This is a genomic window from Acidovorax sp. FG60 (assembly GCF_057808995.1).
On record NZ_JBMDJC010000025.1, the window covers coordinates 1 to 57,671 of the forward strand.

The 57,671-nt window shown below is 65.9% G+C and carries 47 protein-coding genes (1 of these 47 running past the window's edge); 26 read left to right on the plus strand and 21 right to left on the minus strand.

Annotated features, from left to right (window positions below; translation table 11 throughout):
* From ACODS0_RS24510 to maiA, 9 genes are all read left to right on the plus strand, one after another.
* The coding region (locus tag ACODS0_RS24510) for a hypothetical protein (protein WP_488837744.1) at positions 1-1,141 on the plus strand (1,141 nt) is incomplete at its 5' end.
* 557 nt (positions 1,142-1,698) lie between these two features.
* Positions 1,699-3,024: an aromatic ring-hydroxylating dioxygenase subunit alpha gene (locus ACODS0_RS24515; RefSeq protein ID WP_488837746.1), complete on the plus strand. Its 1,326-nt coding sequence runs from the start codon at positions 1,699-1,701 to the stop codon at positions 3,022-3,024.
* 5 nt (positions 3,025-3,029) lie between these two features.
* On the plus strand, positions 3,030-3,503 hold the full coding sequence (locus tag ACODS0_RS24520; RefSeq protein WP_108499844.1) for an aromatic-ring-hydroxylating dioxygenase subunit beta: 474 nt from the start codon (positions 3,030-3,032) through the stop codon (positions 3,501-3,503).
* A gap of 9 nt (positions 3,504-3,512) precedes the next feature.
* Positions 3,513-3,836: a non-heme iron oxygenase ferredoxin subunit gene (locus ACODS0_RS24525; RefSeq protein ID WP_488837748.1), complete on the plus strand. Its 324-nt coding sequence runs from the start codon at positions 3,513-3,515 to the stop codon at positions 3,834-3,836.
* 18 nt (positions 3,837-3,854) lie between these two features.
* Positions 3,855-5,150, plus strand: coding sequence for an NAD(P)/FAD-dependent oxidoreductase (locus tag ACODS0_RS24530; protein ID WP_488837749.1), 1,296 nt, complete (start codon positions 3,855-3,857; stop codon positions 5,148-5,150).
* A gap of 89 nt (positions 5,151-5,239) precedes the next feature.
* On the plus strand, positions 5,240-5,956 hold the full coding sequence (locus ACODS0_RS24535; protein WP_488837751.1) for a fumarylacetoacetate hydrolase family protein: 717 nt from the start codon (positions 5,240-5,242) through the stop codon (positions 5,954-5,956).
* A 31-nt stretch (positions 5,957-5,987) separates the two neighbouring features.
* Positions 5,988-7,112, plus strand: coding sequence for a cupin domain-containing protein (locus tag ACODS0_RS24540; RefSeq protein WP_488837753.1), 1,125 nt, complete (start codon positions 5,988-5,990; stop codon positions 7,110-7,112).
* Positions 7,113-7,166: 54 nt separating this feature from the next.
* Entirely contained in the window at positions 7,167-8,168 is a 1,002-nt protein-coding gene (locus ACODS0_RS24545) for a Bug family tripartite tricarboxylate transporter substrate binding protein (RefSeq protein ID WP_488837755.1), read from the plus strand.
* Between the two features lie 26 nt (positions 8,169-8,194).
* Complete coding sequence (maiA, locus tag ACODS0_RS24550; protein ID WP_488837757.1) at positions 8,195-8,833, plus strand: maleylacetoacetate isomerase; 639 nt, start codon at positions 8,195-8,197, stop codon at positions 8,831-8,833.
* A 178-nt stretch (positions 8,834-9,011) separates the two neighbouring features.
* On the opposite strand, the gene ACODS0_RS24555 is transcribed toward maiA, so the two are convergent.
* Entirely contained in the window at positions 9,012-9,998 is a 987-nt protein-coding gene (locus ACODS0_RS24555; protein WP_288853310.1) for a 2Fe-2S iron-sulfur cluster-binding protein, read from the minus strand.
* 109 nt (positions 9,999-10,107) lie between these two features.
* Here ACODS0_RS24555 and ACODS0_RS24560 point away from each other — a divergent pair, with 109 nt between their 5' ends.
* Complete coding sequence (locus tag ACODS0_RS24560; protein WP_488837760.1) at positions 10,108-11,037, plus strand: LysR family transcriptional regulator; 930 nt, start codon at positions 10,108-10,110, stop codon at positions 11,035-11,037.
* Positions 11,038-11,209: 172 nt separating this feature from the next.
* Here the strand turns inward: ACODS0_RS24560 and ppsR are convergent, their stop codons facing one another.
* A complete protein-coding gene (gene ppsR, locus ACODS0_RS24565) occupies positions 11,210-12,031 on the minus strand; it encodes a posphoenolpyruvate synthetase regulatory kinase/phosphorylase PpsR (RefSeq protein WP_055398690.1) in 822 nt (273 codons plus the stop codon).
* 264 nt (positions 12,032-12,295) lie between these two features.
* Here ppsR and ppsA point away from each other — a divergent pair, with 264 nt between their 5' ends.
* The 4 genes from ppsA (at position 12,296) to ACODS0_RS24585 (ending at position 17,865) form a co-directional block, all read left to right on the plus strand.
* On the plus strand, positions 12,296-14,686 hold the full coding sequence (gene ppsA, locus ACODS0_RS24570) for a phosphoenolpyruvate synthase (protein ID WP_055398689.1): 2,391 nt from the start codon (positions 12,296-12,298) through the stop codon (positions 14,684-14,686).
* A gap of 67 nt (positions 14,687-14,753) precedes the next feature.
* Complete coding sequence (locus ACODS0_RS24575) at positions 14,754-15,098, plus strand: DUF4212 domain-containing protein (RefSeq protein ID WP_055398688.1); 345 nt, start codon at positions 14,754-14,756, stop codon at positions 15,096-15,098.
* A gap of 2 nt (positions 15,099-15,100) precedes the next feature.
* On the plus strand, positions 15,101-17,191 hold the full coding sequence (locus ACODS0_RS24580) for a VC_2705 family sodium/solute symporter (RefSeq protein WP_121505902.1): 2,091 nt from the start codon (positions 15,101-15,103) through the stop codon (positions 17,189-17,191).
* 167 nt (positions 17,192-17,358) lie between these two features.
* Positions 17,359-17,865, plus strand: coding sequence for a hypothetical protein (locus tag ACODS0_RS24585; protein WP_488837763.1), 507 nt, complete (start codon positions 17,359-17,361; stop codon positions 17,863-17,865).
* 111 nt (positions 17,866-17,976) lie between these two features.
* On the opposite strand, the gene ACODS0_RS24590 is transcribed toward ACODS0_RS24585, so the two are convergent.
* The 3 genes from ACODS0_RS24590 to ACODS0_RS24600 all read right to left on the minus strand — a co-directional run bounded on the left by ACODS0_RS24590 (position 17,977) and on the right by ACODS0_RS24600 (position 19,979).
* Positions 17,977-18,336, minus strand: a complete 360-nt coding sequence (locus tag ACODS0_RS24590; protein WP_121420623.1) for an FKBP-type peptidyl-prolyl cis-trans isomerase — start codon at positions 18,334-18,336, stop codon at positions 17,977-17,979.
* Between the two features lie 151 nt (positions 18,337-18,487).
* Positions 18,488-18,796 (minus strand): winged helix-turn-helix transcriptional regulator, encoded by a 309-nt coding sequence (locus ACODS0_RS24595; protein WP_010464095.1) that lies wholly within the window; start codon positions 18,794-18,796, stop codon positions 18,488-18,490.
* 277 nt (positions 18,797-19,073) lie between these two features.
* A complete protein-coding gene (locus ACODS0_RS24600) occupies positions 19,074-19,979 on the minus strand; it encodes a LysR family transcriptional regulator (protein ID WP_121420622.1) in 906 nt (301 codons plus the stop codon).
* Positions 19,980-20,103: 124 nt separating this feature from the next.
* Between ACODS0_RS24600 and ACODS0_RS24605 the strand changes: the two genes are divergently transcribed.
* The 3 genes from ACODS0_RS24605 (at position 20,104) to ACODS0_RS24615 (ending at position 23,430) form a co-directional block, all read left to right on the plus strand.
* On the plus strand, positions 20,104-21,069 hold the full coding sequence (locus tag ACODS0_RS24605) for a hydroxymethylglutaryl-CoA lyase (RefSeq protein WP_488837811.1): 966 nt from the start codon (positions 20,104-20,106) through the stop codon (positions 21,067-21,069).
* Between the two features lie 24 nt (positions 21,070-21,093).
* On the plus strand, positions 21,094-22,311 hold the full coding sequence (locus tag ACODS0_RS24610; RefSeq protein WP_487256124.1) for a CaiB/BaiF CoA transferase family protein: 1,218 nt from the start codon (positions 21,094-21,096) through the stop codon (positions 22,309-22,311).
* Between the two features lie 81 nt (positions 22,312-22,392).
* Positions 22,393-23,430, plus strand: coding sequence for a tripartite tricarboxylate transporter substrate binding protein (locus tag ACODS0_RS24615; protein WP_487256123.1), 1,038 nt, complete (start codon positions 22,393-22,395; stop codon positions 23,428-23,430).
* A 170-nt stretch (positions 23,431-23,600) separates the two neighbouring features.
* On the opposite strand, the gene ACODS0_RS24620 is transcribed toward ACODS0_RS24615, so the two are convergent.
* The 4 genes from ACODS0_RS24620 to dnaG form a co-directional block, all read right to left on the minus strand.
* The gene (locus tag ACODS0_RS24620; RefSeq protein ID WP_233559230.1) at positions 23,601-25,214 is read right to left on the minus strand and encodes a methyl-accepting chemotaxis protein; all 1,614 of its coding nucleotides are present in this window, start codon (positions 25,212-25,214) and stop codon (positions 23,601-23,603) included.
* Between the two features lie 115 nt (positions 25,215-25,329).
* Positions 25,330-26,349, minus strand: coding sequence for a Bug family tripartite tricarboxylate transporter substrate binding protein (locus ACODS0_RS24625; RefSeq protein ID WP_436129671.1), 1,020 nt, complete (start codon positions 26,347-26,349; stop codon positions 25,330-25,332).
* A 312-nt stretch (positions 26,350-26,661) separates the two neighbouring features.
* Positions 26,662-29,031 (minus strand): RNA polymerase sigma factor RpoD, encoded by a 2,370-nt coding sequence (gene rpoD / locus ACODS0_RS24630; protein WP_488837767.1) that lies wholly within the window; start codon positions 29,029-29,031, stop codon positions 26,662-26,664.
* 257 nt (positions 29,032-29,288) lie between these two features.
* Positions 29,289-31,334 (minus strand): DNA primase, encoded by a 2,046-nt coding sequence (gene dnaG, locus ACODS0_RS24635; RefSeq protein WP_487256122.1) that lies wholly within the window; start codon positions 31,332-31,334, stop codon positions 29,289-29,291.
* A 60-nt stretch (positions 31,335-31,394) separates the two neighbouring features.
* On the opposite strand from dnaG, the gene ACODS0_RS24640 reads away from it, so the two are divergent.
* From ACODS0_RS24640 to ACODS0_RS24650, 3 genes are read left to right on the plus strand one after another with little or no spacing between them, the layout of a single operon-like run.
* Entirely contained in the window at positions 31,395-32,498 is a 1,104-nt protein-coding gene (locus ACODS0_RS24640; protein ID WP_488837769.1) for an ABC transporter substrate-binding protein, read from the plus strand.
* Between the two features lie 3 nt (positions 32,499-32,501).
* Complete coding sequence (locus tag ACODS0_RS24645) at positions 32,502-34,172, plus strand: diguanylate cyclase domain-containing protein (RefSeq protein ID WP_488837771.1); 1,671 nt, start codon at positions 32,502-32,504, stop codon at positions 34,170-34,172.
* A 50-nt stretch (positions 34,173-34,222) separates the two neighbouring features.
* Positions 34,223-35,869, plus strand: coding sequence for an acyl-CoA synthetase (locus ACODS0_RS24650; RefSeq protein WP_488837773.1), 1,647 nt, complete (start codon positions 34,223-34,225; stop codon positions 35,867-35,869).
* Between the two features lie 9 nt (positions 35,870-35,878).
* Here the strand turns inward: ACODS0_RS24650 and ACODS0_RS24655 are convergent, their stop codons facing one another.
* The 3 genes from ACODS0_RS24655 to ACODS0_RS24665 form a co-directional block, all read right to left on the minus strand.
* Entirely contained in the window at positions 35,879-36,142 is a 264-nt protein-coding gene (locus ACODS0_RS24655; protein ID WP_055398673.1) for a hypothetical protein, read from the minus strand.
* Positions 36,139-36,636, minus strand: a complete 498-nt coding sequence (locus ACODS0_RS24660) for a hypothetical protein (protein ID WP_488837775.1) — start codon at positions 36,634-36,636, stop codon at positions 36,139-36,141. The genes ACODS0_RS24655 and ACODS0_RS24660 overlap by 4 nt, the downstream gene beginning before the upstream one ends.
* A gap of 191 nt (positions 36,637-36,827) precedes the next feature.
* The gene (locus ACODS0_RS24665; RefSeq protein WP_121420616.1) at positions 36,828-37,727 is read right to left on the minus strand and encodes a helix-turn-helix transcriptional regulator; all 900 of its coding nucleotides are present in this window, start codon (positions 37,725-37,727) and stop codon (positions 36,828-36,830) included.
* A 171-nt stretch (positions 37,728-37,898) separates the two neighbouring features.
* On the opposite strand from ACODS0_RS24665, the gene ACODS0_RS24670 reads away from it, so the two are divergent.
* The 4 genes from ACODS0_RS24670 (at position 37,899) to ACODS0_RS24685 (ending at position 42,286) form a co-directional block, all read left to right on the plus strand.
* Positions 37,899-38,465 carry a carboxymuconolactone decarboxylase family protein gene (locus ACODS0_RS24670; RefSeq protein ID WP_121508637.1) on the plus strand — a complete coding sequence of 189 codons (567 nt, stop codon included), beginning with the start codon at positions 37,899-37,901 and terminating at the stop codon, positions 38,463-38,465.
* A gap of 188 nt (positions 38,466-38,653) precedes the next feature.
* Complete coding sequence (locus ACODS0_RS24675; protein ID WP_121422789.1) at positions 38,654-39,283, plus strand: pyridoxamine 5'-phosphate oxidase family protein; 630 nt, start codon at positions 38,654-38,656, stop codon at positions 39,281-39,283.
* 218 nt (positions 39,284-39,501) lie between these two features.
* Complete coding sequence (locus tag ACODS0_RS24680; protein ID WP_056743307.1) at positions 39,502-40,257, plus strand: sulfite exporter TauE/SafE family protein; 756 nt, start codon at positions 39,502-39,504, stop codon at positions 40,255-40,257.
* Positions 40,258-40,336: 79 nt separating this feature from the next.
* Positions 40,337-42,286 (plus strand): bifunctional diguanylate cyclase/phosphodiesterase, encoded by a 1,950-nt coding sequence (locus tag ACODS0_RS24685; protein ID WP_488837778.1) that lies wholly within the window; start codon positions 40,337-40,339, stop codon positions 42,284-42,286.
* A 99-nt stretch (positions 42,287-42,385) separates the two neighbouring features.
* Here the strand turns inward: ACODS0_RS24685 and ACODS0_RS24690 are convergent, their stop codons facing one another.
* The 9 genes from ACODS0_RS24690 to ACODS0_RS24730 form a co-directional block, all read right to left on the minus strand.
* The gene (locus ACODS0_RS24690; RefSeq protein WP_488837780.1) at positions 42,386-44,245 is read right to left on the minus strand and encodes an alkyl/aryl-sulfatase; all 1,860 of its coding nucleotides are present in this window, start codon (positions 44,243-44,245) and stop codon (positions 42,386-42,388) included.
* 131 nt (positions 44,246-44,376) lie between these two features.
* Complete coding sequence (locus tag ACODS0_RS24695; protein ID WP_488837782.1) at positions 44,377-45,369, minus strand: Bug family tripartite tricarboxylate transporter substrate binding protein; 993 nt, start codon at positions 45,367-45,369, stop codon at positions 44,377-44,379.
* A gap of 62 nt (positions 45,370-45,431) precedes the next feature.
* Entirely contained in the window at positions 45,432-46,658 is a 1,227-nt protein-coding gene (locus ACODS0_RS24700) for an acyl-CoA dehydrogenase family protein (protein ID WP_488837784.1), read from the minus strand.
* A gap of 172 nt (positions 46,659-46,830) precedes the next feature.
* Positions 46,831-48,399: an AMP-binding protein gene (locus ACODS0_RS24705; protein ID WP_488837786.1), complete on the minus strand. Its 1,569-nt coding sequence runs from the start codon at positions 48,397-48,399 to the stop codon at positions 46,831-46,833.
* 162 nt (positions 48,400-48,561) lie between these two features.
* Positions 48,562-49,578, minus strand: a complete 1,017-nt coding sequence (locus ACODS0_RS24710; RefSeq protein ID WP_488837788.1) for a LysR family transcriptional regulator — start codon at positions 49,576-49,578, stop codon at positions 48,562-48,564.
* Between the two features lie 132 nt (positions 49,579-49,710).
* A complete protein-coding gene (locus ACODS0_RS24715) occupies positions 49,711-51,546 on the minus strand; it encodes a gamma-glutamyltransferase family protein (RefSeq protein ID WP_488837790.1) in 1,836 nt (611 codons plus the stop codon).
* Positions 51,547-51,727: 181 nt separating this feature from the next.
* The gene (locus ACODS0_RS24720; RefSeq protein WP_487256112.1) at positions 51,728-53,302 is read right to left on the minus strand and encodes an alkaline phosphatase D family protein; all 1,575 of its coding nucleotides are present in this window, start codon (positions 53,300-53,302) and stop codon (positions 51,728-51,730) included.
* Positions 53,303-53,475: 173 nt separating this feature from the next.
* Entirely contained in the window at positions 53,476-55,020 is a 1,545-nt protein-coding gene (locus tag ACODS0_RS24725; RefSeq protein ID WP_487260620.1) for a GGDEF domain-containing protein, read from the minus strand.
* A gap of 106 nt (positions 55,021-55,126) precedes the next feature.
* Positions 55,127-56,101: an NADPH:quinone oxidoreductase family protein gene (locus tag ACODS0_RS24730; protein ID WP_008905961.1), complete on the minus strand. Its 975-nt coding sequence runs from the start codon at positions 56,099-56,101 to the stop codon at positions 55,127-55,129.
* Positions 56,102-56,240: 139 nt separating this feature from the next.
* On the opposite strand from ACODS0_RS24730, the gene surE reads away from it, so the two are divergent.
* The gene (surE, locus tag ACODS0_RS24735; protein WP_055398666.1) at positions 56,241-57,029 is read left to right on the plus strand and encodes a 5'/3'-nucleotidase SurE; all 789 of its coding nucleotides are present in this window, start codon (positions 56,241-56,243) and stop codon (positions 57,027-57,029) included.
* A protein-coding gene (locus tag ACODS0_RS24740; protein ID WP_121505917.1) for a protein-L-isoaspartate(D-aspartate) O-methyltransferase crosses the window boundary here: on the plus strand, positions 57,029-57,671 show its 5' portion. 128 nt of this gene lie beyond the right edge of the window; 643 of the gene's 771 nt are visible here — the first part of the coding sequence; its start codon is at positions 57,029-57,031; the stop codon falls past the right edge of the window. The genes surE and ACODS0_RS24740 overlap by 1 nt, the downstream gene beginning before the upstream one ends.

The window sequence follows — 57,671 nt, forward strand, 5'->3', positions numbered from 1 at the left end:
ATGGTGGTGGTCTGACTTAAACCAACCGGCCTCCACGAAACCCGGGGCGGTTCACAACTCAATCGTCGAGTTGGTTCTCGCAGCGGTTGTTCTTGGGTTAGGCGTCAATCTCCTTGCCACCGCAGTCGGTGTCTACTTTCAAGATTCTGTCTGGCCCCTTACCCTTCTTGGCGCTTCCCTGGTAGTGCTTGGCATCTCAGTCACCGCACGCCGACTTTTTGGCGCCAGCAAAATCGAACGCAAGTTTGAAGGTTTTGTCTGTTTTCGTCGCGGTACATCGGAGCTGATTCCGGTTCCTCGGTACGAGTATGTCGAAGAACTCATAGACCATGTCACCGCACTCTTCTCCGAGAACGAGGCACCCAAGAAGCTCTGGGAAAGTGATCCGGTTCATAAGTCCATTGAGGTAGACGTACAGACGCTGAGTGCGAAGAAGCGGGTCACAGCAGCGGGCCAACTTCTGGTCGAGGCAACCGAGTACTTCGTCTTAGAAACACTCTCGACTCATTTGACTGACTACTTCAATCAGTCCGGACTCGATGCGGCGAGGCTCAGAGAATTCGGGCGGGAAGACGTTCCGACGCTACTGTTCAAGAATCGCTTCTTGGATACCTTCTCACGCCCGATGCGTGAACGCGCAGCATTCATTGACCAAACGCTTTCGGAGCAACCTTGGCAGGATCAAACAGTTTCATCCTATGGCCCAGGCGGCATCGCGTATCACAAGTTCGACCTTGTGCTACCCAAAGAAGCTACCGTCTCTCGTGTTGACTCGAAGTCGATCCTAATAAACGCGCCAAAGTTTGTAATGACCCTGTCGGTAGTCTTCGACGGGTTCGCCTCAGTCCTTCCTCGTGGCTTTGAAGAGCTCTACTTGGGAGAGGTCGAATTTCCCGACGTGTCTGTCTACCAAGTAGGAATCTCCGTCAACGTTGAGTTCAAACCGTTTGCGCTGTTGACTCGGACTGGCTGGGACTATCACGCATGGATCGACTCCTTCCTGCTAAAGGTCGATCACCGGTTTTCCGGCGATTCATTCCTTAAGCATATCCAATGGAGTGGGGCCGTAACCTTGGCTCGAGTCGTTGAGAGAGTCATCGCTAGACAATCCGCTGCTGTTAAGCCGCGCACGGAAGCGTAGTGATGCGGAGCCCTTCGCTCAACCGGCCCCGCCTACGGCAGATCGGTTGGCTTGGCCGTTTACTCGATGTTTTCTCTTGTGGTCATCGGCTGCTACTGGCCGGTGGTACGTGTTCAACGGCCAAGTCGGGATGATGGCAATCTCTGCAAAGCAGCCCCTGCTGATCTGAGCTGATCTGAAATGCCTTCGCATGGCCCAGCCACCCAGCGGCTGAGCATTGTCCCCAACGGCTTCCCTGCCACGCAGGCTGTCCGCCCGGCCCAGACCCATCGGTAGATGGTTCTCGGCCGACCGCCCCCAGTACCCGCTCCCGTTTGTCCCGCCCACGCAACCTGCGTGCGGCGCGGCCTCGCGCGTCTTGCGCCGCCGCATGGCGCATCAATCTCCTGCACCACCGTCCAAGTCATATTCACCTGAGTGATGTGAAACATCACCAGGGTTCCATTGACTGATATTGCTGCAGCGCGAATGATCGGTCCCCAGGCGCTGGATGCATCCGCACCGGCCCCACAGACTGATTGATCGACTCGCAATGACAAAAAACAAAGGAGACGCCCATGCATGAATGCCCCGTGACCGTGTTCCCGCAGCAGATCCGCTGGGAGACGGAAGGCACCAGCCGCATTCCCTTTCAGGCCTATACCGATGAGGCGCTGTACCGCAAGGAGCTGGACCGTTTGTTCTACAACGGGCACTGGTGCTACGTTGGCCTGGAGGCGGAGATTCCCAACGCGGGGGATTTCAAGCGCACGGTGATTGGCGAGCGCTCGGTGCTGCTGGTGCGTGACAAGGATGCTTCGATCCATGTGGTGGAAAACGTCTGCGCCCACCGGGGCATGGCGTTTTGCCGCGAGCGGCATGGCAACCGTGAGAGCCTGACCTGCCCGTACCACCAGTGGAACTACACCCTGTCGGGCGACTTGCAAGGTGTGCCGTTTCGGCGCGGCGTGAAGCAGGATGGCAAGGTCAATGGCGGCATGCCTGCGGATTTCAACCCGGCAGAGCATGGGCTGACCAAGCTCAAGGTGGCCACCCGTGGCGGCGTGGTGTTTGCGTCGTTTGACCACAGCGTGGAGCCGCTGGAGGAATTCTTGGGCCCCACCATCCTGGGCTACTTTGACCGGCTGTTCAATGGCCGCAAGCTCACCATCCTGGGCTACAACCGCCAGCGCATTCCGGGCAACTGGAAGCTGATGCAAGAGAACATCAAGGACCCGTACCACCCCGGCCTGCTGCACACCTGGTTCGTTACCTTTGGGCTCTGGCGTGCCGACAACAAGTCGCAACTGCTGATGGATGCGCAGCACCGCCATGCGGCCATGGTGTCCACACGTGGCGCGGCGGGCAAGGCGGCGGATGTGACGCAGGTGTCCAGCTTCAAGGCGGGCATGGAGCTGAACGACCCGCGCTTTTTGGACATTGCGCAGGAGGACTGGTGGGCGGGGCCACCCCTGGCTGCCAGCGGGGAGGGTGCAGCGGTGCCCAATGCGCCGGCATCTGTGCCGACGGCCGTGATGATGACCGTGTTCCCTAGCGTGATCTTTCAGCAGCAGGTCAACAGCGTGTCCACGCGCCACATCCAGCCCGATGGCAAGGGGGCTTTTGATTTTGTGTGGACGCATTTCGGCTTTGAAGACGACAGCGAAGCAATGACGCAGCGCCGCCTGCGCCAGGCCAATCTGTTCGGCCCGGCGGGCTTTGTGTCGGCCGACGATGGCGAGGTGATCGAGTGGTCGCAAGAAGGCTTTGAGACCAAGCCCGCGCACCGCACGCTGGCCGAGCTGGGCGGGCGCGAGGTGGGCGACACAGACCACATGGTCACCGAGACGCTGATCCGGGGCATGTACGAATACTGGCGCAAGGTGATGGAGGCGGAGGCATGACCATGATGGACTTCCAGACCTACTTCGAACTGAACCAGCTCTACGCCCGCTACGCCCGCGCGCTCGACGCGGCGGACTGGGAGGCGTGGCCTGAGTTTTTTATCGACCACTGCGTGTACAAGCTGCAGCCGCGCGAGAACCACGAGCGCGGGTTTCCGCTGGCTACGCTGGCGTTTGACAGCAAGGGCATGCTGAAAGACCGCGTCTACGGCATCCGCGAGACGCTGTTCCACGACCCCTACTACCAGCGCCATGTGGTGGGTGCACCGCTGGTGCACAAGGTGGATGCCGATGGCCGCATCCACTGCGAGGCCAACTATGCGGTGCTGCGCACGCGCCTGTCGAAGGAATCGACGGTGTTCAACGTGGGGCGCACGCTGGATGAAGTGGTGCCCACGCCCGAGGGCCTGAAGTTCGCGTCGCGCCTCGTCGTCTACGACAGCGAGATGATCCCCAACTCGCTGATCTACCCCATCTGAGGAACTGCCATGACGACGATGACGACGAACTGGATTGACGCCGCCGCGCAGGATGATGTGCCGCAGGATGACGTGATCGGCCTGGCCGTGGCCGGGCGCGACATTGCGCTGTATGGCGTGGGCGGCGAGGTGTTTGCCACCGACAACATCTGCACCCACGGCCATGCACGCCTGTGCGATGGGTTTCTGGAAGGGCACGAAATTGAATGCCCGCTGCACCAGGGTAAGTTTGACGTGCGCAGCGGCAAACCTGCCTGCGCGCCGGTGACGGAGCCGCTGCGCAGCTACCCCGTGAAGATCGAGGGCGGCCGCGTGTGGCTGGCCCTGGACTGAACCTCTCAAGGAGCCCCCATGACTGCCGAACGACCTGAGGTCGAGGCCGCCGCATTGCCGCATGAAGGCGCTAACGCCCACTCGACCCACACCATCGTGATCGTGGGTGCGGGCCAGGCGGGCGGCTGGGCGGCGCAAGCACTGCGCAGCGAAGGCTTTGCGGGCCGTGTGGTGCTGATCGGTGACGAAGCCCACCCGCCGCACGAGCGGCCACCGCTGTCGAAGGCGGTGCTATCGGGCGCTGCCGCGCCAGAGACCACGCGCCTCATGAAGCCCGAGGCCTTTGACGCCCTGGCGGTGCAATGGCACCCCGGCATGCAGGTGCGCCGTATTGACCGTGCTGCCAAGCAGGTGCTGCTGTCCGATGGCGCAGCGCAGCCCTACGACAAGCTCATCCTGTGCACCGGCGGGCGCGCCCGGCGGCTTGCCTTGCCGGGCGCTGACCAGGTGCCGCTGCACACGCTGCGCACCATTGAAGATGCGCAGGCGCTGGCCCCGGCCCTTCGGCCTGGCCGCAGCGTGGTGGTGGTGGGCGGTGGCTGGATTGGCCTGGAGGTGGCGGCCACCGCACGCCAGCAGGGCGCGGACGTGGTGGTGGTAGAGACGCAAAGCCGCTTGTGTGAACGCAGCGTGCCTGCCGAGGTGTCGGCCTATTTGCTGGCGCTGCACCGCGCCCAGGGCGTGCGCGTGCTGCTGGGCGCGGGGGTGCGGGGCTTTGCCCGCGTTGCAGATGGCGCAGACGGCTCAGATATTCGCTCGGAGGTCTTGCTGGCCGATGGCAGCGCGCTGGTGTGCGACACCATTGTGCTGGGCGTTGGCCTGGTGCCCAACGACGAGCTGGCGCGCGAGGCGGGCCTGGCTTGCGAAGGTGGCGTGCTGGTCGATGCCCAATGCCGCACGTCCGACCCCCACATCCTGGCTGCAGGCGATGTGGCCGTGGCGCCCAACCCCTGGGCGGGCCGCAGCCTGCGGCTGGAGTCGTGGCAAAACGCGCAGGAGCAGGGTATGGCTGCTGCGCGATCCGCCCTGGGCCAGGCAGTGGACTACCAGCCGCTGCCATGGTTCTGGTCCGACCAGTACGGCATGAACCTGCAGATCTACGGCATGCCCGCGCCTGCGCACCGTGTGGTGCGGCGTGGTGATGCGGCCAGCGGCAGCTTTGTGCTGTTCTACCTGGCAGGAGATGTGGTGCAGGCCGCCGTAGGCGCCAACGCAGCGCGTGACCTGCGCTTTGCCCGCAGGCTGATCGAGCAGCGCAAGCCGGTGGATGCCGAGCGGCTGGCCGACCTGAACACGCCGATGGCAAAGCTGTGAACCCAACTGGATGCCGAGCAGCACCGGGGCCCGCACCCGCACCCAAGCCCACCAGAACCGAACACGACAACCCGCTAAGGAAACCACCGATGACCGCAACAACGTCAACCACTTACCTCTGGACCCCGCCCCCCGTCTATTCGCTGCCTGTGCGTGGCCGCAGCGAGCGCTTGCCCGTCCACCGCCTGTTCTTTGTGGGCCGCAACTACCACGCGCATGCGGTGGAGATGGGCCGCCCGGTGGACAAGTCGGCGGAAGTACCGTTCTATTTCACCAAGGCGCCGTCCACGCTGGTCGAGTCTGGCGCGACCGTGGCCTACCCACCCGGCACCCAGAACTACCACCACGAAATGGAACTGGTGCTGGCCATTGGTGCGCCCGGCTTTCGTGTGAGCGAGGCAGATGCGCCCCGCCTTATCTATGGCTATGCCTGCGGCCTGGACATGACGCGCCGCGACCTGCAACTGGTGGCGCGCGACAAGGGCCGGCCTTGGGACCTGGGCAAGGATGTGGAGCAGTCTTCCGTGGTCTCCGAGATCGTGCCCATGCCGCAGGTGGTGCTGGGCCAGGGCAACCTGGAGCTGTCGGTCAACGGCACCATGCGCCAGAAGTCCGACCTGTCCAAGCTGATCTGGAATATCCCCGAGCTGATTGCCGACCTGTCCAAGTTCTACCACCTGCAGCCGGGTGACCTGATCTTTACCGGCACGCCCGAGGGCGTAGGCCCCGTGCTGGCAGGCGACCGCATTGAAGGCCGCATTGAAGGCGTGGGCAGCATCGTGCTCCACGTTGGCCCGGCGGAATAAGAAAAAACCACATCCAGGAGACAACCCCACCATGACCACCGACCTCACGCCTTCCCCCGTGCGGCTGCACGCCGTTGCGGGCAATGGCCAGCCCGATCCGACGCCCGAGCTGGAGCAGCTGTACCGGGGCTTTGAGCAAGAGCTGCTGGTACCGCTCTGGACGCAGATTGGCGACCTGATGCCCCGACAGCCCCAATCCAAGGCCGTGCCCCATCTGTGGCGCTGGGACCGCTTGAAGGCCCTGGCCGCACAGGCGGGCGCCATCGTGCCCGTGGGCCGTGGCGGGGAGCGCCGTGCGATTGCGCTGGCCAACCCGGCGCTGGGTGGGCGCCCCTTTGCCACGCCCACGCTGTGGGCTGCCATTCAGTACCTGATGCCCGGCGAAGACGCGCCCGAGCACCGGCACACGCAGCACGCGTTTCGTTTTGTGGTGGAAGGCGAGGGTGTGTGGACCGTGGTCAATGGCGATGCCGTGCGCATGTCGCGGGGCGACTTTCTGCCCCAGGCCGGCTGGAACTGGCATGCCCACCACAACGCTGCCACCGAGCCCATGGCCTGGATCGACGGCCTGGACATTCCGTTCTCGTACTACACCGAGAGCCAGTTTTTTGAAGTGGGGCGCGAGAAGCTCCCGCCCGCTGAGCGCACCACCGCCGAGCGTTCTTATTCCGAAAGGCTGTGGGGCCACCCGGGCCTGCGCCCGGTATCGATGGTGCAGGCGCAGCCCGCCACGCCCCTGCTGGCCTACCGCTGGGTGGATACCGACCACGCGCTGGCCGACCAGCTGGCGCTGGAGGACGAAGGCCAGCCGGGCACGCTGAGCCCCGGGCACGCGGCGGTGCGCTTTACCAACCCCACCACCGGCGCCGATGTGCTGCCCACGATGCGGACCGAAATGCACCGCGTGCGCGCGGGCGGTGCAACGCGGGTGCACCGCGAGGTGGGTTCGTCCGTGTTCCAGGTGTTTGACGGCAGCGGCACCGTCACGGTGGGTGAACGCACCTGGCAGGTGGCGCGGGGCGACTTGTTTGTGGTGCCGTCGTGGCAGCCGTTCTCGGCCCAGGCATCTGCTGCTAGCGCACTCGACCTGTTCCGCTTCAGCGATGCGCCGATTTTTGAGGCGCTGCACAGCCACCGTGCGCAAGTCACTGTTTGATCCATCACTCACCAAGCCGGATTTTGCTTTCATAAAACCAAGGAGACACCCCCCATGCTGACCGCCGTTCGTTCACAGATTTTTAGACCCGCTCTGGCGTTTTGCGCGCTGGCCCTTGTGGCCGCTGCTAGCTTGCCCCATGCCGTGGCGCAGACCTTCCCCGCCAAACCCGTTCGCTCCGTCGCGCCGTATTCGCCCGGCAGCGGCCCCGATGCGGTGATGCGCATCCTCAGCGAGCGCCTGTCGCGCAACTGGGGGCAGCAATTGGTCATCGACAACAAACCAGGGGCCAACGGTTTCATCGCCATCGGCGATGCCAAGCGCGCAACGCCAGACGGCTACACGCTGCTGCAGGTGGACAACACCCACATGGCTTTGCAGCCGCATGTGTTCAAGCAGCTGCCCTACGACCCAGTCAAAGACTTTGAGCCCGTCGCTCCGGTGTATTTCACGAACTTCTTTGTGGTGGTGGCGGCCAACTCGCCCTGGAAGGATGTGGGCGATCTGATCAAGGCGGCCAAGGCGGCGCCGGGCGACATCACCTACGGCTCCTGGGGCATCGGCAGCGTGGCCCATGTGGGCGCGGCGAGTCTGGAGGCAGCAACGGGCACGAAGATGATGCATGTGCCGTACAAGGACATGGGCAGCGTCTACACCTCTGTGGCCACGGGCGACATCAAGTGGGCGTTTGGCACGGCAGCGACGGCCGGGCCAATGTTCCAGGCCAAAAAGGTGAAGTTTCTGGCCCTGGCTGCGCCCCAGCGCCTGGCGGGCTTCACCGACATTCCGACCATGGGCGAAGCGGGCGGCCCGGCCGGGTTTGAAGTGAAGACCTGGGTGGGCCTGTTCGCGCCTGCTGGCACGTCGAAGGCAGCCATCGAGAAGATCAATGCCGACGTAGGGAAGGTGCTGGCCACTTCAGAGGTCAAGGAGCGTCTGGCGACCTTCGGGTTTGAGCCCTACATCGGCCCGCCCGCCGAACTCACCAAGGCCATCGAACGCGATTCGCGCACGTTTGGTGAAGTCGTCAAGCGCGCCAAGATTGCCCTGGACTGACACAGGGACTGACACAGAGACTGACCATGAAGCTCTATTCCTTCTTCCGCAGCGGAACCTCCCACCGCTTGCGCATTGCGCTCAACCTCAAGGGGCTGGCCTACGAACAGGTTGCGGTTGACTTGCGGCGCGAGGAGCATCTGGGAGATGCCTTCAAGGCCATCAACCCGCAGCAGTTGGTGCCCGTGCTGGAGGCCGACGAGCGTCTGATGATCCAGTCGCCCGCCATCATCGAGTTGCTCGAAGAGCGCTATCCCACCCCACCGCTGCTGCCCGGCGATGCAGGCGATCGCGCCCAGGTGCGCGCCCTGGCAGCCATCGTGGGCTGCGACATCCATCCCATCAACAACCGCCGCATTCTGGAGGCGCTGCGCCATCGCTTTGGTGCCGACGAGGCGGCGGTGAACGACTGGTGCGGCACCTGGATCAGCGCGGGCTTTGACGCCATCGAGGCGCTGCTGTCGAAGGACCCGCAGCGCGGTGATTTCTGCTTTGGCAGCACCCCCACGCTGGCCGATGTGTACCTGGTTCCGCAGGTGGAGAGCGCGCGCCGCTTCAAGGTGGACTTGTCACGCTGGCCGCTAATCCAGGCAGTGGACGCTGCCTGCGGGCAACTGGAAGCGTTCCGCAAGGCGGCGCCCAGTGCGCAGCCGGATGCGGGCTGAGCTTGTCGAAGCCCCTCACGGCGCTTCGACCGCGCTGAGTGAGCGGTTCAAGTGGATTCAGAAGACTCCACGAACCTCATTCCGTTTCCAAATCATTTGTGTCTAGGCGCGAAGCTGCAGACAGTGCTGTAGCACGGCAAGGCGAAGCAACAACGACACGGATGATTTGGAGACGGAATCAGTCGCCCTGCATGTAAAAAGCCTCGGCATGGAGGTGAGCCGCCTCCAGGCCTTTGCCCAGCGCCAGCAGCGTGGTGGTCTCCACCATCGGCGGCGAGCCGCACAGATACGCCTGCCAGCCTTGCAGGCTCGCGTGGTCCTGCTCGATGGCCTGGGTCACCAGCCCGCGCCGCTGCGTGGCAGGGTCGGCACCTGAGGCCACCACCACATGCACCTGCAGGGCCGGGTGCACGCTGCGCAAATGGTCCAGCCACGCCAGGCCATACAGCTCGCGCGGCGAGCGCAGGCCGAAGTACAGGTGAATGGGGTTGCGCATGCCCGCAGCCACCGCGCCGCGCACCACCGACAGCACCGACGCCAGCCCGGTGCCCCCAGCCACGCACAGCATGGGCCCCGTGTGCTGTTGGCGCAGATACGCCGCACCCAGCGGCCCGCTGACCTTGACCTTGTCCCCCACCTTCAGCTGCCCGGCGATGTAGCCGCTGACCCGGCCCTGGGGCATGAGCTGTATGTGGAACTCCAGCAGCTGTTCTCCCGGCAGGTTTGCCATGGAGTAGGGGCGCACATGCGTTGGCGTGAACCCCAGCTGCATGTACTGCCCCGGTGAAAACGCAATGGGTTTTGCCACCTTGAGCAGCAGGCGCCGGATGTCTGCCGCCAGTGGCTCGATGGCCACCACGGTGGCCTTGGCCACGCGCGCACGGTGCACCACGGCCTCTTCGGGGGCGGGTACTTCGATGGTACAGGGCTCGGTCACATAGGTCTGGCAAGCCAGCACGGCGCCGTCCACGCCGTCCAGCGGGCGCTGCTGCTCGCGCCCGCCATCGAGCACCTCACCAGACAGCACCCGGCAGCGGCAGATGCCGCAGCGGCCCGACAGGCATGAATACGACATCGGAACCTGCGCCGCGCGCAGGGCGTCGAGCAGGTTCACGCCGGGCTCGGCGCGGATCACGCGGTTAAGCGGCTGAACGAGGATGTCCATGGCGGGCGGCGTTCAAGGTCATGCGGGCGATTGTGCCGATGAATGGTTGGCTGCATTCCCAGCTGCAATACCATTTGCACTTCATATCACCCGAGCTGATGGAGTAGCGATGGAGCTATCGGATATCGACCTGAACCTGCTGGTGCTGTTTCAGCAACTCATGGTCGAACGGCGCGTGTCGAAGGTGGCCGACAACCTGGGGCTGACTCAGCCTGCGGTCAGCAACGCGCTGGCCAAGCTTCGGCGCATTTTTGGAGACGAGTTGTTCTTGCGCACCTCGGGCGGCATGGTGCCCACGCCTTTTGCCGAGCAACTGGGCGAATCCGTGGGCTATGCGCTGGGCATGATCCACAGCGGGCTGAACCAGCGCACACAGTTCACGCCCGCAACGCTCAAGCGCACCATCACCATCGGCATGACAGACATTGGCGAGATCGTCTTTCTGCCCGCGCTGCTGGAGCGCCTGGGGCGGGAGGCGCCGGGCGTCACGCTGAACACCGTGCGCAACAACGCGGCCCATCTGCGCGAAGACATGGAGGCTGGCAAGGTGGACTTGGCCATCGGCCTGCTGCCGCAGCTGAAAGCGGGATTTTTCCAGCGGCGCTTGTTCCGCCAGCGCTATGTGTGCCTGTTCCGCAAGGGCCACGCGCTGGACCGGCCCAGGCTGCTGTTGTCGGACTACAAGGCGGCAGAGCACCTGGTGATCGTGTCGGCGGGCACGGGGCACGGCAAGGTGGATGAATTGATCCAGAAGGCTGGCATCGACCGCCTGGTGCGGCTGAGCGTGCCGCACTTTGTGAGCGTGGGCCACATCCTCCAAAGCACGGCGCTGGTGGCGACGGTGCCCGAGCGGCTGGCGCTCAAGCTGGTCGAGCCCTTTGGCCTGGTGGTGCGCACGCACCCCGTCAAACTGCCTGACGCGCCCATCAGCGTGTTTTGGCACGCCAAGGTGCACCGCGAGCCGGTGAACCAATGGCTGCGCAGCATGGTGTTTGAATTGTTTGGGGGCGATGGCCCCGCAGGAGGTGGTCTGCCGTGATCTGCGGGCGGGGCTTGCGGCGCAAGCCAGACTGCACCGCCGGTCCTGTGAGAACAATGCTATGTTATTTATAGCTTGTAGCGCTTGTCAGTAGGGCGGCAGAGCCTGTTTTTGCATAAATTCTGCCATGGCCTCCGAGGGAGGTAGGGTCGTACTTGCCATGCAACGCTGCTCAATAGACGAGCCTCTCCGGCCGAATCTCCTGCAGGATGGTCGTCGCAATCTCTTCAATCGACTTGGTGGTGGTGGACAACCACCGGATGCCTGCGCGGCGCATCATGGCCTCGGCTTCGGAGACCTCCATGCGGCAGTTCTCCAGGCTGGCGTAGCGCGAATTGGGGCGACGCTCGGCGCGGATCTCGGCCAGGCGGTCGGGGCTGATGGTCAGGCCAAAGATCTTGCTGCGAAATGGCACCAGGGCAGGGGGCAGTTGGCGGCGTTCGAAGTCCTCGGGGATCAGGGGGTAGTTGGCGGCTTTCAGGCCACATTGCATGGCCAGGTACAGGCTGGTAGGCGTTTTGCCGCTGCGGCTCACCCCCACCAGGATCACGTCGGCACCGGCCAGGTCGCGGTTGCTCTGGCCGTCGTCATGGGCCAGGCTGAAGTTGATGGCTTCGATGCGGTCTGTGTATTCCTTGCTGCGGCTCACGTCGCTGAAGCGGCCCACACGGTGGTGCGATTTGATGCCCAGCTCCTGCTCCAGCGGGTGGACGAAGGTGCCGAACATATCGAGCAGCATGCCCTTGCAGCCGTCCTGGATGACCTTGAGCACTTCCATGTTGACCAGCGTGGTGAAGACGATGGGCTTTTTGCCCTCGACTTCTCCGGTGTGGTTGATCTGCCGCACGGCTTGGTGGGCCTTGTCCACCGTGTCGATGAAGGGCAGGCGCACATGGCGCGGCTTCATCTCGAATTGGGCCAGGATGGCGTTGCCGAAGGTTTCGGCGGTGATACCGGTGCCGTCAGAGACAAAAAATACGGTGCGCGAGTGCATGGAGCCCCTTTTTTTGGATGCGGCTTGCGCCAGCCGGGTTGCCACCACAAAGAAGTGGTGATTGCCCGATTTGCGTAAGTCGCGTGAAAGCGTCAGCCCGCTGCCAGATGCTCGGGCCTACAATTGTCACAATTATCCAATTCTCACCATGCACCGCGTCGGCCCACAACCACAACGACAAAGCCTCAGGCCGTGCATGGCCGCCTGCCAGGAGCCATCCAGGGCCCGGCACGCAGACCCGGTTTCAACTTCTGGAGCTTTCCCATGTCTGCACTTTTCAGCCCGACCGCCCTGGTCGTACCGTTTGAAAACCTGAGAATGACCGATGTCGAGGTCGTTGGCGGTAAAAACGCCAGCCTCGGCGAGATGATCTCCCAGCTGCCGCAGGGCGTGCGTGTGCCCACGGGCTTTGCCACCACCGCCCACGCGTTCCGCGAGTTCCTGGCCTATGACGGCCTGGCCGACCGCATCAGCGCCAAGCTCAAGAGTCTGGACACCGAAGACGTGCGCGCGCTTGCACAAGTCGGTGCAGAAATCCGCGCCATGGTCGAGGCCCAGCCCTTCCCGGCCGACCTGCAAAAGGCCATTGCTGATGAATTTGCCAAGCTGAGCGCTGGCAACCCCGCCGCCTCGTTTGCCGTGCGCTCGTCGGCCACGGCAGAGGACCTGCCCGACGCTTCGTTTGCCGGCCAGCAGGAAACCTTCCTGAACGTGGTGGGCATCGACGAAGTCATGCACAAGATGAAGGAAGTGTTCGCGTCGCTGTACAACGACCGCGCCATTTCCTACCGCGTGCACAAGGGCTTCGAGCACGATGTGGTGGCCCTGTCGGCCGGTGTGCAGCGCATGGTGCGCTCCGACCTGGGCGCCGCCGGCGTGATGTTCACGATCGATACCGAGTCCGGCTTTGAGGACGTGGTCTTCATCACCAGCAGCTACGGCCTGGGCGAGACGGTGGTGCAGGGCGCCGTGAATCCCGACGAGTTCTACGTGCACAAGCCCATGCTCCAGGCAGGCAAGAAGGCGCTGATCCGCCGCAACCTGGGCAGCAAGCTGATCCAGATGGTGTTCTCCACGCCTGAGGAAAAGGCCGCCAGCGGCAAGCTCGTCAAGACCATTGATGTGCCCACCGAGCAGCGCAACCGCTACTCGCTGACCGACGCCGACGTGGAGCAACTGGCGCGCTACGCGCTGGTGATCGAGCAGCACTACGGGCGCCCCATGGACATCGAGTGGGGCAAGGACGGCACCGACGGCCAGCTTTACATCCTGCAGGCCCGCCCTGAAACCGTGAAGAGCCAGGCCAAGGGCCAGGCCGAGCTGCGCTACAAGCTCAAGGGCCATGGCACCGTGCTGGCCGAGGGCCGCGCCATTGGCCAGAAGATTGGCACCGGCCCGGTGCGCCTGGTGCACAACATCTCCGAGATGGACAAGGTCCAGCCCGGCGATGTGCTCGTGACCGACATGACCGACCCCAACTGGGAACCCGTGATGAAGCGCGCCAGCGCCATCGTCACGAACCGGGGCGGCCGCACCTGCCACGCCGCCATCATTGCGCGCGAGCTGGGCATCCCGGCCGTGGTCGGCTGCGGCGACGCGACCGAGCGGCTGAAGGACGGCACGCTGGTCACGGTGAGCTGCTCCGAGGGCGACACGGGCAAGATCTATGACGGCCTGCTTGAAACCGAAGTGACCGAAGTGCAGCGCGGCGCGATGCCCCCCATCAAGACCAAGATCATGATGAACGTGGGAAACCCCCAGCTGGCCTTTGACTTCTGCCAGCTGCCCAACGAAGGCGTGGGCCTGGCCCGGCTGGAGTTCATCATCAACAACAACATTGGCGTGCACCCCAAGGCCATCCTGGACTACCCCCAGATCGATGCCGACCTGAAGAAGGCCGTGGAGTCCGTGGCCCGTGGCCATGCCAGCCCCAGGGCGTTCTATGTGGATAAGGTCGCCGAAGGCGTGGCCACTATTGCCGCCGCCTTCTGGCCCAAGCCCGTCATCGTGCGCCTGTCGGACTTCAAGTCCAACGAATACCGCAAGCTGATCGGCGGCAGCCGCTACGAGCCCGAGGAAGAAAACCCGATGCTCGGCTTCCGTGGCGCAGCCCGCTACATCAGCGAAGACTTCGGTGAAGCCTTTGCCATGGAGTGCGAGGCGCTCAAGCGCGTGCGCAACGACATGGGCCTGACCAACGTGCAGGTGATGGTGCCGTTTGTGCGCACGCTGGGCCAGGCCGAGCGCGTGACCAAGCTGCTGGCCACCCATGGCCTTCAGCGCGGCAAGGACGACCTCAAGGTCATCATGATGTGCGAAGTGCCGAGCAACGCCATCCTGGCCGAGCGCTTCCTGGAGTTCTTCGACGGCTTCTCCATCGGCTCCAACGACCTGACCCAGCTCACGCTGGGCCTGGACCGTGATTCGGGCCTGGAGCTGCTGGCGCAGGACTTTGATGAGCGCGACCCCGCTGTCGAAGCACTGATTCATCAGGCCATCAAGGCCTGCCTGGCCCAGGGCAAGTACATCGGCATCTGCGGCCAGGGCCCCAGCGACCACCCTGACTTTGCGCAGTGGCTGGCCAAGGAAGGCATCTCGTCGATCTCGCTCAACCCCGACAGCGTGATCGCCACCTGGCAGCAACTGGCAGGCTGACGCTCCGACCGGGCTGCCATGTGCCGACTGCACCACCCGCCACTGCGTCCCTGATGCTGTGCCTGTGATGCAGCCCCCGCAGCAGCACCGGCGTTCTGCAGATGCCGAAATGGCGGGCCCGTTCCCGCCCGATCTGCACGATGTGCGGCACCTCAAGCTCAAGGCCGGCTTGCTGCTGCTGTGGGCGCTGGTGTCGTTCGGTGCCACCTACTTCGCCCGGGACCTGCAAGTGCTGGTCTTTGGCGGTTGGCCCCTGGGTTACTGGATTGCGGCGCAGGGGGCAGTGCTGGTGTTCATTGGCATTGTGGTGGTCTATGGCTGGGCCATGAACCGCTTCGAACGGCAGGATGCGGAGCGCCTCGCAGCGGATGCCGCAGCCCTTTCGGACGACGCGGACCGCCCCCACGGCTGACCATGGCTGAAAACAATTCTTCCGACACCGACCGGGCCTATCTGTGGCGGTTGCACCGCATCCTGGCGCTGTATGTGACCGGGGTGCTGGCCTTTCTGGCGCTGATGACCTGGGCAGAGCACCAGGGGCTTTCGCGGCACTGGATCGGGCCGATTTTTCTTTTCCTCACGGTGATGGTCTACGCGGGCATCGGTGTCTATGGCCGTACCACCGACCCCGAGGAATACTACGTGGCCGGTCGGCGCATTCCGCCCATGTACAACGGCATGGCGGCAGCGGCAGACTGGATGAGTGCCGCATCGTTCATCAGTCTGTCGGGGGCGCTTTACCTGCAGGGTTTTTCCGGCACACCGGGGCAGGCCGGGGGGCTGGCCTATCTGCTGGGGTGGACGGGAGGCTTTTGCTTGGTGGCGATGCTGATCGCACCGCACCTGCGCGCCATGGGCCTGTACACCGTGCCCGATTTTTTCCATGTGCGTTTTGGCGGCCGGTGGCCGCGTGTGATTGCGGCGCTGGCGGCGGTGCTCTGTTCGTTCACGTACGTGGTGGCGCAGATTTACGGTGTGGGGCTGATCGCTTCGCGCCTGACCGGTGTGCAGTTCGAGATCGGCATCATGCTGGGCCTGGGCGGGGTGCTTCTGTGCTCCTTCCTCGGTGGCATGCGCGCCATCACCTGGACGCAGGTGGCGCAGTATGTGGTGGTGCTGCTGGCGTTCCTGATCCCGGTGTCCTGGCTGGCGTACAAACAATTGGGCAACCCGTTGGCGCCCGCAGTCTATGGCGCGCAGATCAGCAAGATCGCCGACCTGGAAGCGCAGCTGCTCGATTCCCCCGCAGAGCATCAGGTGGTGCAGACCTACCTGCGGCGCGCCCAGGATTTTGAGGCGCGGCTGCGTGATGTGGAAGGCGCCCTGGAGCGTGAGCGCGAGAAAGGGCGGGAGCGCATTCGCGCGCTGCGCACCCAGAACGCTGATGTAGGTTTGATCGTCACGGCCAGCCGCGAGCTGGCGGCCCTGCCGCGCGATGCCGCAGCGGCGCGCGAACGCTGGACCCGCGAAATGCGCGAGAACTACGAACGTGCGCGCCCCCTGGGCGGCTTGCCCCTGCACAGCCAGGCGTATGTGGGTGACCCGCAGGGCACGCCCGACGAGCAACGCGACTACGAGCTGACGCGCCGCAACTTCCTGGCACTCATGTTCTGCCTGATGGTGGGCACGGCAGGCTTGCCGCATCTGCTCACGCGCTACTACACCTCGCCCACGGTGTCGGCGGCGCGGGCATCGGTGGCGTGGTCGCTGTTTTTCATCGCCTTGCTGTACCTGAGTGCGCCCGCGTTGGCGGTTCTGGTGAAATTCGAGGTCATGCAAAACCTGGTGGGCAGCAGTTTCGAGGCTTTACCCACCTGGATGGCCCAATGGGCGCGGGTGGACAGCTCGCTGTTGTCGGTGGAAGACGTGAACGCTGACGGAATCGTGCAGTTTGGAGAGATCCGGCTGGGGGCCGACCTCATCATGTTGGCCACGCCGGAGCTGGGGGGCTTGCCCTATGTGGTGTCGGGCCTGGTGGCGGCTGGCGGGCTGGCGGCGGCGCTGTCTACCGCTGATGGGCTGCTGCTCACCATCAGCAACGCCCTGGTGCGCGACCTGTATTTTCAGGACGCAAAGCGCCAGGCGTCGCCGGAGCAGCGTGTGATTCTGAGCAAGTTTGCCTTGCTGTCCGTGGCCCTGTCGGCGGCATTTGTAGCGGCGCTCAAACCCTCTGAGATTCTGCCGATGGTGTCGGCGTCGTTCTCGTTGGCGGCTTCGGCCTTTGTGCCGGTGATGGTGCTGGGTATCTTCTGGCGCGGCACCACGCGGCAGGGGGCAGTGGCGGGCATGCTGGCAGGGCTTGGCGTGGCGGTGTACTACCTGCTGTCGCATGTGCCCGCCATGCGCGCGCTGCCCAGCTGGATGCTGGCAGACGGGCTGTGGTTTGGTATTCAGCCCGTCTCGGCCGGGGTGTTTGGCGTGCCCACCGGCTTGGTGGTGACGGTGGTGGTGAGCTGGCTGACCCGGCCTGCCCCGGCGCTGCCGCGCATCCGGTCCGAGATGTAGGGGGGGCTTGCGTTGGCAGGCTGGAGTACCCTGCCCGTGCGCCTGCTAATGGGTTATGCGTAAACCCCGATTACCAAGCCTGCGCAAACGTGAGAATCTGGGGCGTAAAAGCTTACCTGTCGGGGTGAGCTTCGGTAACACCACAATGGTTCAGCTCAAGGAGATTCATGGTTCTCGTCAAAACGCAGGCAGGGCAGGAAGCGCTCAAGGATCGGCGCGGTAGCCTCAGCTCACGCCAGCGCTCGGCTTTTATTCTTTTTGACGGAAAGCGCTCCACGGGTGAAATACTGGCGGCCACGGCAACCATGGGGATCACGCAGGAGGATGTCCAGGCCATGATTGCGCAGGGACTGCTGGCTCCGCTGCCGGGGCAGTCTCTGCCTGCAGCTTTTGCCGCCCCGCATGATGCGACGGCAGAGCCTGCACCGGCCACCGATCTGGGGACGGTGGCGTCGCCGCTGGAGGGCTCCGGGCGCTCACCCAAGGAGCGTTACCAGGCGGCCTACCCCATCGCCACCGAGCTGACAGCGGGGCTGGGGTTGCGCGGGTTCCGGTTGAATCTGGCGGTGGAAGGGGCGGGCAGCTTTGAGGATCTGGCGGCGCTGGCACCCAAGATCCGCGAGGCGGTGGGTGACGCCAAATTCAAGCGGCTGGACGAAGCGCTTTTTGATTGAGGCGCCCGGATCCTTTCCCCCGAGAGGCGCACCAGGTTCATGCGTGAAGTGCTGGCACAAAAAAGCGGCCCCCAGGCCGCTTTGTGTTTGGTGCGTCACAGGGCGCAGTGCTCAGCGGCCGACCTTGAGCAGTTCCACATCGAACTTGAGCGTGGCGTTCGGTGGAATCACGCCGCCCGCGCCGCGTGCGCCGTAGCCGAGGGCGGCAGGAATGATCAAGGTGCGCTGGCCACCGATCTTCATGCCTTGCACGCCTTCGTCCCAGCCCTTGATGACCATGCCCGCGCCCAGCGAGAACTCGAAGGGGTCGTTGCGGTCGCGGCTGGAGTCGAACTTAGCACCTTGCTCGCCGTTGTTGTAGAGCCAGCCGGTGTAGTGCACCGACACGTTCTGGCCCTTGGTGGCTTCGGTGCCTTCGCCCACGGTGGTGTCTTCGTATTGCAGGCCGGATGCGGTGGTGGTCAGTGCCATGGGTGAAATTCCTTGTTTGCTATTAAAAAAAGAGCTATTGGCGCTTGATGGTTAAGCGCTAGCAGCATTTTTGACCCCTATTTTAACGAAAGCCCCGCGCGGAGGTCCGGCGGGGCTTTTCCCTGAGTGGGGCGGGGGGGGCTGTTTGGCGTCAGGCTTTTTTGGCGCGGCCAGCGACCCAGCGGGTGGCGAAGGCCTGAACGTCCGACAGGCGCTTGAGCAGGTCGGCGCCCGAGGGGGTGACGGTGTAGCCGTCGCTGCCGTGGTCTACAAAACCGGCTTCGCGCAGTTCCTTGATGCGGGTGTTGAGCGTGTTGGGGGTGATGCCCCCCACGCTGTCCTGCAGCAGGCGGAAGGTCTGGGGGTGACCGTCCTTCAGGGCCCACAGCACGCGCAGTGCGTAACGGCATTCGAGCCGCTCGAACAACTGGTTGATGGCGGCATTTTCTTTGGAGCTCATGGACGCTTCTCCTCGCGCAAGTGTTGGATCAAATATTCATTCGGGTGGGCGAATGCCGGGCCCGGTGATGCGCTGAGACTATAGCGCGGAACCCATTTTGCTACAAGTTTGGTAGCTCAGAACGCACACCACACATGCGCTACACCCCGAAAAACCTGTGTTACAAGTCAAACTGTTGCGGTAGGGCCACGGTTCTGGGAGCCTGTAGGACTTGGAGCGTCGAAAGCGAAAAATGGACCGCTGCGGTCCATTCGCCATGCCTGACAGGCTCCTACGGTCATTCCTGACGGCCCAGCCCTGCCAGGTGGCTGACCAGCAACTGTGCGGCCGGGGCCAGCATCTGGGCGCTGCGGTAACAGATGGCGAAGCGCCGTCGGGCCCAAGGGTCGCTCAGTGGAACCACCCGGATGGGCGCAGTCTGGGCAAAAGGCAGGGCCACTTCGCGCGGCACGACACTGATGGCCAGGTTGGCCCGCACCACCCGAAGTGCCGCATCGAAGTTGGACACCAGCACCCGGTGCGCCAGCATCTTTCCCTCCACGGCCGCAGCGCGCGCCAGCAACACCTGCACGGCGCTCAGTGCGGGCATGCTGACGAATTCATGGTCCAGCACGTCGGCAAAACGCACGCTCTGGTGCTGGGCCACCGGGTGCAGCGCATGTGCCACCACGGCCAGGTGGTCGGTACGGTAGCCGCAGGTTTCCAGGCCTGTAAGGTCGGCCGCGTCCCAGCAGATGCCGATGGAGGCACTGCCGTCACGGATGCCCTGTACGACGTCCGGGCTCACGCGCTCCTCCAGGCTTACCTGGATGTCGCGGTGCGCCGGGTCTTGCAGAAAAGCGGCCACGTCGTCTGCCAGTGATTCGGCCATCACCGAGGCCGTGACCAGCATGCGCACATGGCCCCGCGTGCCGGTGGCATAGGCCGCCATGTCGCGTTCAATCTGGCCCACGCTGGCCAGCATGGTGCGCGCGTGCTCCAGCAGGGTTTCGCCCGCCGGGGTGGGCACCACGCCACGGCGTTTGCGCAGTAGCAGCGCCGTGCCCACCGTGTCTTCCAGCTGCGCCAGCCGCTTGCTGATGGCCGAGCCCACGATGGACTCCTGCTCGGCCACGCGCGCGATGCTGCGCTGCTCGCACACGGCGGCAAACAGGCGCAGGGTCTGCAGGTCCAGATCGCGCATGGGCTTGTCTCCAGGTGTTTGATATTCCTGTTTGGAATCATATGGCTTCCAAAATGTATTTTCTGATTCTGTTGGGAATTTCTAGAATCGACGGCAGAACACCACCCGCCGGAGACAACCAGTGCTGACCCCCTCTACCGCTTCCACCACCCCGGCGCGTGCCACCGTCCGCGAAGTGGGTCTGCGCGACGGCCTGCAAAGCATTGCCACCGTGGTCTCCACCGCGCACAAGATCGAATGGCTCAACGCCGCCTACGCCGCCGGCCAGCGCGAGATCGAGGTCGGCTCCTTTGTGCCCGCCCGCCTGCTGCCCCAGCTGGCCGATACGGCCGAGGTGCTGGCCCACGCCAAAACCCTGCCGGGCCTGGTGGCCTCGGTGCTCGTGCCCAACTACAAAGGCGCCGAACGCGCGCTGGAGTGTGGTGCCGACCTAGTGGTGGTGCCCCTGTCCGCCAGCCACGCACACAGCCTGGCCAACCTGCGCAAGACACCCGACGAGGTGGTGGCCGAGGTAGCCCGCATCCGCGCACTGCGCGACGCCAGCGGCAGCCGCACCTTGATCGAAGGTGGCGTGGGCACGGCCTTTGGTTGCACCTTGCAGGGCGAGGTGGCCGAGAGCGAGGTGCTGCGCCTGATGCAAGCGCTGCTGGATGCGGGCGCCGACCGCGTGAGCCTGGCCGACACCGTGGGCTATGCCGACCCGGCCTCGGTCGCCCGCCTGTTTGGCAAAGCGCGTGCGCTGGTGGGCGACCGCCTGGCCTGCGCGCACTTCCACGACACGCGCGGCATGGGCTTGGCCAACGTCTATGCCGCCTGGCAGGCAGGCATCACCCGCTTCGACGCCTGTCTGGCGGGCATTGGCGGCTGCCCGCACGCGCCGGGCGCCAGCGGCAACGTCACCACCGAAGACCTCGTGTTCATGCTGGAGCGCATGGGCATCGCCACCGGCATCGATGTGACTGCGCTGCTCGCGCTGCGCCAGCGCGTGGCCGGATGGCTGGCGGGCGAGACCCTGCATGGCACGCTGTGGCAGGCAGGGCTGCCGCAGAATGCCGCACCTGCCGCGCTGCACGAAGCAGCAACCGCCTGAACCCCTTTTCGGAACGCCCTGAACATGAACGACGACACACCCGCCACCCCACCATCCCCCCGCCTGCCGCTCGAAGGCCTGCGCGTGGTGGAGTTCACCCACATGGTCATGGGCCCCACCTGCGGCATGGTGCTGGCCGACTTGGGTGCCGAGGTCATCAAGGTCGAGCCCGTGGACGGCGACCGCACGCGCCACCTGCTGGGTGCGGGCGCGGGCTTTTTCCCCATGTTCAACCGCAACAAGAAGAGCATCGCGCTCGACCTGCGCAGCCCCGAGGGCCTGGCGGCGGCGCGCAAGCTCGCGGCATCGGCCGATGTGGTGGCGCAGAACTTCAAGCCCGGCGTGATGACCAAATACGGCCTGGACTACGCCGCGCTGAGCCAGCTCAACCCGCGCCTCATTTATGTCAACCACACCGGCTTTTTGCCCGGCCCGTATGAGCACCGCACGGCGCTGGACGAGGTGGTGCAGATGATGGGCGGCCTGGCCTACATGACCGGCCGCCCCGGCGACCCACTGCGCGCAGGCAGCAGCGTGAACGACATCATGGGTGGCATGTTCGGTGCCATCGGTGCCATGGCGGCGCTGATGCAGCGCGGCATCACCGGGCGGGGGCAGGAGGTGGACTCGGCCCTGTTCGAGAACAACGTGTTCCTGGTCGGCCAGCACATGATGCAGTACGCCGTCACCGGTAAACCCGCGGCCCCCATGCCCGACCGCATCTCGTCCTGGGCCGTGTACGACGTGTTCAGCGTGAAGGACGGCGGGCAGATCTTTTTGGCCGCCGTGAGCGACGCGCAGTGGCAGACCTTCTGCGATGCCATGGGCTATGCCGACCTGAAGGCCGACACCGGCCTGGCCACCAACAACGACCGCGTACGCGCCCGCCCCACGCTGATGCCCGTGCTGCGCGAGCGGCTGGCGCAGCACACGGCCGACGAACTGGCCGCGATCTTCGAACGCCACGGCCTGCCGTTTGCACCCATCCGCCGGCCCGAAGAACTGTTTGACGACCCGCACCTGCAAGCCACGGGCGGACTGGCAGACATCACGCTGCCCGATGGCGAACGTGCCGGGCAGACCGCGCAGATCACGCTGATGCCGCTGCGTATGGACGGCCAGCGGCTCGATGTGCGCTGCGACCCGCCCCGCCTGGGCCAGCACACGGCCGAGCTGCTGCAGGGCCTGGGCTACACGGCCGATGAGGTGGCGGCGTTGCACGCCGCCGGGGCCATCGCCTGATTTTTTGAAACCATCCCCGGGCATAGCAATGTGGCGCAGACCACCGCCCAGGGTTCCCTGACCACGACCGGAGACAAACCCATGCCACGCACCACCACTGCCCCCGCTTCACCCCACGACACGCCTGCCGCCCGCAGCGTGCTCACGCGCCGCCAGGCCCTCGCCACCGGCGCCGCCGCGCTGGGGGCTGTGGCCTGGGGCCTGCCCCGCCTGGCCCGTGCCCAGGGTGATGGCAAGCCGCTGCGCGTGATCCTGCCGCTGTCGGCGGGCTCGGGGGCCGACGGCGCCATCCGTGCCATCAGCACCAGCCTGGCCAAGGCGCTGGGCCAGCCCGTGGTCATCGAGAACCTGCCGGGCGCGGGCGGCATCACCGGCACCACGCAGATCGTGCGGGCGCCCAAGGACGGCTCGGTGATCGGCGTGGTGTCCAACAACCACGTGGTCAACCCCAGCGTGTACAAGAACATTCCGTTCGACTCGCTCGCCGACATCACGCCTATCACCATCATTGGCGCCACGCCCTTCGTGCTGGTGGCCCACCCCTCGGTGCCCGTCAAGACCGTGCAGGAGCTGATCGCGCTGGCCAGGGCCAAACCCGGCGTCCTCAACTACGGCTCGTCGGGCAACGGCACCATCCTGCACCTGGCCGCAGCCATGTTCGTGGACCAGGCCAAGGTGTCGATCCAGCACATTCCCTACAAGGGCATGGGCCCGCTCATGAACGATGTGCTGGGCGGCCAGGTGCAGCTGGCCGTGGTGGCGGTAGCGCCTGCGGCAGCGCACATCAAGTCGGGAGCGTTGCGCGCCCTGGGCGTGACCACGGCCAGCCGCGTGCCGTCGTTGCCCGGTGTGCCCACCATTGCGGAGCAGGGCTTGCCGGGCTACGAGCTCGACGGCTGGATCGCCCCGGTGGGGCCTGCCGGCCTGCCCAAGGCCGAGCTGCAACGCCTGTATGCCGCCTTCAAAGCCGCGATGGAAATGCCCGAGGCGCGCGATGCGCTCATCGCCCAGGGCTACGAAATCAAGCTCACCCCTCCGGAGCCAGCAGCCGCGTTCTTTCGATCCGAGGTGGCGCGCATGGCGCAGGTCGTGAAAAACGCCAACGTGACGATGGATTGACGCGGGGCTGCCGTGTGGGGTGCGGTTGCCCGAAGGGCGTAACGCGCCGTCGCCCCGCATGAGGTCGTCTGCCGGGTCAGGCGGCGCTCGGCCGAGCCGCAATTTGAATATTTTTGGACGCTAGCGCTTATGTGACAAGCGCTGGTAGCTATGTTTTTTATAGCTATTCATCAGCCCTGCGGTGCCGTCAGGGCGCGCTGCCCTGCCGGGTGGTGGTGAAGGTTCTGAAGCTGCGGCTGCTGGTGGCGCAGGCGGAACACCTCCACGGCCTCCACCAGCTGGCGGGCCTGGCCGCTCAGACTGCCGGCGGCGGCGGCGCTTTCTTCCACCAGGGCAGCGTTTTGCTGGGTGGTTTCATCCATTCGCACGATGGCCTGGGTGACGCGCAGCATGTCGGAGGTCTGGGCCGCGCTCGCCTGGCTGATTTCGTCCATGAGCGCGCTCACGCCCTGGATGGACGAGACGACTTCACCCATGGTGCTGCCCGCGTTCCGGGCGAGGTCAGAGCCGGCCTGCACGCGCTCCACGCTGGTCTGGATCAGCGCCTTGATCTCGCGCGCGGCGCTGGCACTGCGGGTGGCCAGGTTGCGCACCTCGCTGGCCACCACGGCAAAGCCGCGTCCTTGCTCGCCGGCGCGTGCTGCTTCCACGGCAGCATTGAGCGCCAGGATGTTGGTCTGAAACGCGATGCTGTCGATGACGCCGATGATGTCGGAAATGCGGCGTGAGCTGTCTTGAATGCCCTGAACCACCGTCACCATCTGCGTTACCACGTCGCCACCGCGCTGGGCCACCGATGCGCCGCTCTTGGCCAGCTCGCTGGCACGTTGGGCGTTGGAGGCGTTTTGCTGCACGGTGGCCTGCAGCTGCTGCATCGAAGAGGTGGTTTCGTCCAGCGACGAGGCCTGCTCTTCGGTACGCATGCTCAGGTCCACATTGCCTTGGGCAATCTCGGCGCTGGCACTGGCCACGCCCTCGGCGTTGCTGCGCACGCCCGACACCACGTTTTCCAGGTTCTCCTGCATGGTGCGCAGGGCTTCCAGCAGCCGCGCGGGTTCGTCCTTGCCATCGACCTCGATGGTGGTGGTCAGATCGCCGGCCGCCACCTTGTTGGCCACCGAGACCGCCACCCGCAGCGGGCGCACTACCGAGCGTGTGAGCAGCCAGCCCGCACAGCCGCCCAGGGCCGTGACCAGTGCCAGCGCTACCAGGCTGCTGATGAGCGCACGCCGCGCGCTCAGGGCCGCCTGCTCTGCAATGGTCGCGCTGCTGGCGGCCACCTGCTCGCTCAGTGCGGTGAGCAGCTTGGCCGGGCCCTGGTCGATGTCGGCCACGTCCGCGTCACCCGCAGAGGGCACAAAACCGAGCGACTGGAACACCTCAAAACCCTTGCGGTAGCCCTGTGCCATCTGCGCGTGGGCTTGGGTGAATTTCTGCAGCGCTGCCTTTTCCTGCGCATCGGTCAGTTGCGGCTCCAGCGCCTTGGCGGCGTCGGCCACCCGCTTTTCACTGGCCTGGAACGCTGCCCAGTGCAGTTCGCGCTTGCGCGAATCCTCACCCCGCAGCAGGGTGTTCTTCCACTCCTGCACCTGGGTCTTGAACTCGTTTTCCATGCGGCTCACCGCACGTTCCTGGGCCACGCGTTCCTGCACCGTGGTCTCGTAGGTGCCCAGGCTGCTGTACAGGGCCGCAATGCCGAACAGGGCAGCGCCCAGCAGGAGCGCGAGCACCAGGCCCAGTGCGGTGGCCATGCGTGCGCCGATGGAGTGGTTGGACATTTTCATCGGTCAGCTCCCAAGGTTGATCTCGGTTTTCCATCTTGCTGCACGTCGCCTGCAACCTGAAACCGGTATGGCCCGAGGGTGGCGCCCCGCAGCCGCACAGAGGCCTTGTTGCACTTCATGCCTTCAGCTTGAGCAGGTACACCATCACCCGTGCCGTGGTGAGGTCCAGTTCCATGAACTCTGCCAAATCCTTGCCTGTCAGCCAAGAGGGTTCCCAGCGATTGCTTTTGAGCGTGCGCAGCCAGGATTCGTGGGCGGTGGCGGCCTCCACGGCGGCCAGCATCTCGGCCATGCGGGCGCTGGGCACCCCTTTGCCGGTGAACACGCCCCGCCAGTTGGCCATGGTGGCATCCAGCCCCTGCTCGCGGAAGGCGGGCAGGCCGAAGGCGCTGCGGCGGGACGACACGCCGATGGCGCGCAGTTTGCCTGCGGCTATCGCATCACTGAATTCGCTGTAACCCGACAGCCCCACCGCCGCGTTGCCCGACACCAGGGCGTCCACCACCTCAGAGCCACCGGGGAAGGGTTTGTAGACCAGGTCTTCCGGCTTGGCCTTGGAGGCACGGGCCAGCACCCCGGCGAAGATGTGGTCCACCCCACCGGCCGAGCCCCCCGCCACCGGCAGGGCGCGCAGGTCGGCGCGCATGGCATCGGCCAGGTCCTTAGTGTTCTTGATGGGGGATTTGGCGGCTACCGCTGCCACCAGGTAATCGCTGGTGAGCCGGGCAATGGGCTGGATGTGGCTCATGTCCACGGCGGGCTTTTGCAGCGCCACGGCACCCACCATCACCATGCCGCCCATCAGCAGGGTGTTGGGGTCGTTGCCGTATTTTTCGGCGTATTTGGCCAGGCCGATGGTGCCGCCCTTGCCGCCAATGTTCTCGTACTCGATCTGGTCCGCCGCGCCCACCGCAGCCAGGGCCGCTCCCAGCGCGCGGCCCGTCTGGTCCCAGCCGCCCCCGGGGTTGGCCGGGATCACGATGCGCAGTGTGCCCGCCAGTTTGGGGGCCTTGGGGGCGGTGGGGCGGGCTGCCGTGGCGCTGGCTTGCGCCCATGCGGCCGGGGTCAAAGCGGTCCACGCCGTAGCGGCGAGTGCAGCATGTGCGAGTGCCTTGCGGCGGCTGAGGGGGGTCATGGGGTACCTCGTGAAAACGCGGGGGTGAAAAGCATGTCCTTCACGCAACCGGACAGCAGGGTCGGCTTCTCTGCGCAGCCTCACCGCAAGAGGGCGGCTTGCAACGCTGCAGGGAAGTCTCCCAATTTTTGATTGGACGTGGTGGCAATGGTCACCATCCAAGCTGTCAGTCTGCTGTCGGGAGTATCAGGGTAAACGCGCTGGGCCTTGCGCAACGGATTGGCCATGAAAAACGCCCTGCGCCGCAATTGCGGGGCAGGGCGTTGTACTGAACGAATGCTGGGGTTCAGTGTGCCGCTGGCTGGGCAGGGATTACAGCGAGTCGATGAAGCTGCGCAGCTTGTCCGAGCGGCTGGGGTGCTTGAGCTTGCGCAGCGCCTTGGCTTCTATCTGGCGGATGCGTTCGCGCGTCACGTCAAACTGCTTGCCCACTTCTTCCAGCGTGTGGTCGCTGGTCATCTCGATACCAAAGCGCATGCGCAGCACCTTGGCTTCGCGCGGGGTCAGGCCATCCAGGATGTCCTTGACCACGTCGCGCAGGCCGGCCTGCATGGCGGCTTCGATGGGCGCGGTGTTGGCGCCGTCTTCGATGAAGTCGCCCAGGTGGCTGTCGTCGTCGTCCCCGATCGGCGTTTCCATGGAGATCGGCTCTTTGGCGATCTTCATAATCTTGCGGATCTTGTCTTCGGGGATTTCCATCTTGGCCGCCAGGATGGACGCATCGGGCTCAAAACCAAACTCTTGCAAGTGCTGGCGGCTGATGCGGTTCATCTTGTTGATCGTCTCGATCATGTGCACCGGGATACGGATGGTGCGCGCCTGATCGGCAATCGAGCGGGTGATGGCCTGGCGAATCCACCAGGTGGCATACGTCGAGAACTTGTAGCCCCGGCGGTATTCGAACTTGTCCACCGCCTTCATCAGGCCGATGTTGCCTTCCTGGATCAGATCGAGGAACTGCAGGCCGCGGTTCGTGTACTTCTTGGCAATCGAGATCACGAGGCGCAGGTTGGCCTCGATCATTTCCTTCTTGGCATCGCGCGAGGTGGCTTCACCTTCGTTCATGCGCTTGTTGATGCCCTTGAGCTCGGCCAGTGGCACCACCACGCGCGACTGCAGGTCCATCAGCTTTTGCTGCAGGTCCTGGATGGGCGGGATGTTGCGCGCAATCACGGCCGACCAGGGCTTGCCAGCAGTGGCCTGCTTTTCGACCCACTGCAGGTTCAGCAGGTTGGGCGGGAAGTCCTTGATGAACGTCTCTTGGGGCATGCCGCACTTGTCCACGATGATGCGGCGCAGCTCGCGTTCCTTCTTGCGCACATCGTCCACCTGGCCACGCACCATGTCGCACAGCTTCTCGATGGTCTTGGCGGTGAAGCGGATGGTCATCAGCTCGGCCGACAGGGCCTGCTGGGCCTTCACGTACGCAGGGGTGCCATAGCCTTCCTTGTCGTACACCTTGTGGACCTTCTCGAACAGCTCGCGCAGCTTGTCGAAGCGCTCCAGCGCCTGCTTCTTGAGCTCTTCCAACTTCTTGGTCAGCGCCTTGGAGCCACCCTTGCCATCGTCGTCATCGGCTTCGTCGAATTCGTCGAAGTCTTCTTCGGCCACATAGTCGTCGGCCTCGTTGGGGTTGGAGAAGCCGTCCACGATGGTCGAGATCACGACCTTGCCTTCGCGGATGTCTTCGCCCATGTTCAGGATCTCGGCGATGGTGGCGGGCGATGCGCTGATCGCCTCCATCATGGCCATCAAGCCGCCTTCGATGCGCTTGGCGATTTCGATTTCGCCTTCGCGGGTCAGCAGCTCCACGGTGCCCATTTCGCGCATGTACATGCGAACCGGGTCTGTGGTGCGGCCGAACTCCGAGTCCACGGTGGACAGCGCGGCTTCAGCGGCTTCTTCCGCCTCTTCTTCGGTGGCGCCTGCGGGGGCGTTGTCCGTGATGATCAGCGCCTCAGCGTCGGGCGTCTGCTCGTACACCGCCACACCCAGGTCGTTCAGCGTGGTGATGACAGCTTCGAGGGTTTCGGCATCGACCAGCTTGTCGGGCAAGTGGTCGTTGATTTCAACGTGGGTGAGGTAGCCGCGCGTCTTGCCCAGCTTGATCAGGGCCTTCAGGCGCGCACGGCGCTTGGCCATGTCCTCTTCGGACAGGACGGTTTCGTCCAGGCCGAATTCCTTCATCAAGGCGCGTTCCTTCGCCTTGCTGATCTTCATGCGCAGCGGCTTGACCTTCTCAACCGTGGCTGCGGTTTCGGTGGTTTCTTCGACTTCACCTTCCAGGTCGGCCTCGATGTCGGACAGGTCGGTGTCGTCACCGCCTTCGTCGCCAGCGGCCGCAGCCTTGGGCTTGCGTCCACGCTTGGCGGGGGCTTTGGCTTCGGCGGCACCAGCGGCCTTGGCAGGGCGGCCTGGGCGCTTCTTCGGGGTATCTTCGTCGTCGGATGCTGCAGCCTTGGCGCGGGCAGGCTTTTTCTTCAGCAATTCATCGGCAGCTTTGGTCAGCTCGGCAGAACTTTTCACAGGCACAGTTTTCACTTTCTTGGCAACCGGGGCGGGCGCGGCGGCAGCTTTTTGAGAAGCAGCCTTGGCCGGGGCTTTGGCAGCGGTTTTGGTGGCAGCCTTTGCGGCGGTACCTGGAGCAGACTTGAGTGGCTTCGCGGACTTTTGAGCGGGCATGGAACAACCTCAGGATCAAAAACGGACACAAAGAAAACGCAAGCGCCTCAGGTCCCGGCGCGGGTGGCAACGCAAAGCTACGAGGGCTTTGCGCTTTGAGGGGAGGCCCTCAGGGGCAAGATGTCTGGGCGATCATTTGGTGTGCAGTCCTTGCGATGGTTGGACGGTTGTGCGCGTTTGTCACGGTGGTCCGGCTCGGAGGTGCTGCTGTCGCTCTTGCCAATAACTAACCCTACATTATACCTTTGGCGCTGATTTCAAGCCGCCTTTGCAGCCACGCCGAGTAAAACCCTGCGCTTTTGTTCCAAACCGCGGTAACGCTCCAGGGCCGTCGGGTCATCAGCCGCTTGGAGCATCAATAGCTTTTGCTGTGCCTCGATGTCCTCAATCTGCATGCGGTTGAGCAGGTCGCGCAGTTCCAGTCGCAGCTCCTGCATTGCGCCTTCGGTCTGGGCGTGCGAGCCCGTCATCACCTTGACGGCCAGCGCTTCGCATTCGTGCTCGCGCAGGCTTTCGCGCAGCACAGCCCAGGCCAAGGGGCCATGTTCATGAAACTGCGCTTCCAGCCAGCTGAACAGCGGGCCGTGGGGGGCGGGCTGCGCGCACAGGGTGGTGTGGTCGTCGTGGGTCAGCTCCTCCAGAAACGCCATGTGCGACAGCAGCAGGCGCGCAGCATGGTCCGCGCGGCTGGCCGTGGGGGTGCGTGGCAGGCGGGGCTGGGGTGGCCAGGGGGAGTCCTTGTCCTTTTTCTTCCAGTTGCTCTTCCAGTCGCCACCCTTGCGGAATGCGGGCCTGTTGTTGCCGTAGCCGCTGCCATTGCCATAGCTGCCTGGATATCCTCCGGCCGGTTCCCCTTGGGGCGGCCACGCTCCGGCATCGGGCGGGGCGTCCCAGGACGGCGGTTCGTGATCGTAGGCCGCCGGGGCCTGCCGGGCTGGCGCACTGCCTGCGCCGGGGTGGCCAGAGTAGCCAGAGTGGGAGGACCGGGGTGCCTCGCGCGACGTGGCCTGGCCCCACAGGTCGGCCAGGTCCTGGGCCTTGAGCTGGGTCAGGTCCGCCAGATCGCTGAGCACCTGGCGCTTGAGCACGCCATCGGGCAGGGCCGTCCACAGCGGGCGGGCGTTGCTGGCCATGTGGGCGCGGCCCTCGGCGGTGGCCAGATCGCAGCCATCACTTGCTGATTCAACCAGGAAGCGGCTGAGCGGCACGGCCTCGCTCACGTGCCGGGCAAAAGCGTCCGTGCCGTTGGCGCGGATGAAGCTGTCGGGGTCATGCTCTGCAGGCAAGAAGAGGAATTTGATGCTGCGCGTGTCCGTGGCGTGGGGCAGGGCGCCGTCGAGTGCCTTGCGCGCAGCGCGCCGACCTGCCGCGTCGCCATCGAAGCTGAACACCACCGATTCCGTGAAGCGCAGAAGCTTTTGCACATGTTCAGGTGTGCAGGCCGTGCCCAGCGTGGCCACCGCATTCGGAAAGCCCAGCTGCGCCAGCGCTACCACGTCCATGTAGCCTTCGGTCACCAGCGCGTAGCCGTGCTCGCGGATGGCGGTGCGCGCCTCGAAAAGGCCATACAGTTCGCGCCCCTTGTGGAACACCGGGGTTTCGGGTGAGTTGAGGTACTTGGGCTTGTCATCGCCCAACACCCGCCCGCCAAAGCCGATGCATTCGCCCTTGACGTTGCGGATGGGGAACATCACCCGGTCGCGAAACCGGTCATAGCGCTTGCCGCCATCTTCGTCGTTGACGATGACCAACCCGCTCTCTTCCAGCAGCGGGTCGTCGTATTGCGGGAACACGCTGGCCAGGCTGCGCCAGCCCTCCGGTGCGTAGCCCAGGCCATAGCGCTTGGCCACGGTGCCCGAGACGCCACGGCCTTTGAAGTAGCCGATAGCGCGTTGTGACTCGCGCAGGTGGCGGCGGTAGGCGTCGGCGGCTTTTTCGAGCACATCGGTCAGCGTGGCCTGCTTTTGGCGGGCGGCGGCGGCGCGCTCTTTTTCCTGTGGGGAGATGTCGTCGTCCGGTACCTGCAGGCCCACCTGCTGGGCCAGATCCTGTACCGCCTCGACAAACCCCATACCCGCATGTTCCATGAGGAAACTGATGGCATTGCCGTTTTTTCCACACCCAAAGCAGTGGTAGAACTGCTTGGCGGGGCTGACGCTGAACGAGGGGGATTTTTCGCCGTGGAAGGGGCACAGCCCCATGAAATTGGCGCCACCTTTCTTCAATGGCACGTAGCGGCCCACGATGTCGACCACATCGACGCGGGCAAGCAACTCCTGAATGAAAGACTGTGGGATCGTCACACCCCGTATTGTCCGCGTAAACTATTTGTTACCAGATATTGCAGAAGCGGGGCTTTCGGCATGGCAGTCACGTTGCGGCACCAGGCGGTGGGTGGGGCAGGCACCTCGGCGCAGCACATGCTGCGGCGCCGGGATGTGGCTGTGCTGCTGCCGCTGGTGGCAACAGGCCTGTGGCCCACGGCAGCGCATGCGGCGCCGGTGCTGCGTGTGCTGTCCTGGCCCGGGTATGCCGATCCCGATATCGTGGCGGTTTTCGAGAAGCGCCATGGCGCCAAGGTGGAGATCACCACCGTCGCCTCTGACGATGTGCTGCGTGCCAAGCTGGCCAACCCTCAGGGAGCCGGTTTTGATCTGGTGGCCGCCAATACGGCCGAAATTGCGCGGCTGGTGGCCCGCCGGCTGCTCGCACCGTTGCCCGTGCACAACATCCCCAACACCGAGCGGCAGCTGCCGCGCTTTCGGCAACTGCATGCCATCGCTGGCATTGCGCAGGGTTCGGACGTGTATGCGATGCCCTACACCTATTCAGAGATGGGGCTGATCTACGACCGCCAGCAGATCACTACCCCGCCTACCTCCATTGCCGTGCTGTGGGACCCCCGCTGGCGCGGGCGCGTGCTGGCATTTGACGGCAGCAGCCACGGTTTTTCGCTGGCTGCGATGTACCGGGGGATGGCGCCGTTCCATATCCCCGCCGCGCAGTTTGGCCCGCTGGCGCGGGATCTGGTGGCCCTGCGCCGCAACGTGCGCTCGTTTTACAGCCTTCCCGAAGAGTCGCTGGAGCTGTTTCGCAAACACCGCATTGCGGTCATGCATGCCAACTATGGCCAGCAGCAGCTCAAGCAGTTGCGGGATGCGGGGCTGGATGTGGGCTACGTGGTACCGCGCGAAGGGGCGCTGGCCTGGCTGGACTGCTGGGCCATCACCCGCCGGTCCACCCAGGTGGCGCTGGCCACCGAGTGGATCAACTACATGCTCGACCCCTCCGTCAGCCGCGAACTGACCCGGCGCCAGGGCCTGGCCAACACGCTCGAAGAGCCGCCCGCGCTGTCGGGCGATGCCCCCGCAGGCGCCATTGTGTGGCTGGAGCCCGTGGAGGACGAGGCGCGCCGCGCGCAGCTGTGGCAGCGCATCCTGTCGGGCGACCGACCGAACCGGTTCTGAGCCATGAAAACCCGCATGAAATGGGGCATTGCGCTGCGGCTGGGGGTGCTGCTCGCGTCCTTCAGTGTGTTTGCGGCCATTCTTGCGGGTTACTACACCTTTGATTCCAGCCGCGCGCGCCTGCAGGGGCGGGCCGAACAGGCGTTGCTGGCCACCACGCAGGTGCTGGCGCGCCACATGCAAGCCGGCTTTGGCACCGTGGCGCGCGACACGGCTTTTCTGGCCAGTGTGGCGGCCATAGAGCAGGACAAGAACGTGCTGGCTGATGTGTTCCGTGCCAGCTTGATCACCCACCCGAGCTACCTGCAGATCCGCTTCATCGGCGTGCAGGACTTTGGCCTGGAGCTCGTACGCATCGACCGGACTGGCGACGCCTGGGTCCGCGCCAGCGAGGACGAACTGCAGGAGAAGGCCCACTTCCCCTTTGTGTTCGAAACCCTGGCGTTGGCGCCGGGCGAGGTCTATGTATCGGAGTTCGGCATCAACCACGAAGGCGCAGCCGATGCCGAGCCGCTGCCCGTGTTCAGCATGGCTTCGCCCGTGGTGCGGGGTGGCCAGGTGCGTGGCGTGGTGGTGGTGCGTGTGGCGGCGCAGCATTTCCTGCGTAGCTTCAACACAGCGCTGCCCGCTCCTTATGGTTTCTTCCTCAGCAACCGCTGGGGCGATTTTCTGGTGCACCCGGACGCCAGCCAGACCTTCGGGTTCGACCGGGGCCAGCGCATCCTGATCCAGGACAGCTTTGCGCCCGTGGCCGCACTGGTCGGGGGCCACCAGGAAGAGGTGGTGCTCAGCCTGCCGGGCACTGACGACGAAGAGGCCCGCGTCTTCTCGTTCGTGCGCATGCCCTTCGGGCGCGAGGAGGAAAAGCGGTTCATGGTGGTGGGGCTCTCGCAACCACTGGCGGCGGTCCAGGGCGAGGTGGTGAACCTGGGCAACAGCATCCTCAAGATCCTGCTGGTGCTGAGTGCCGTGGGGGTGGTGCTGGCGGCGTTGGTTTCACGCGTGGTCACCCAGCCCCTCAAAGCCATGGTGCGTGCCACGCAGGCACTGCCGCAGGGCCGTCCCCACGGCGTGCTGCCGGTGGATCGCGAGGACGAGGTGGGTGAGCTGGCGCGCAGCTTTCAAGACATGGAGCAGCAGATCCTGCGCCAGATGAACGAACTCAACGCCAGCCGCGATGCCATGGCCCACCTGGCACACCACGACGCACTCACCGGCCTGCCCAACCGCCGCATGTTCGAGCAGCGCCTGGCGCAGGCGCTGGAGCTGTCGCGCCGCAGCGGGCGTGACTGCGCGCTGCTGTTTGTGGACCTGGATGACTTCAAGGCCATCAATGACGGGCGGGGGCACGCCGTGGGCGACCTGGTGTTGCAGGCCGTGGCCCGCACCATCGTAGGCGCCGTGCGCCAGGCCGACACCGTGGCCCGGCTTGCGGGCGACGAATTCACCGTGTTGTGCGAGAACGTGGATTCCGAAGATGCGGCCCTGCAGATCGCTGCCAAGCTGGAGCAGGCCTTCGAGTCTCCGCTCGACATCGAAGGCCAGCCCTTCCCGGTGCGAGCCAGCATCGGCGTGAGTCTGTTCCCGCGCGACGCGCACGACGCGCACACGCTGCTGGCCAGCGCCGACGCGGCGATGTACCGTATCAAGCAGAGTCGCCGCCGAAGGGTTTGAGTCAGCCTGGGGCGGTAGGCTGCGTTCTGTTTACCTCTCAGCACCGACCCATGACCTCCATCTTTGACCAGCACCTGCCCCGCACCGAAGCCAACTTCGCTGCCCTGTCCCCCCTGTCGTTCATCGAACGCACGGCCGAGGTCTACCCCGACCGTCTTGCCATCGTGCACGGCACGCTGCGCCAGACCTGGGCACAGACCTACGCGCGCTGCCGCCAGCTGGCCAGCGCGCTGACCAAGGCCGGCATTGGCAAGAACGACACCGTGGCCGTGATGCTGCCCAACACCCCACCCATGGTGGAGGCGCACTTTGGCGTGCCCATGGCCGGCGCGGTGCTCAACACCCTCAACACCCGGCTCGACCCGGAGGCCATCGCCTTCATGCTCGACCACGGCGAGGCCAAGGCCGTCATCGTGGACCCGGAGTTCACCGGCACCATGGCCAAGGCACTGGCCCTGCGCACGGGCACTACCCCCATCCGCGTGATCGAGGTGCAGGACGCGCTTTATGGCCCCGCCGTTCAAAGCCTGGGCGGCACCGACTACGACGCCTTCGTGGCCAGCGGAGACGCCACCTTTGCCTGGAGCCTGCCCGCCGACGAGTGGGATGCGATAGCGCTCAACTACACGTCCGGCACCACCGGCAACCCCAAGGGCGTGGTCTACCACCACCGGGGCGCGGCCAGCAATGCCATCAGCAACGTGCTGGAGTGGGACATGCCCAAACATGCGGTGTACCTGTGGACGCTGCCCATGTTCCACTGCAACGGCTGGTGCTTTCCGTGGACCATCGCAGCCCGCGCAGGCGTCAACGTGTGCCTGCGCAGGGTGGACGCGCAGGCCATCTTCGACGCCATTCGCACCCACGGCGTAACCCACTACTGTGGCGCGCCCATCGTGCACGGCCTGCTGGTCAACGCGCCCGACGCGATGAAGGTGGGCATCCCCGCAGGCGTCAAGGCCATGGTGGCGGGCGCCGCGCCACCGGCCTCGATGATCGAGGGCATGGAAAAAATGGGGTTCGACCTGACCCATGTGTACGGCCTGACCGAGGTGTATGGCCCCGCCACCGTGTGTGCCAAACACGAAGCCTGGGATGCCCTGGACATTGGCGAGCGCGCCCGCCTCAACGCCCGCCAGGGCGTGCGCTACCACCTGGAGCGCGATGTGCGCGTGCTCGACCCCGAGACCATGCTGCCCGTGCCACAGGACGGCGAAACCATGGGCGAGATCATGTTCAAGGGCAACATCGCCATGAAGGGCTACCTCAAGAACCCCAAGGCGACGGAAGAAGCGTTTGCAGGCGGCTGGTTCCACAGCGGCGACCTGGCCGTGCAGTACCCCGACGGCTACATCAAGATCAAGGACCGCAGCAAGGACATCATCATCTCGGGCGGCGAGAACATCTCGTCCATAGAGGTCGAAGACGTGCTCTACCGCCACCCCGACGTGCTGGCCGCCGCCGTGGTGGCCAAGCCCGACCCCAAGTGGGGCGAGACGCCCTGCGCGTTTGTGGAGCTGAAGGCCGGTGCGCAGACCACGCCCGAAGACATCGTGGCGCACTGCAAGAAGCACCTGGCGGGCTTCAAGGTGCCGCGCGCCGTGGTGTTTGGCGAGCTGCCCAAGACCAGCACCGGCAAGATCCAGAAGTTTGAGCTGCGCAAGCAGGCCGGGTCGGCGGCCGCCATCAACGTCTGATCACCCGGCTCAGCCAAAACCGCACGCCAGCGTCTGCCGACCGTCCTCCAGGTTGTATTCGGACTTCCAGTAGTGCCGGTCTTCGATGGCGGTGAACTCCACGCCAGGCCCGGTCGGGTAGGCCTTCGCGAAAGGGCGGCGCAGGATCACGAGCAACTCGCACCGGGGCGGCCAGTCCGCCACCTCGTCGATAACGTTGCCCTGCGCCAGTTCGGCCTCTAGGATCACGCGCAGCGGGGCGGCCAGCGCGGCGAGAACCTGCTGGCGGCTCATGCGCAGGGCTGGCTGGCGGCAAGGGGCCTCGCCGACCGCTGGGTCGCCGCATCGTCCAGCAGCCGCTGCAGCGCCTGCACCTGCCACTGGTGCTCCGGCTCAAACGCCGAGAGGTCTTGCACCGCATACCCGCCATAGGCATACACCGTGGCATAGGCCGCGTAGCTGGCGGCCTCCAGCGCCCGGCCCGCCAGCGCGTTGGCCACAGCGTAGGTGGCCGACACGGCGGCATGGGCCGACCCGTCTAGCGACTGCGAGCCCCGGTGGTGCGAGGCCACCGCTTTCAGCCGCTCTGCTGCGTTGGCCAAAGTGGCCGCATCCACCGTGCCCGCCGTGAACGCGGCCAGCACGTCGAGGCCCTCGATGGCCTCCGGATCTTCCAGCAGATGGCGCACGCGCTGCACACAGGCCAGGCCAAAGGCCAGGCGCAGCGGGGTGTGGGCGTCGCTGGCCAGCCCGCAGTCGGTTGCCAGTTGGGTGAGAGCGGCGTTCATGGTGTGAGTCCTTTCCGGCGGCTGATTAATTTGCAGAGCTTTGCTATCAATTAAATAGCTGTTTGCGCAATCAGGATAAGCGCCAGGGCCTGTTTTTATCAAAATCCTGGCGCTGCGCAGCCGGCGCAGGAAATTGTGGCGGCCCGTGGGCCGCGCGTCCAGCCGGGCAGAGGAGGTGGCGGCTTAGCTCGCTATGCTGCAAGGCCCTCCAGCCAGACCCGTGGCGACATGCCCACCTTCTGCGCAAACACGCGCGACAGCGCCGAGGGGTTGGCGTAACCCAGCTCGTTGGCAATCGACTTCAACGACCGTCCGCCGCGCAGATGGGCCTGTGCCAGCGTCAGCCGCCAGTGCGCCAGGTAGTCGGCGGGGGTGTCGCCCACCACCGCCTTGAAGCGGGCCGCAAACGCACTGCGCGACATGCCTGCCTGCTGCGCCATCTGCGCCAGGCTCCATGGCTGGCCCGGCGCATCGTGCAAGGCGGTGAGGGCGCGGGCCAGGGCAGGGTCGGCGAGACCCGTGAGCAGGCCGGGCGGCATGTGCGCCTGCTCAGGGTGGTCCAGCAGCCAGCGCAGCAGTTGCAGCAGCACCACTTCAAACAGCCGGTCGGCCAGCACGCGGTGGCCGCAGCGCAGGCGGTCGGTTTCGGCAAACAGCAGGTCAAGGGACTGCTGCAGCCCGTCCACCTTGCCCAGGGGCAGCAGCACCAGCGGGGGCAGGGCGCGGGCCAGCGGGTGGCTGGCACCACCGTCAAAGTCCAGCGCCGCGCAGGTGAAATCCGAGCCCTCCGTGGGCGCGTTGTGAAAAAAATGCTCCAGCGGTCGGGCGTAGAAGAGCAGGCTGGGCTCAGCTACCTCCAGCCGCTCCGGTGGCCCCGCCTGGGGCTGGTGCGTCACCACCATCTCGCCACGGCGCAGCACATGCAGAAACCCGCGCCCGGGCGCCGCCGCAAAGTGGGTCACGCCGCACAGCGGGCCACTGTGGAACAGGTGGGCGCGCACCCGAAAGCGCTCCAGCAGCGACGACAGCCGGTCAAACGGAGCGGGTGCCTGCGTTGGCAGAGGCGTGGTGCAAGTGTCGCGGGCATTCATGGTGATTCTGGATGATTGGGTATGAATAATGGATTTTATGTGTCCAATGGTACGAGCTGACGCTGGACACTGCAAGGGTGCTGAGAACAGGCACCCGGTGCTTAACCCCTTAACCAAGCACCGGCCCTTTAAACCAAACCGTCTTTCATGACCTTCAAGGAAATCCACACCATGTCCGCTAACTCATCTTCCGTTGCCCGCGTCCCCCTCGTTGACCGCACCGCCGCCACCGGCCCCGTGCGCACCGTGCTCGACCAGATCCACGGCGCTTTCGGTGCCACCCCCAACATGTTCCGCGCGGTGGCCAACTCGCCTGCCGGGCTGCAAAGCATGTGGGCCGCCTTTGGTGCGCTGGGTGGCGGCGTGATCGGTGCCGCACTGGGCGAGCAGATCGCCGTGGCCGTGGCCAACCGCAATGCCTGCGACTACTGCCTGGCCGCCCACACCGCGCTGGGCCGCAAGGCAGGCGTGAGCGGCGACGATTTGGCCGCCGCGCAGTCGGGCGAATCCGCCGACCCGCGCACCGCCGCCGTGCTGCGCTTTGCGCTGAAGCTGGTCAATGAACGTGGCCAGGTGGATGCCACCGATGTGCAGGCGCTGCGCGACCACGGCTGGAGCGACGAGCACATCGTCGAGATCGTGGGCCATGTGGCGCTCAACCTGTTCACCAACTACGTGAACGTGGCGCTCGCGGTGCCGGTGGATTTCCCCGGCGTCAAGCTGCGTCCCGCACGCTGAACAAAGGAGCGGCGCGTGTCTTGCCTACGGGCCGGATTGCGCTCCGCCCCTGGCACGACACTCCCAATGCCGGACTCCATGTGTGCGCTTTTTGCACGCGTGACCTGCCGCAAAGTCGTTTGTCGGGGCGGCGGGCCTGCCGCACCATGGCCGTTCCCTTGCCACCCTACCCCAAGGAAGCTACCGCCATGACACCCACCCGCGACGAGCATGCCATCGACACCCTGCCACGCCTGGAGGCCTTGCTGGGCCCACTCAGCGACGCCTCCGTCCACAAAGAGCTCCCGTATGTGCACCCCGCCTACCGCGCCATGATCGCGGCGTCGCCCTTTGCCGTGCTGGCCACCACCGGCCCTGGCGGGCTGGACGCCTCGCCGCGTGGTGACCCGGCGGGCTTTGTGCAGCTGCAGGACGATAAGACTCTGCTCCTGCCCGAGCGCCGCGGCAACAACCGCGCCGACAGCCTGCGCAACATCGTGGCAGACCCGCGCGTGGCGCTGCTGTTTCTCATCCCCGGCGTGGGCGAAACCCTGCGCGTCAACGGCCACGCGCGCATCAGCGTGGCGCCCGACCTGCTGGTGCGGTTCGTGGTCAACGGCCAGTCGCCCAAATGCGTGATCGTCGTTGATGTGCAAGCCGTGTACTTCCAGTGCGCCCGCGCCATCCAACGCTCGCGCCTATGGAGCGCTGTACCGCCTGGCACCCCGCGCACGGTGCCGACCCCTGGTGCCATCCTCGCGTCCATCACGCAGGGCCGGTTTGACGGCGCCACCTACGACCGCGAACTGCCCGCGCGCCAGCAAGCCACGTTGTATTGATGGACAAGGTGTGTGCGGGCCAAGGTGCTCCTGTGCTCGAGTGCGCCTGCGAACCAACCTGCACAATGGACACGGCTGGCTCACCAGCCCCTTAAAACGAATTGCGTGTCTGCGATCACCGAAGCCGTTCAGGCGGAGCTCGTCGAAGCCTTGTGCAGCGCTCCGACAAGCTCAGCGTGAGCGGATTGTTGAACGCAGCCGATAGCAGTGGAGGTGCAATGGATTCCGTGCTGTTGATCGTAGCCCTGGGCGCCGTGGCCGCCGGGTTTGTGCAGGGCCTGTCGGGCTTCGGCTTTGGCATGGTGGCCATGTCGTTCTGGGCCTGGACGCTGGAACCCCGCCTGGCCGCGCTGCTGGCGGTGTGCGGCGCGCTCACCGGCCAGCTGGTGGCGGCGGCCACCGTGCGCCGGGGGTTTGACCGGGTGCGCCTGCTGCCCTTTGTGCTGGGTGGCCTGGTGGGCATCCCCATTGGCGTGGCCGTATTGCCCCGGCTGGACATGGACGCGTTCAAGGTCATCCTGGGCACGCTGTTGGTGCTTTGGTGCCCAGCCATGCTGATGGCCAAACAGCTGCCCCGCATCACGCGCGGCGGGCGCGTGGCCGACGCGCTGGTGGGCATGGCGGGCGGCGTGATGGGAGGCCTGGGCGGCTTCACCGGCGTGCTGCCCACCCTGTGGTGCACCTTGCGCGGTCTGGACAAGGACGTGCAGCGCGCCATCATCCAGAACTTCAACCTGGCCATGCTGCTGGTGACCTTCATCACCTACCTGGCCACCGGCCTCGTCACTCGCGAGGCGCTGCCGCTGCTGGCCATTGTGGTGCCCGCCATGCTGGTGCCCGTGCTGCTGGGAGCGCGGCTGTACCACGGTATCAGCGACGCGCGGTTCCGGCAGATCGTGCTGGGCATGTTGACCTTGTCGGGCGTGGCGATGCTGGTGGCCAGCTTGCCCAAGGTGCTGGCGCGGCTCGCATAGGGTTCCTTTTGCGTGGGCCGCGCCCGGTGGCCATCCTGTTGTCGACTTGCCGCACATGCCCCGTTACATTGGGAGGGGCATGCACCAAAAAGATGACACCACGCGGCCACCGGACGCGGACGACCGTCTTGAGGCCGGGGCCCCGCGTCGCCGCTATCGCCTTGTCACGCCGCTGAGCCTGGCGCTGGCGCTGGGCTGCATCGTTGCCGTGGCGGGCTTGTGGCTGGTCACGCTGCAGCGCGTGGCGTTCGAGCGCGAGCAGGCCGTGGCCTCCGCCATGCAGTCCAATGCCAACCTGGCCATCGCCTTCGAGCAGCAGGTGTTCCGCACCCTCAAGGCGGCCGAGCAGGTCGCCGCCTTTGTGCGCGAGCAGTACCTGCAGCAGGGCACCGACATCGACCTGCGCGATTGGGTGGAGCGGGGGGTGATCCGCGAGCCCATGTTCACCATCATCAGCGTGGTGAACGAGCAGGGCGACATCGTCAGCAGCAGCCAGGAGACCGGGGCCGTCAACTACAGCGACCGCGCCTTTTTCAAGGCGCTGCGTGCCAGCGATCGCGATGACCTGTTTGTGAGCGAGCCTGTGCTGGGCCGAGTGTCGGGGCAGTGGCGCATTCCGATGGCGCTGCGCATCGTGAGCGAGGGAGGCCGCTTTGGTGGTGTGGTGGTGATGTCGGTGGACCCGACGAACTTCACCGACTTTTACCGCCAGGCCGACCTGGGCGCACAGGGGCTGCTGGAGCTGACAGGGCTGGACGGCGTGGTGCGCGGCCGCAAGGCAGGGGGCAAGATCAGCTTTGGCGGCGATGCGCGAGGCCTGCCCTGGTTTCAGCTCCGCGCGCAAGACCCTGAAGGAGAACTGATCGATGAGAACGGCGCGGTGGACGGTGTGCCGCGCATCCTCAGCTACCGCAGCATGGCGGGCTACCCGTTGATGGTGACGGTGGGGTCGACCTCCGACGAGGTGCTGGCGCCGGTGATGCAGCGGCGCGTTGACTACCTCGCCCTGGCGGCAGGGGCCAGTGTGGCGCTGCTGTGTTTTGGCGCGCTGCTCATTGTGGTGCTGGCACGCCAGCGGGCCGTGGCCGATGCACTGGCGTCCAGCGAGGGCCTGTTCCGCGCCACCTTCCACCAGGCGGCCACCGGCATCGCTCACATCACGCCCGAAGGCCGCATCCTGCGTGCAAACGACAAGTTCTGCCGCATGCTGGGCTATTCGCTGGAGGAGCTGCGCCAGCGCGACCTGTTTGCGCTGAGCGACGAGGGCGAGCGTGAAGCCCTGCGCCGCTTTCTGGCGCGGCGCCTGGTGGCGCACTCACCCGTGTTCTCCCCCGAGATGGAAAAGGCCTACCGGCGCAAGGACGGCGGCCTGTTGTGGGTGTACGAAGCGCTGGGCCTCGTCAAGGACGCCCAGGGTCACCCGGACTTTCTGGTGGTGGTGACGCAGGACATCAGCGCGCGCAAGGAGCTGGAGATGCGCCTGTCGCACGATGTGCTGCACGACGCGCTCACGGGCCTGTCCAACCGCGTGATGTTCCACGACCGCTTGGCGCGTGTGCTCCAAACGGCCCGGCGCCACGGGCGGCACGCCGCAGTGCTCTATGTGGACCTGGACGGGTTCAAGTCCGTCAACGACCAGTGGGGCCATGCAGCAGGCGACCTGCTGCTGCAGCAGGTGGCACGGCGGCTGGAAGACTGCGTGCGCGCCGAAGACACCGTGGCGCGCCTGGGCGGCGACGAGTTCGGCATCGTGCTGGCCACCATCGAGCGGGCAGACCTCTGCGAGGTCGTGGCCGGCAAGGTGCTGTCCGCGATGGAGCAGCCTTTTGTGCTGGAGGGGGCTGTTGCCCACATCTCGGCCAGCGTGGGCGCGGCGCTCTACCCGCGCCATGGCACCGATGCCGATGCGCTGCTCGCCCAGGCCGATGCTGCGATGTATGCGGCCAAGCAGGCAGGCAAGAACCGCTTCAGCATCGACACCGCACTGAGCCCGCTGGCCGATGGCGGTGTTGCAGGTCCACCCGGCTGACGAGGAGCCAGCCATCGAGGGATGGCTCTGGTGTTTTGCTCATCATTCGGGAGCGTTGAGCGCTTTATCTATTGGCGCTAGCGGCCTGTTTCATTCGAATCACCGCGTCATGATCGGAAAGTCACGCACCGGCTTGTCCAGCATGCCCATCAGCTGCCGCAGGGCCTGCGCATCGCCTTCCATGCGCAGCGCGCCAGAGGCGGCCAGCTCCTGCGGTGTGGCCTGGCCGTTCATCAGGCGCAGGAAGGCGGGTTTGGTGAGCAGCAGCGTGGCGTCGGCAGGCCAGGGTGGTGTGCCCGGGCGGTGGTGCAGCACCGCGTTCTCAATCCACAGACCATGGTTTTCTTCGGCGTCGGTAAAGCGCAGTGCCACCGCCAGGCGCACGCCGTCCGCGCGCGGGCCGTTGAGCGAGGCGGCCATTGCATCGAGAAACTGCGGTATGGGGGTCTGCATGAGCATGTCGGCCACCGCAGCGCGCGGGCCTGATGCGTTGCGCTGTGCAGTGCCATGCCGCAGTTCCTGCGCGCCGGTCAGGTAGAAGTTGCGCCAGGGCGCGGATTCAGCGGCGTAGCCCATCTGCTCAAAGCTGCGCGCCATGAGGTCCCGCGCGGCAGCGTGGCCGCCATCGGCCAGCAGCACATGGCGCAGCAGCTCGGCAGCCCAGCGGTAGTCGCCCGCGTCAAAGGCCTGGCGCGCGGCGGCCACCGCAGCGTCCGCGCCGCCCGCCAGGGCCACGTAGCGGCGTGCGGCCTCCACGGGCGGCAGCGGGTCGAGCGTGGCGGGGTGCGCGTCGAACCAGCCCAGATAGAACTGCGCCACCGCGCGCACGTTGTGCTTGACGGTGCCGTAGTACCCGCGCGACGCCCATTGCGCCGCCAGCGTGGAGGGCAGTTGCACGGCTTCGGCGATCTCGCCGGGGGTCAGCCCGGCGTTGAGCAGGCGCACCGTCTGGTCGTGCAGGTAGCGGTAGGCGTCGCGCTGTGTGGTCATGAAGGTGTCGATGCGCTCGCGGCCCCACACGGGCCAGCCATGCTGCAGGAAGATCACATCCGCACGGCTGGCGTGCGCAATGGCGCCGTCGGTGTAGCGCGACCAGGCCAGCGCATCGCGCACCTTGGCGCCGCGCAGGGTGTAGAGGTTGTGCAGCGTCTGCGAGACCAGCTCGGCCGCGCCGAATGCGCGCAGGTCGGGCAGCTCGAAGACCATTTCGGCCGGGGCTTCGGAGCCTGGCACGTTGTGGAACACGAAGCGCGCATCGCGTGGTAGCTGGCTGCCATACATGAAGCCCGCGCGGCGCGACATGGCTGGGCCAAGCAGCACGTTCTCGCTGGTGGCCTCTTCCATGAAACCCACGGGCGCCACGACGGGCACGCCGCGCGCCTGTGCGTCCTGCGCGGTCAGCACGCCCAGGGCGCCGCCGAAGTGGTCCACATGGCTGTGCGTGAACACCAGGCCCGACACCGGCTGTGCGCCCAGGTGCTGGCGCGCGAACGCGAGGGCGGCCGCCGCCGTCTCTTGCGTGGTGAGTGGGTCCACCACGATCCAGCCGGTGCGGCCCTGGATGAGGGTGAGGTTGGCCAGGTCAAACCCGCGCAGCTGCCAGATGCCCTCGCGCACCTGGTACAGGCCGGGCGTCTGGTTCAGGCGCGCCTGGCGCCACAGGCTGGGGTGCACGGTGGGCGGCGCCTCGCCCTGCGCAAACCGTAGCGCGTCGAAGTCCCACACCACCTGGCCCTGGGTGTTGCGCACCTGGCCGCTGGGTGTGGCGATCAGGCCCCGGCGAGCGTCCTCGAAGCTGGCGGGCGCATTCACGTCCAGCGTGCCCAGGGATGCGGCCTGGCGCGCACGCGTGGCGGCGGTTGCGTCCTGCCGGACGTCGGCCACCTGGGCAAAAGTTGCAGGGGCCAGGCCCAGCCAAAGCGGCAGGGCGAGTGCCGCGTACATGGAGAGGGTTCGCATGGAGAAGCTAGCTGTTTGAGAAGTAAAAATGGCTTCCATCGACTGATGGATAGGCGCTGATAGCTATCAAAATTGAAGCAAAAAATCTGGTGGCGCATGCCGGGCCGCGCGCCTGGGCATGCCCGGCGCCGTCACATCGGTTCGAGCTTGATGCGCTTCATCATGGCCTCGGTGAAGCCGATTTCCTTGCCGAAGGCCCGTGTGAAGGTCTCGCTGTCTTGCGGGTGGACCATGCCGCCTTGCTCTTCGAGCGCCGCCACTACGGCGGGCTGGCGCAGGGCGGCTTCGAATGCGGCACGCACGCGCGAAACGATGGCATCGGGCGTGCCGGTGGGCACGGAGACGCCGCCCCACGAGGTCAGCTCCACCCCGGGCAGGCCGGCTTCGGCCAGTGTGGGCACGCTGGGCAGCTTGGGGTTGCGCGCGGGCCCGGTCACGGCCAGCGGGCGCAGCTTGCCCGCCACGATGTTCGAGTACGCCACCGCGGTGATCGGTGCGCCAAAGGCCACCTGCTGGCCCAGCACCGCGTTGACGATTTCCGATGCGCCCTTGTACGGCACATGCGTGGCCTGCGCCTGGCTGACGCTGAGCACCATCTCCACCCCCAGGTGCGAGGGCGTGCCGACACCGCCCGAGGCGTAGTCCAGCTTGCCGGGCTGCGCACGCAGGCGCGCGAGCAGGTCGGCCAAGCTGCGGATGTCGCTTTGCGCGTTGACGATGACCACCGTGTCTGAACTGGTGAGCCCGATCACATGGCGAAAGTCCTTGAGTGCGTCGTAGCCCGGCTGTTTGTACATGCGCATGCTGGCCGCCATGGGCGACCCGGCGTAGACCCAGGTGTAGCCGTCCGGCGCCGCCTTGGCCGCCTGGCGTGCACCCAGGTTGCCGCCTGCGCCCCCCTTGTTCTCGATGACCACGGGCTTGCCCAGCTCCCTCGACACGGCCTCGGCCACGATGCGGGCCGTGGTGTCCGGGCCTGTGCCCGCGAGGTAGGGCACCACCCACTTGATGGGGCGCGCGGGCCACGGCTCGGCGGCCATGGCGGATGTACTGGCCAGCAGTGGCAGCAGGCTTGCAGCAAGCAGTACGCGGCGGCGCAAGTGGGGGATGAGTTGCTTGGTCATGTCTTGTCTCCTTGTCATTTTCTATGAGGGTTGTTTCGGCGCGCGGTGGGCGGCGCAGCCGCTCAGGGGGATGCCAAAAGCTCTTTCGCGATGGTGTTGCGCTGGATCTCGCTCGTGCCGGTGAGCACGCGGTACATGCGCAGCATGCGGAACAGGAACTCCACGCGACGGCCTTGCACGATGCCCTCGCCGCCGTGGATCTGCACCGCTCGGTCGGCAATGCGGAAGGCTGCCTCCGAGCAGAACAGCTTGGCCATGGACGATTCGGCGCGTGGCTCGGCGCCCGCGTCGATGGCGCGGGCCGTGGCCAGCATCAGCCCGCGCGCGGCGGCCCAGTCGGTCGCCATGTCGGCCAGCATGTGCTGGATGGCCTGGAACTGGCCGATGGCGCGGCCGAACTGGTGGCGCTGCTGCGCATAGTCGCGTGCATCGCGCAGCGCCACCTGCGCCAGGCCCAGCATGGCCGGGCAGTGCAACAGGCGGTTCACGCTGATGCGGCCCAGCGCCAGCGCCAGGCCGCGCCCGGGCTCGCCGATCAGGTTGGCGGCGGGCACGCGCGTGCCCTCCAGCACGATGTTGCCCGTGCTCGTCTGACCGGCCATGGTCTTGTAACCCGACTCCACGCGCACGCCGGGTGCATGCAGGTCCACAAAGAAGGCCGTGACCTCGCGCTTTTTCGGGTCGGGGTCGTCGTGTGTGGCGGTGGACGCCATCAGCACCGCGTAGTCGGCAAACGGCGAGCCCGAGATGAAGCGCTTGGTGCCCGTAATCACGTAGTCGTCGCCCTCGCGCACGGCGCGCGTCTGCACGTTGCCAGCGTCCGATCCAGCCTCGGCCTCGGTCAGTGCGAAGCAGATGGCCATTTCGGCCCGGGCCACCGGCAGGATGAACTGCTGCATCTGATGCGGGGTGGCCATGCGCGCCAGCGCGCCCACGCGTGGCGGGCCACTCAGCTCGCCAAACACATGGGGGGCGAATGGCGAGCCGCTGGCGTAGATGGCTTCCTTGACCAGCACATGGTCCAGCGTGGACAGGCCCAGGCCGCCCATCTTCTGCGGCAGCGTCATGCCGTAAAAGCCCAGCGCGTGCGAGCGCTTCCACACCTGCTGCAGCAAGGCCCTGTCGGGCGCGTTCTCGTGGTCGATGCCATGCTCGCGCGCCAGCGCGGCCAGCTCGCCATACAGAAACTCGTTGATGCGCGCAATCAGCTCGGCCGCCTGTGGCGAGCCTTCAAAAGGCATGCCGGGAAACAGCGGCGCGGGGAGGGGGGATGTGATGTCGTTGTTCATGGTCGGTATTCCTTGTGGTTGGCGGCTACCTGCTGCCGCTGGAAACTGGCGCGCCCCGTGCCAGGGACGCCGAGCAAGGGCCGCCCCGCAGCGAGGGCGTCGTCCCCCTTCCCGCAGCGCGAAGCGCTAAGAGAGAAGGGGGAAGCGGCAAAGCCGCTCAGGGGGATGTCCTCTAATTCACCATCCGCCCACGCCCCTCCCAATACGGGGCCTGCACGGCGCGGCGCATCACCTTGCCGTTGGGGTTTTTGAGCAGGGAGGTGACGAACTCGATGCGCCGGGGCCGCTTGAACCCGCCCAGGTGCTGGGCGCAGAACGCGTCGATCGCAGCGGTGGTGTCGGCACCGGCCGCACGGCCGGGCTTGAGCACCACGTGCGCGGCCACGGCCTCGCCCCATTTGTCATCGGGTACGGCGAACACGCAGGCATCGGCAATGGCGTCGTGCTGGTACAGCACGGCTTCGACCTCCGACGGGTACACGTTGAAGCCGCCGCTGATCACCATGTCCTTCTTGCGGTCCACGATGTAGACGTAGCCCTCGTCATCCATGCGGGCCAGGTCGCCCGTGTGGTAGGCGCCGTCCTTGAGCACCTCGGCCGTCAGCTCGGGCGCGCGCCAGTAGCCCGCAAAGATGTCGTCGCCACGCACCACGATCTCGCCGATCTCGCCGGTGGCCACGGGCTGGCCGTCGTCGCCCAGGATCTGCACATCGCATTCCAGAAACGGGCGCCCGCACGATGCCAGGCGCTCTGGCCGCGCCGCGCGGGCAAACAGATGGTCTTCCACCGACAGGCCACACACGCCCGAGGTCGTCTCGCCCGCGCCGTAGCCTTGCTGCAGGATGGGCCCGAACACATCCATGGCCTGGAGGATGCGCGCGGGCGCCATGGGGGCGGCGCCGTAGCCCAGGCGCAGCAGGTCGGGCAGGGGGCGGTACTGGCCCTCCAGCTCGGTCAGCAGCATGTTGATCATGGTGGGCACCATGAAGGTGTGGGTCACGCGGTCGGCCCGCATGTCGGCGATGAAGCGCGGGGGCTCGAAGCCGTTGAACAGGCGGATGGTGACCCCCTGGCACAGCGCCGGCACCATCTGCATGCCCGATGCGTGGGTGATCGGGCCCACCAGCCCCAGGATGTGGCCGGGCTGCTGCCCGTCCGAACGCGTGAGGAACTTGCGCAGCTGCGCAAGGCGGTTGCCGAAGGTTTGCATGGCCGCCTTGAGCACGCCGGACGAGCCCGAGGTGTAGTGCAGCACGGCGACTTCGTCCTCGCGCACGACCACCGGGGTGAACGTGTCGCTGGCCTGGGCCAGTGCCGCTTCGTAGCTTGCGGGGCCCGCATCGTCGGTCAGCAGCAGCTGGGGCATGGCGTCGGGCATGCTTTGCGCCACATGTGGGCGGATGGTCTCGGCGCGCTCGGCGGTGGTCACGATCAGCGCCGCACCGCTGTTGGCGGCAATGGCGCCGACCTCGTTGGGCGAGAGCCGGGCGTTGAACGGCGCCTTGATCAGCCCGGCCTTGTAGCAGGCGATCTCGATCTCGACGACCTCGACACAGTTGGGCAGGTAGATGCCCACGCGGTCGCCGCGCGAAAGGCCCAGGCCGAGCAAGGCGTTGGCCAGGCGGTTGGTGCGCTGCTCCAGATCGGCATAAGTGATGCTGCGTGCGGGGCTCTTGACCGCCATGCGGCGGGCATGGGCACGGGCGCTGCGCGCCACGAGGGCGCCGACGTTGGCGACCACGCGCGGGGAAATGGGGGGCGAGGTGGTAATGGCTGTCTCCTGAAACACAGACCCCGTCGAGCGCGGGGCATGGGGTCACTGTTCCAGAAGACGGGGTATCAGAGAAATACCGATTGCTGATCGGTGGCCATCAATCCGATTGATGGCTAGTCAGGTTGATGGCTAATCCGGTTGATGGTTGTCGCGCCCAGGGCCAGGGTCGTCGGCAACTTCGGCGTCCCATCGGCCTGTGGACACCAGGCGCTGTGCAACCTCGGTCAAGGCTTGCACTACAGCGAGCATCACGCCATCGCCGCCAGCGTCTCCGTCCCGTCCGGGCGCCGTGGCCAGGGTGTAGGCGCGGGTCATCTGCGGGTTCACCACGCGTGCGACCAGCCAGTCCGTACCTATGGCGGGCGTGTCACCCATGGCGCAAGCAGGCGTGAAGGTGAAGCCCGCGCCGCAGGCGTAGAGCGAGCGGATCACACGGGCCGAGTCGTGTTCGTGCACGATGTTCAACGCAGTGCCGCGCTGGGCCGCAGCGTCTTCCACCTGCTGGCGGATCGAGTAGCGGCGCGACTGCAGCACCAGGGGCTGCTCTGCGGCAGCTGCGAAGTCGATATCGGGGCGCGCGGATGGTGTAGACGCCGAAGGGCTTTGCAGCAGCGCACGCACGCGGCCGCTCGCATCATGCCCGCAGAAATACATGGACTCGCGCGCGAAGGGCCGGCACGCCAGGCCCTCGACATGGGGTGTGTCGACCAGGATGCCGATGTCTGCGCGCCGGTCGAGCATGGCTTTCTTGACCATGAGGCTGAGGTCATCGAGCACGAACACGCGGATGCGCGGATGGGTGTCCTTCAGGTGCGCAAGCAGCGGGCCCATGAGCAGCGACGACAGCAGAAACGGCACGGCGATGGTGACCGAGCCTTCAGGCCCCTGGGGCAGGCGCTGGATGCGCTCGCGCATGGCCGCCGCATCGCTGAGCAGGCGCCGCGCGTCCTGGTACAGCTGAACGCCGGGTTGCGTGGGGGTTACGCCCGCGTGGGAGCGCTCCAGCAGCTGCGCGCCCAGCTCCGACTCCAGCTTTTTGATCTGTGCCGTGAGCGCGGGCTGCGCAATGTAGAGGCTGCCTGCCGCGCGCGAGAGGCTGCCGGCTTCGACCACGGCGATGAAATAGCGCAGGCTTCTCAGGTCCATGGGCAGGACTGTAGCGCGGTGACCGGCCGCGCCGCCAGCGGTGCTCCTCAGTTGATAGCTACCACCGCTTTATGGATAAGCGCTGGCGGCCGATTTGACTCTGGTTGAAGGACCCAGGTCAGACGATGCCGCTCAATCCCCCATCACCACCCCTTCACGCCTGGGGTCCGCCCCACCCATCCACAGCTTCTTGCCATGCGCGTTGCCCAGTGTGATGGCTTGCAGCCCGCTGGTCATATTCATCTCACGCACCTCGGCGCCGCCGGCGCGCAAGGCTTCCACCGTGGCGGGGGGGAAGCGCTTTTCTTCCAGCAGCGTCGGTCCATTCATGGAGCCGAAGTTGGGCAGGTTGATGGCCTGCTGGGGCATCAGGCCCCAGTTGAGCACGCCGTAGAGCGTCTTGGCGGTGTAGTGGATGATGGCCGCGCCGCCGGGGCTGCCGCCGCTCATCAGCAGCTCGCCGGTGGCCTTGTCGAACACGAGGGTGGGTGCCATGGACGAGCGGGGGCGTTTGCCGGGCTGCACGCGGTTGGCGATGGGCTGGCCTTGGGCGTCGGTGGGGGCAAAGCTGAAGTCGGTCAGCTCGTTGTTGAGCAAGAAGCCCTTGACCATCTGCCGCGCGCCGAACTGGTCTTCGATGGTGGTGGTCATGGCCACGGCGTTGCCGAAGGCATCGACGATGCTGATGTGGCTGGTGCCGTATTCGGGCTGGTCGGGCATGGGGGCGTAGCTGGTCTTCACGGCGGCTGGGTTGCCGGGCTGGGCGACCTTCATGCTTTGCGTGCCGATGAGCTTGGCGCGTTCGGCCAGGTAGGCGGGGGCGATCAGGCTGGTCCAGCTGCCGCCGGGGGGCTGCACAAAGTCGGGGTCGGCCACGTACAGCGCACGGTCGGCAAAGGCCAGGCGGGCGGCCTCGGTATACAGGTGCAGCCAGTCGGCGGATGGGATGCCGTCTTGCAGGGGCTTGGCGGCAGCGTCGGTGTTTTTCAGGATGCCCAGGATCTGCCCGATGGCAATGGCGCCCGAGCTGGGCGGCGGGAAGCCGCAGATGCGGAAGTCTTTGGCCTGCACCTGGTAGTCGTGGCACAGCGCTTCGCGCTTTTTGGGTTGGTAGCCGGCCAGGTCGGCCATGCTGAGTTTGCCGGGGTTGGTGGGGTGCTTTTGCACCTTGTCCACGATGGCCTGGGCGATTTCGCCTTCGTGCAGTGCCTTGCTGCCTTCGGCGGCAATCTTGCGCAGCACGGCGGCCAGCTCGGGGTTGCGCAGGTTCACACCCACATCGCGTGCGTCGCCGTCGGCCTTGTAGAAATAGGCGGCAGCCACCGGGTCCTTCTTGAGGTGCGGGTCGGCCTTGACCAGGGTGTTGAGTCGTGCGCTGATTTTGAAGCCGCCTTCGGCCAGGGTGATGGCGGGTTGGAACAGCGTGACCCAGGGCAGCTTGCCGTGCTGCTTGTGCGCCATCTCCAGCATGCGCACGGTGCCGGGCACGCCGACCGAGCGGCCGCCCACCACGCCATCGTAGAACTGCACGGGTTTGCCGTCGGCGCCGAGAAAGAGTTTTTCGTCCGCAGCGGCGGGGGCAGTCTCGCGGCCGTCGTAGGCCTCCACGGTTTTGCCGGTGCTGTGCAGCAGGAAGGCGCCGCCGCCGATGCCGCTCGATTGCGGCTCCACCAGGGTCAGCACCATCTGCACGGCAATGGCTGCGTCGATGGCGGAACCCCCGGCCTTGAGGATCTGGTAGCCCGCATCCGTGGCCAGCGGGTTGGCGGCGGCCACGGCAAATTTCTCGGTGGCCCAGCCGGGCTTTTCGGTGTAGCCGGACGAGCCTTCGGGCTGGGCGGGCACGGTGTACGCGAACTGTGACGGGGCGCTGGCGCAGCCTGCCAGCAGCACGGCCGAGGCCAGCAGGCTCAGGCTGAAGGTGATGGCACGAGGGGAGGGCAGGGGGTGCGTGGTGGTTTTGGGCATGGACAACTCCTGGGTGGCGAGAAGCGAAGGGGCGAAGAAGTGGCCATGGTACGCGGACCGGCCGGAGCGACGCCGGGGCGTTACATCGCGCTACAGGCTCCGGAAATTTGGGTGTTTTTAGCCTCTAGCGCTTATCCATAAAGCGCTAATAGCTATAAATATAATAGCATTTAAGCAGCCGTCATGCTGGCTTGGGCCCGGGCCGCCCGTCTTCCACCACAAAGCGGGCGAGCGTGGTGGCGGCACTGTCCGCGCGCAGCGGGTCGTCCAGCACGCGCAGGGTGGTGGTCCAGCGCGTGGGCGTGATATCTGCCAGCCCATAGCCGCGCTGGTCGCAGCGGGCCAGCAGCACATGCGGGTTGTGCCGGGCGATGGCGTCCACCTTATCTTGTGTGGTGCCCGAGCGAGAGCTGATGGACGTGCCGCAGAACTCGCTGGCCACCACGGGCGACTCCGGGCGATCGGGATTGGCGTGCACTCTGCACACATAGTTCTGGTGGATGTCGCCGCCTAGCAGCACGGTGTTGCGCGGGGCGTGCTGTGCCAAGGCCTGCAGCAGGCGCGCGCGGGCTGCGGGGTAACCGTCCCAGCTGTCGGCGGACGTAACGCCCGAAGGGTAGTGGCGCGGCGAAAACAGGGTTTGCTGTGCCAGCACGCTCCAGTGGGTGGTGTCTTTGGTGTGTGCGTCGGCGGCCAGGCCGGTGTCCAGCCACTGCTCTTGCATTGCGCCCAGCAGCGTGCGGGCGGGGCTGGCCAGGTCGGCGCAGTCTGCCGCGCGCACAGCGCCCGCGCTGGTGGACTGGGGCGTGCGGCAGGCCTGCCAAGTGCGGTACTGGCGGCTGTCCAGCAGGTGGATGTGGGCCAGGCGCCCCCAGCGAAGGCGGCGGTAGACCTGCAGGGCATCCCAGCGGGTGCCGGAGGCGGGGCCGTTCAGGCTGGCGGCGCGCAGCGGCATGTTTTCGTAGAAGGCTTGCCATGCGGCGCCTCGCAGCGTCAGAAAGCTGCCATCGTCGCCCTTACCGGTACCACTGGCGTAGTCGTTCTGCACCTCGTGGTCGTCCCAGGTCACGGCCCAGGGGCAGGCAGCGTGGGCGGCTTGCAGGGCGGGGTCGCTTTTGTGCAGGGCGTAGCGGTCTCGAAAATCCGCCAGCGTGGTGGCGTGGCGCAGGTTGTGGGTGCGCGCCAGGTCTGTGGTGTTTTTCGGCGTCGCGTATTCGTAGATGTAGTCGCCCAGGAACAGCACCAGGTCGGGCTGGTCGGCCACCAGATGGTGCCAGGCGGCGTAGTGGCCATGTTCCCAGCGCTGGCACGAGGCAAAGGCCAGCCGCAGCGTGGCGGGCAAGTCGCCGAGCGCTGGCGCGGTGCGCGTGCGCCCCGTGGCGCTGACGGCATTGCCCAGCATGAAGCGGTAGTGGTACCAGCGGCCGGGCGCCAGGCCGCGCAGTTCTACATGCACGCTGTGGCCGAGCGCTGGCAGGGCGGTGGCTTCGCCTTTTTGTACGATCTGTGAAAAACGCACATCGTGCGCCACCTCCCACCGCACGGTGTGGGTGGCCTGCATCAGCGCCGGGTCGGCCAGCACCAGCCGCGTCCACAGCACCACGCCGTCGGGCGCCGGGTCTCCACTGGCCACGCCCAGCGCGAAGGTGTTGCTCTGTAGTGCTGGTGCGTTGCTCCATGCCCAGCGGGGCAGTTGGGTGGCAGCGGCGGCCAGGATGGCCTTCCGCAAAAATGCGCGTCTCTGCTCTGGATTCATTGCGGGGCGCTGGATAGGTGCGCTGCGCTTAGAACCGGCGCGGCCCAGGCCAGCGGCCACCGCGCAAGGGCCGCCAAGCTGCGGATGCGGCGCTTCGCTTGCGTGCGCTGGTGGCGTCCCCCTCCCGAAGGAGAGGGGGAAGGCGCCGAAGGCGACTCAGGGGGTGCTTCACCCTATGCCGCCATGACCCGGTTCTTGCCCGATCGCTTGGCCAGGTACATCGCCTGGTCGGCGCGGCGGATGGCGTCGGGGCTGCCTTCGCTGTCGTGCAGCTGGGCCACACCAGCGCTGAACGTGATGAGCACCTTCTCGCTGCCCTGCAGGAAGAAGCGTGTGGTCAGCTCGCGCTGCAGCCGCGTCATCGCGGCCACGCCGCTTTCTACCGAAGTGTCGGGCAGCACCAGCACGAACTCTTCACCGCCATAACGCGCCAGCAGGTCCTGTGGCCGCATGACTTCGCGTGTGACTTGGGCCAGGTGCACCAGGGCCGCGTCCCCGCCCGAGTGGCCCAGGCGGTCGTTGATGGTCTTGAAATTGTCCACGTCCAGCAGCGCCAGGCACAGCGGCGAGCCCAGGCGGCGCGCGCGGGCGATTTCGCGCTCCATGGCTTCGTCCAGGCCCTTGCGGTTGAGCGAGCCGGTGAGCGGGTCGTGCCGGGCCTGGGCGCTGGCGCGGTCCAGCTCTTCCTGCAGCTTGGCGACTTCAGCGCGCTTGGCTTCGGTGCGCTCGCGCAGGTCGTGAAGCTCGTCGTGGGCCACACGGCTGTCCAGCGCCATCGAACGGGTGGCGGTCATCACCTCTTGCAGCACGGGGGCGATTTCCTCAAGGGTGTTGGCCTTGCCGATCAGGTCGGCGCAGCGTGCCATGGTGCCCTGGTAGGTAGTGCTGGACGCCGTGATCTTGGCCAGCCGTTCGATGAAGGTGGCCAGCATGTCCTTCATCTGCTCCTGCGCTTCCACGGTGCGCGCCTTGGCCTCGGTCTGCTTGAAGATCACGTCCTTGAGCCGGCGCTGCACATCGTCCAGGCGGCGCAAAGTGAGCGGCGGCGTGGATGCTGCCATCAGCGCCTCGGCCTGGCCGTGCAGCCAGCGGTCTTCCACGCTGAGCACGGCGATGTTCTCGAACACCATGTGGAGCAGCTCCAGCAGGCTGGAGCGGATGGCGGCCTGGTCTTCGGTGGCAAAAGACAGCCGGTAGGTGAAGTTGCCCAGCATGAGCTGGACGGTGGAGATGGGCGGTGCGGGCTCTTTCAGAAAGGCGATGAGCTTTTGCGCCATCTCGATCACGCGGGCATCGTCTTCGCCCAGCGCGGGCAGCGTGTTGTCGATCAGGCGGGCGAGCATCTGCGCAAACTCGTCCGGCAGAACACCGGGGTTGCCGGGGACGGTGGTGCTTGCAGCGGTCTCTACCGGGGCTGCAGCCGCCGCCGGGCTCAGCCCCAGGTTGGCGTAACCCACCAGCACACTTTGTAGCGAAGTCCAGTCTTTGTTGTTGACGGCGCGCTCAAATTGCCCCAAGAGCCGTTTCTGGGCCGGTGTCTGCCCTGGCAGCACCCGCAGGATGTGGTGCAGTTGGCCGTCCGGGAACGGCTGGGGGCTGCGGGTTCCTGCGATCTCGTCGTACAGCGCCAGGTAGTTGTCGGGCGTTGGGGGCAGGCGGCGGGTGGCTAGCTGCTTGAGCGTCTCGCGCGCAATTTCGGAAGGTGGTCGGTCGGCCATGTGCGGACACCAGTGTCAGAGGAGAGCAGGAGGTGCGAGTGTGACACAGCGGCCGCTTTCTGAGGGGCTGGCTCTGCCAAGCCTTGTGGCCTGGCAGGCGCGGGCGTTAGTTCACCATCACGAGCTTGCCCATCACCCCCCGTGAACCCATGTGCGCGTAGGCGGCGGGCAGCTCGGCCATGGGCATGGTGCGGTCGATCACGGGCTTGATCTTGCCCTGGGCGTACCACTGCGCCAGCTCGCCCATCATGGCGGCGTTGGCCTTGGGCTCGCGCTTGGCGAAGTCGCCCCAGAACACGCCCACGATGGAGGCGCCCTTGAGCAGCGCCAGGTTGAAGGGCAGGGCCGGGATGGGGCCGGAGGCAAAACCCACCACCAGGTAGCGGCCGCGCCAGGCAATGGAGCGGAACGCGGGCTCGGCAAAATCGCCACCCACAGGGTCATAAATCACGTCGGGGCCCTTGCCGTCGGTCAGCGCCTTGATGGCGTCGCGCAGGTTGTCCTTGCTGTAGTTGATGGTGGCGTCGGCCCCGATGGAAGTGCACAGCGCGCATTTTTCATCGCTGGAGGCCGCTGCAATCACGCGCGCGCCCATGGCCTTGGCGATCTGGATGGCGGCCGTGCCCACGCCCCCGGCGGCGCCCAGCACCAGCACGGTCTCGCCCGCCTTGAGCTGTGCGCGGTCTACGAGGGCATGGTGCGAGGTGGCGTAGATCATGATGAACGCCGCAGCGTCCACGTGCGAAAAGCCATCCGGCAGCGGCATGCACAGGGCTGCCGGGGCGATGGTGTGGGTGCCGAAACCGCCGGTGCCCGACAGGCAGGCCACGTTCTGGCCGACCTTGAGGTGGGTGACGCCTTCGCCCACGGCTGCCACCACGCCTGCGTACTCCGAGCCGGGGACGAAAGGCAGGGGCGGTTTCATCTGGTACTTGTTCTGCACGATCAGCAGATCGGGGAAGTTCAGGCTGGCCGCCTTGATCTCGATCAGCACCTCGCCCGCCTTGGGCGTGGGCGTGGGCAGTTCGGTCCAGGCCAGGGCGTCAACGCCGGTGGGGTTGGTGCAAAGCCAAGCGTGCATGGGAAAAGTCTCCTGTCAATGTGGTCTGCATGATAGGCGGGGCACCCGGGCGCACGATGTCCCACGAGCGACGGAGGGCGGGCCGTTGGGTGTGGGCGGGTGCCCCACCTACAATCCGTTGCAAGCTCTACCGCAACCCATGAAAATTCTGATCTCCAACGACGACGGCTACCAGGCTCCGGGCATCGTGGCGCTGCACGATGCCCTGAAAACCCTCGACGGGGTGGAGGTTGAAGTCGTCGCGCCCGAGCACAACAACAGCGCCAAGTCCAATGCGTTGACCCTGCACTCGCCACTGTATGTGCACAAGGCCCACAACGGCTTCCGCTATGTGAACGGAACGCCGGCCGACTGTGTGCACATCGCCCTGACGGGGCTGCTGGGCTACCGGCCCGATCTGGTGGTGTCGGGCATCAACAATGGCGCCAACATGGGCGACGACACCATTTATTCAGGCACCGTGGGCGCCGCGATGGAGGGTTATCTGTTTGGCATTCCGGCCATTGCCTTCTCGCAGGTGGACAAGGGCTGGGGCGAGATCGAGGCTGCAGCGGCCAAGGCGCGGGAGATTGTGGAGCAAATGCGCGCCCAGAACCTGGTGACCGATACACCCTGGCTGCTGAATGTGAACATTCCCAACATGCCGCTTGCGGCGCTGCAGCCCATCAAGCTGTGCCGCCTGGGACGCCGCCACGCGGCTGAGCGCGTGATCGTGCAGGAAAGCCCCCGGGGTGAGGCGATGTATTGGATTGGTGGCGCGGGAGCCGCCAAGGACGATGCGGAGGGCACGGATTTCCATGCCACGGCGCAGGGCCATGTGTCCATCACTCCACTGAAGGTGGACCTGACCGACCATGACAACCTTGGCTACTGGGCGCAAACGGCGTCCCGGCTTGCGGCAGGGGCGGCTGGCGCCCCGGAGCTCTGATGCAGCGCCGCCCTGGATTCCCGGCCCGGCTGCCCGGATCGGGTCCTGCGGCAGTCCGGGCCACGCCGGTGGCTCCCGCTGCGCGCAATCCAGTGGCAGCACCCCCTGTGGGCGTTGGGCTGGATTCTGCGGCGGTGCGCGCGCGCATGGTGCAAAAGCTGGCGGCAGGGGGTATCACATCGGCTGCGGTGCTGCAGGCCATGGGCACCGTGGAACGCCACCGTTTTGTGGACAGCGCCCTGGTCAACCAGGCGTATGAGGACACCAGTCTGCCCATTGGTCTGGGGCAGACCATCTCAAAGCCCAATGTCGTCGCCCGCATGTGCGAATTGCTCCTGGGCGCCGAAGGCGCACGCACCGATGGGCTGGGGCGTGTGCTGGAAATCGGTACGGGCTGCGGCTACCAGGCCGCCGTGCTGAGCCACCTGGCGCGCGAGGTCTACACCCTGGAGCGCCTGCGTGGCCTGCACGACAAGGCGCGCAACAACCTGCGCCCATTTCGGCTGGCCAATGTGCACCTGCTGTTCGGTGACGGCATGCTCGGCTATGCCAAGGGTGCGCCTTACGCGGCCATCATTGCCGCAGCCGGTGGTGATGCTGTGCCCCAGGCCTGGTGCGATCAATTGGCCGTGGGCGGCAGGC

Bases quoted from the DNA above. Each gene is read 5' to 3' on its own strand.
- ACODS0_RS24515 (WP_488837746.1), top strand. From the start codon at position 1,699: ATGCATGAATGCCCCGTGACCGTGTTCCCGCAGCAGATCCGCTGGGAG.
- ACODS0_RS24520 (WP_108499844.1), top strand. From the start codon at position 3,030: ATGGACTTCCAGACCTACTTCGAACTGAACCAGCTCTACGCCCGCTAC.
- ACODS0_RS24525 (WP_488837748.1), top strand. From the start codon at position 3,513: ATGACGACGATGACGACGAACTGGATTGACGCCGCCGCGCAGGATGAT.
- ACODS0_RS24530 (WP_488837749.1), top strand. From the start codon at position 3,855: ATGACTGCCGAACGACCTGAGGTCGAGGCCGCCGCATTGCCGCATGAA.
- ACODS0_RS24535 (WP_488837751.1), top strand. From the start codon at position 5,240: ATGACCGCAACAACGTCAACCACTTACCTCTGGACCCCGCCCCCCGTC.
- ACODS0_RS24540 (WP_488837753.1), top strand. From the start codon at position 5,988: ATGACCACCGACCTCACGCCTTCCCCCGTGCGGCTGCACGCCGTTGCG.
- ACODS0_RS24545 (WP_488837755.1), top strand. From the start codon at position 7,167: ATGCTGACCGCCGTTCGTTCACAGATTTTTAGACCCGCTCTGGCGTTT.
- maiA (WP_488837757.1), top strand. From the start codon at position 8,195: ATGAAGCTCTATTCCTTCTTCCGCAGCGGAACCTCCCACCGCTTGCGC.
- ACODS0_RS24555 (WP_288853310.1), bottom strand. From the start codon at position 9,998: ATGGACATCCTCGTTCAGCCGCTTAACCGCGTGATCCGCGCCGAGCCC.
- ACODS0_RS24560 (WP_488837760.1), top strand. From the start codon at position 10,108: ATGGAGCTATCGGATATCGACCTGAACCTGCTGGTGCTGTTTCAGCAA.
- ppsR (WP_055398690.1), bottom strand. From the start codon at position 12,031: ATGCACTCGCGCACCGTATTTTTTGTCTCTGACGGCACCGGTATCACC.
- ppsA (WP_055398689.1), top strand. From the start codon at position 12,296: ATGTCTGCACTTTTCAGCCCGACCGCCCTGGTCGTACCGTTTGAAAAC.
- ACODS0_RS24575 (WP_055398688.1), top strand. From the start codon at position 14,754: ATGCAGCCCCCGCAGCAGCACCGGCGTTCTGCAGATGCCGAAATGGCG.
- ACODS0_RS24580 (WP_121505902.1), top strand. From the start codon at position 15,101: ATGGCTGAAAACAATTCTTCCGACACCGACCGGGCCTATCTGTGGCGG.
- ACODS0_RS24585 (WP_488837763.1), top strand. From the start codon at position 17,359: ATGGTTCTCGTCAAAACGCAGGCAGGGCAGGAAGCGCTCAAGGATCGG.
- ACODS0_RS24590 (WP_121420623.1), bottom strand. From the start codon at position 18,336: ATGGCACTGACCACCACCGCATCCGGCCTGCAATACGAAGACACCACC.
- ACODS0_RS24595 (WP_010464095.1), bottom strand. From the start codon at position 18,796: ATGAGCTCCAAAGAAAATGCCGCCATCAACCAGTTGTTCGAGCGGCTC.
- ACODS0_RS24600 (WP_121420622.1), bottom strand. From the start codon at position 19,979: ATGCGCGATCTGGACCTGCAGACCCTGCGCCTGTTTGCCGCCGTGTGC.
- ACODS0_RS24610 (WP_487256124.1), top strand. From the start codon at position 21,094: ATGAACGACGACACACCCGCCACCCCACCATCCCCCCGCCTGCCGCTC.
- ACODS0_RS24615 (WP_487256123.1), top strand. From the start codon at position 22,393: ATGCCACGCACCACCACTGCCCCCGCTTCACCCCACGACACGCCTGCC.
- ACODS0_RS24620 (WP_233559230.1), bottom strand. From the start codon at position 25,214: ATGAAAATGTCCAACCACTCCATCGGCGCACGCATGGCCACCGCACTG.
- ACODS0_RS24625 (WP_436129671.1), bottom strand. From the start codon at position 26,349: ATGACCCCCCTCAGCCGCCGCAAGGCACTCGCACATGCTGCACTCGCC.
- rpoD (WP_488837767.1), bottom strand. From the start codon at position 29,031: ATGCCCGCTCAAAAGTCCGCGAAGCCACTCAAGTCTGCTCCAGGTACC.
- ACODS0_RS24640 (WP_488837769.1), top strand. From the start codon at position 31,395: ATGGCAGTCACGTTGCGGCACCAGGCGGTGGGTGGGGCAGGCACCTCG.
- ACODS0_RS24645 (WP_488837771.1), top strand. From the start codon at position 32,502: ATGAAAACCCGCATGAAATGGGGCATTGCGCTGCGGCTGGGGGTGCTG.
- ACODS0_RS24650 (WP_488837773.1), top strand. From the start codon at position 34,223: ATGACCTCCATCTTTGACCAGCACCTGCCCCGCACCGAAGCCAACTTC.
- ACODS0_RS24655 (WP_055398673.1), bottom strand. From the start codon at position 36,142: ATGAGCCGCCAGCAGGTTCTCGCCGCGCTGGCCGCCCCGCTGCGCGTG.
- ACODS0_RS24660 (WP_488837775.1), bottom strand. From the start codon at position 36,636: ATGAACGCCGCTCTCACCCAACTGGCAACCGACTGCGGGCTGGCCAGC.
- ACODS0_RS24665 (WP_121420616.1), bottom strand. From the start codon at position 37,727: ATGAATGCCCGCGACACTTGCACCACGCCTCTGCCAACGCAGGCACCC.
- ACODS0_RS24670 (WP_121508637.1), top strand. From the start codon at position 37,899: ATGTCCGCTAACTCATCTTCCGTTGCCCGCGTCCCCCTCGTTGACCGC.
- ACODS0_RS24675 (WP_121422789.1), top strand. From the start codon at position 38,654: ATGACACCCACCCGCGACGAGCATGCCATCGACACCCTGCCACGCCTG.
- ACODS0_RS24680 (WP_056743307.1), top strand. From the start codon at position 39,502: ATGGATTCCGTGCTGTTGATCGTAGCCCTGGGCGCCGTGGCCGCCGGG.
- ACODS0_RS24685 (WP_488837778.1), top strand. From the start codon at position 40,337: ATGCACCAAAAAGATGACACCACGCGGCCACCGGACGCGGACGACCGT.
- ACODS0_RS24690 (WP_488837780.1), bottom strand. From the start codon at position 44,245: ATGCGAACCCTCTCCATGTACGCGGCACTCGCCCTGCCGCTTTGGCTG.
- ACODS0_RS24695 (WP_488837782.1), bottom strand. From the start codon at position 45,369: ATGACCAAGCAACTCATCCCCCACTTGCGCCGCCGCGTACTGCTTGCT.
- ACODS0_RS24700 (WP_488837784.1), bottom strand. From the start codon at position 46,658: ATGAACAACGACATCACATCCCCCCTCCCCGCGCCGCTGTTTCCCGGC.
- ACODS0_RS24710 (WP_488837788.1), bottom strand. From the start codon at position 49,578: ATGGACCTGAGAAGCCTGCGCTATTTCATCGCCGTGGTCGAAGCCGGC.
- ACODS0_RS24715 (WP_488837790.1), bottom strand. From the start codon at position 51,546: ATGCCCAAAACCACCACGCACCCCCTGCCCTCCCCTCGTGCCATCACC.
- ACODS0_RS24720 (WP_487256112.1), bottom strand. From the start codon at position 53,302: ATGAATCCAGAGCAGAGACGCGCATTTTTGCGGAAGGCCATCCTGGCC.
- ACODS0_RS24725 (WP_487260620.1), bottom strand. From the start codon at position 55,020: ATGGCCGACCGACCACCTTCCGAAATTGCGCGCGAGACGCTCAAGCAG.
- ACODS0_RS24730 (WP_008905961.1), bottom strand. From the start codon at position 56,101: ATGCACGCTTGGCTTTGCACCAACCCCACCGGCGTTGACGCCCTGGCC.
- surE (WP_055398666.1), top strand. From the start codon at position 56,241: ATGAAAATTCTGATCTCCAACGACGACGGCTACCAGGCTCCGGGCATC.